We start from the raw sequence: 55,736 nt of genomic DNA on the forward strand, positions 1-55,736 counted from the left end.
CGATCGCGCAGGCCGACCCCGACTGGGCGATCGTGCTCGACCGCGACGCCGGCACCGGCACCGAGGACGCGCAGCCCGCGAAGCAGGTCATCGAGGGCAACCCCGCCCTCGCGGGCACGCGCTTCGTGCAGGAGGGCCACATCGTCTACCTCGAGGACGACTTCTACCGCACCGAGGGCGTGCAGGCCTACACGCGCGCGTTCGACCAGGTCGCCCAGGCGATGGCCGACTGACCTCCTTGTGACCGTCAGGACCGCTCGCGAGCGCCGGCTGCTGCCGGCGCTCGCTGGCGTGACTGCGCTGCTCGTCGTCGCGTCGCTGCTCGTGGGCGGCTACGGCATCTCGCTCACCGGGCTCTTCACCGATCCCGCCCAGCTCGAGATGTTCCTCATCTCGCGCGTGCCCCGCACGCTCGCGCTCATCTTCGCGGGCGTCGCGATGAGCGTCTCGGGCGTCGTCATGCAGCTCATCACGCAGAACCGCTTCGTCGAGCCGACGACGGCCGGCACGTCGCAGTGGGCGGGGCTCGGCATGCTGCTCATCCTCATCCTATGGCCGGACGCCCCGATCATGGTGCGGATGGTCTTCGCGACCGCCGCGGCCTTCGTCGGCACGCTCGTCTTCCTCGCGATCCTGCGCCGCGTCCGGACACGCGGACCGCTCATCGTGCCGCTCGTCGGCATCATGCTCGGCGCGATCATCGGCGGTGTCACGCAGTTCCTCGCCGCTCGCGCCGACCTGCTGCAGTCGATGGCCGCGTGGAGCTCGGGCGGCTTCAGCGGCATCGTGCAGGGCTTCTACGAGCCGCTCTGGGCGGCGGCGCTCGTCGCGCTCGTCGTGTGGATCATGGCCGATCGCTTCACGATCGCGGGCCTCGGCGAGGGCATCGCGACGAACCTCGGCATCGACTACCGCGTCATCACGCTCATCGGCGTCTCGGGCGTCGCGCTGTGCTCGGGCGTCACGAGCGTCGTCGTCGGCTTCATCCCGTTCCTCGGGCTCGTCGTGCCCAACGTCATGCGCCTGCTGCTCGGCGACGACCTCCGCCGAAGCCTCCCGTGGATCGCGATCGCGGGCGTCGCGCTGCTGCTCGCGTGCGACCTCATCGGCCGCACGGTCGTCGCGCCCATGGAGATCCCCGCATCCGTCATCATGGGCGCCGTCGGCGCGGTCGCGTTCCTCGCCTTCCTGCTGCGGGGGAGGCAGCGTGCCTGACGCCCCGCTCGCGCTGACAGGTCGCGCCCCGAGCGCTCCGACCGGCACCCGCCCGGCGCCGCGGCTCGCGATCGTCTGGTCGCTCGCGCTCGCCGCGCTCGTCGCGGTGCTGCTCGTCGACGTCCGCGGTCCGCTCGAGCTCGCGATGGCGCGCCGCGCCACACTCGTCGGCGGCATCCTCGTCGCCTCGTTCGCACATGCGATCGCGACCGTCATCTTCCACACCGTGACGTCGAACCGCATCCTCACGCCGTCGATCATCGGGTTCGACTCGATGTACACGCTCATGCAGACGCTCACCGTCTTCGTCTTCGGCGGCTCGGCGATCGCGGCGACCGACGGCCTGCCGAAGCTGCTCGCGCAGACGGCGCTCATGGTGATCGCCGCGACCGCGCTCTACACGTGGCTGCTCGACCGCTCCGGCGGCGGAGTGCTGACGCTGCTGCTCGTCGGCGTCGTCTTCGGGCTCGCGTTCGACTCGGTCTCGTCGTTCCTGCAGCGCATCCTCTCGCCGACCGACTACGACTTGCTGAGCCTCGAGCTGTTCGGCCGGCTCTCGTCGGTGCAGCCAGACCACCTGCCGCTCGCGCTCGCCGTCTGCGGCGCGGTCGGGGCGGTGGTGTGGATGCGTCGGCGCCGTCTCGACGTCGTCCTCCTCGGGCGCGACGGGGCCACGGCCCTCGGCGTCGATCACCGCCGCGAGCTCATCGTCGCGCTCATCTGCGTCTCGGTGCTCGTCGCGTTCGCGACTGCGCTCGCGGGCCCCATGACCTTCTTCGGGTTCCTCGTCGCGACGCTCGCCTACCGCCTCGCGGGCTCGCACAAGCACGCGCACGTGCTGCCGATGGCCGTGGGGCTCGGCGTGCTCGCGCTCGCGGGTGCGCAGCTCGTCATGCGCCACGTGTTCGACGCCGCGGGGCTCGTCACCGTCATCATCGAAGTCGTCGGCGGCATCGTGTTCCTCGCGCTGCTGCTGGGCCGGAGGAGGCCGAAGTGATCGCCATCGAGCAGGTCTCGAAGCGCTACGCCGAGCACGTCGTGCTCGGGCCCGTCTCGAGCGAGGTGCCCGCGGGCGGCATCACGGCGCTCGTGGGCCCGAACGGCGCTGGCAAGTCGACGCTCCTGTCGATCATCGGCCGGCTGCTCGAGCCCTCGGAGGGCTCGGTGCGCGTCATGGGCCACGACGTGCAGTCGACGAAGTCGGCTGACCTCGCCCGCATCGTCTCGATCCTGCGGCAGGAGAACCGGCTCGAGGCGCGGCTGACGGTGCGCGAGCTCGTCGCCTTCGGCCGCTTCCCGTGGTCGGGCGGCCGCCTCACGTTCGGCGACCAGCAGCACATCGACCGCGCGATCCGCTTCCTCCACCTCGAGGACCTCGCCGACCGCCAGCTCGACGCGCTCTCGGGCGGCCAGCGGCAGCGCGCGTTCGTCGCGATGGTGCTCGCGCAGGACACCGAGGTCGTGCTGCTCGACGAGCCGCTCGCGAGCCTCGACCCCAAGCACGCGGTCGCGATGATGCGCGAGCTGCGCGCCGCCGCTGACGACCTCGGGCGCACGATCGTCATCGTGCTCCACGACCTCAACATGGCCGCGGCCTTCGCCGACCGGATCGTCGCCCTCAAGGACGGCGAGATCTGCGTCGAGGGCACCGTCGACGAGGTCATGCAGGATGCCGTGCTCGAGCGCGTCTTCGACACACCCGTGCGCGTGCACCGCATCGACGACCGACCCTTCGCGGTGTTCACGCCCTGACTCCGTCCAGGTCGCGCGCGTAGCGTGTCGGCATGGCAGACATCCTCATCCTCGGCGGTCACGGCAAGGTCGCGCTCCTCGCGGAGCCGATGCTCATCGAGGCCGGACACAACGTCCACGCCGTCATCCGCAACCCCGATCACGTCGCCGACGTCGAGCAGACGGGCGCGCAGGCGATCGTCGCCGACCTCGAGTCGCTCGACCAAGCGGGCGTCGATGCGCTGCTCGAGGGCTTCGACGTCGTCGTCTGGTCGGCGGGCGCGGGCGGTGGCAGCCCCGAGCGCACGTGGGCGGTCGACCGCGACGCGGCGATGAAGGTCGTGGATGCGGTGGCCCGCTCGGGCGCGCGGCTCGTGATGGTCTCGTACTTCGGTGCGAGCCTCGACCACGGCGTCTCGCCGGACGAGCCGTTCTACGCGTACGCCGAGGCGAAGGCGCTCGTCGACGAGGCGATCCGCGAGCGCGTCGGCGACTTCGTCATCCTGCAGCCGTCGAGCCTCACGCTCGACGACGAGACGGGCATCGAGCTCGACGAGCCCGAGGGCTCGATCGAGTCGGGCGAGATCCCGCGCGCGACCGTCGCGCGGCTCATCGCCGAGACCGTCGAGCACCCCGGGCTGTCGCGCGTGTCGATCCGCTGCAACGGCGGCGACACCCCGGTGCGCGAAGCCCTCGCCTCGCTCGCGGGCTGACCCCCGCCCGCCCACCGAGCGGTCACTTCCGCCTGTGAGCGGTCACTTCCGCCTGTGAGCGGTCACTTCCGCCCGTGACCGGTCAAACCCGCATGCGAGCGGTCGGCGCGATCGGACATGACCGCTCGAGCGCGGAAGTGACCGCTCGAGCGCGGAAGTGACCGCTCGAGCGCGGAAGTGACCGCTCGGGCGCGGAAGTGACCGCTCGGGCGCGGAAGTGACCGCTCGGGCGCGGAAGTGACCGCTCGAGCGCGGAAGTGACCGCTCGGGCGCGGAAGTGACCGCTCGGGGTTACAGCTCGATGCTGTACATGCGGGAGCCGTGCTCCTTGACGTAGCCGAGGCTCGCGTAGAGGCCGTGGGCGCCGCTCGGGTTCTCGGTGTCGACGTCGAGCACCGCGGCCTCCATGCCGGCGTCCTCGAACGAGCGCATGCTCGCGGCGAGCGCGGCGATCGCGGCCTTCCTGCCGCGGTACGCGCGGCGCGTGCCGAGCAGGCCCGTGTAGCCGAAGGAGTACCCCCGCACCTCGAAATCGGCCTCGAACCGGCTGTTGTACGCGTACGCCACCACGAGCGGCGCGCCGGCGCGCAGCGCGTCGGCCGTCGAAACATCCGTCCGCTCGTCCGCGAGCAGCGCCTCCACGTCCGGCGAGTCGTCGACGACGACGTGCGACCACTCGGGCGCGAACTCGCTGCGGCCGCTCTGCCACTGCTCCGGCGTCTGCGGCTCGCTGCCCCAGTGGTCGCGGAACGCGTCGTTGTGCGCGAGCCGGGTCGCGTCGTCGAGCTTGGGGGAGAAGTCCGCGAGCCGCAGCGAGCCGGCGAGCTCGACCTCGGGGATGGGCGGCGCGCCCTCGCCGAGCGGGCGCTTGAGGTCGGCGAAGTAGCGGCGCGCCGCGAAGCCCGCGTGCTCGAAGATGCGGTGGCGCGCGGTGTCGGTGTCCTCCGCGTAGGCGGCGATGCGGCCCGGCAGCTCCTTGCCGGACGCTGCCAGCAGCTGCCGGGCGCGCGCGACCTGCCACGCGAGCAGCTCCCGGCCGATGCCCTCGCCCCGCCGCTCGGGATGCACGCCGCCGGAGACGAACGCGCGCACCGTGCGGACGTCGCCGGGCGTCGTCATGACGAAGCCGGCTGCGCGCAGCCGCCCCTCGTCGTCGAGGCCGAGCATCGATTGCGTCGAGAGGTCGACCCACGGCGCCTCGAGCTCCTCGCGCACTTCGTCGACCGTCTCGCGGAACGGCAGGTCGTCGGCCTCGCTCATCGCGTTGTTGAAGTCGGCGACGAGCTGAGCGTCGTCGATCGTCGCGGCGCGCCACGACAGGTCGCCGGCGGTGATCTCGGGGAGGGTCTCGGGCGCGGCGGCGCGCTCGGCGATGGGGGAGAGGTCAGGCACCCGCCAAGGGTAGGGTGCGACGACCCGTAGGGTCGAGTCCATGACGGATCGACCCACGAGGATCGGCGTGCAGCTCTCGCCGCAGCACGTCACGATGCAGCAGACGATCGATGCGGCCCACCGGCTCGAGGAGATGGGCGTCGACGCCGTCTTCGGCTGGGACCACTTCTTCCCGCTCACGGGCGACCCCGACGGCCCGCACTTCGAGGCGACGACGCAGCTCGCGGCGTGGGCGGCGACCACTGAGCGCGTGCAGCTCGGCCCGCTCGTGTTCTGCAACTCCTACCGCAACCCCGACCTGCTCGCCGACGTCGCCCGCACGATCGACCACATCTCGAACGGCCGCTTCATCTTCGGCATCGGCAGCGGATGGTTCGAGCGCGACTACCTGGAGTACGGCTACGACTTCGGCACGGTGGGCTCGCGGCTGAACGACCTCGCGGTGTCGCTCCCGCGCATCCGTGCGCGCTGGGAGAAGCTCAACCCGCGGCCCGTCGGCCCGATGCCGATCCTCATCGGGGGCAAGGGCGAGCAGAAGACGCTCCCGATGGTCGCCGAGCACGCCGACATCTGGCACTCCTTCGTCAGCCCCGACGAGCTGCCGCACAAGCTCGACGTACTCCGTGGCGCGTGCGAGGCGCGCGGCCGCGACATCGCCGAGATCGAGATCTCGAACGGCGCGAGCGTGCGCGACGGGGTCGGCGGCGTCGGCTTCGACCGGCTCGACGCGCTGCACGAGGTCGGCACGCGGCTGTTCACGATCCCGCTCTCGGGCGACGACACGCCCGACGGCTACGACCTCGACCGCGTCGACTCGTTCCTCCGCTGGCGCGACGGCAAGAACGCCTAGCGGGGCCTACGCCCGCATCGCCTCGGCGAGCTCTGCCATGACGGCCGCGTGCCCGCCGCGCTCGAACGCGGCGCGCTGCCGCGCGGGCCAGCCGCCGCTCGCGAGCACGCGCTCCACGGCGCCGAGGGAGCGCGTGGCGCCGAGGTCGGCCGCGATCGGCGCGAGCCGGTCGGCCGCCTCGGCGATCGCGTCGGAGGCGCGCTGCAGCGTGCCCTGCTCGTCGACGATCACCGTCGCCTCGAGGCCGTCGCGCGCCGCGCGCCACTTGTTCTCCTTCACGAGCCAGTAGGGCAGGTGCAGCTGCGCCTTGCCCTCGTCGAGGTCGCGCGACGCCTCCTCGATGAGGCAGTGGGTGAGCGCGGTGACGGCGGCGAGGTCGTCGATCGACGGGGCTCCGTCGGCGACCCGCACCTCGATCGTGCCGATCTCGGGGGAGGGCCGCACGTCCCAGCGCAGCTCGCCGAGCTCGTCGATCACGCCCGCGCGCAGCATGTCCTCGAGGGTGCGCTCGTACTCGGGCCAGTCGACGAGCATCGGGGGCAGGCCGCCGGTCGGCAGCTGCTGGAAGAGCATCGTGCGGTGCGATGCGAAGCCCGTGTCGACGCCCTGCCAGAACGGGCTCGAGGCGGAGAGCGCGAGGATGAGCGGCAGCTTGTCGAGCATCGTGCGCAAGAGCGGCACGGCCTTCGCGCGATCCTCGACGCCGACGTGGTTGTGGACGCCGAAGATGATGAGCCGGCGCCCCCAATCGCCCGCCTTCTCGACGACGCGCCGGTAGCGCGGGTCGTCCGCTTGCTCCTGCTGCCGCCACCGGCTCGTGGGATGCGTGCCCGTGCCGACGAGCGCGAGCCCCATGCGGTCCGCCTCGTCGACCGCGCGGTCGCGCATGCCGCGCAGCTCGTCGACCGCCGCATCCGTCGTCTCGTGCACGCCCGTGATGAGCTCGATCATGCCCCGCAGGAACTCCTTGTCGAAGCGCGGGTCGTCGATCGCCGCGAGCAGCTCCTTGGCGTGCGGCGCGATGTCGCCGGTCGAGGGGTCGATGAGCGCGAGCTCCCACTCGACGCCGAGCGTCGAGCGCTTGGAGGAGGCGAAGTCCATGCGGGAAGCGTAGGACCGCGAACCTGAGTGGCGCGCGGATCGAGCGGGGATGTGACAGAATGGGGGGTCGAGCGCGCGCCCCGACCCTCTACTCCGGCGTGCGTCGCTCACCCTGGCTCTACGGGTCGCGCATCTCCCACGTGCGCAGGCCGCGGTGCAATCACGAGAACACAAAGCAGGAGAACTGTGGCAGTCAAGATCCGTCTGAAGCGCTTCGGCAAGGTCCGCGCGCCCTACTACCGCGTCGTCGTGGCCGATTCGCGCACCAAGCGCGACGGTCGCGTCATCGAGGAGATCGGCAAGTACCACCCGACCGAGAACCCCTCGTTCATCGAGATCGACAGCGAGCGCGCGCAGTACTGGCTCGGCGTCGGCGCGCAGCCGACCGAGCAGGTCGCCGCGCTCCTGAAGCTCACGGGCGACTGGGGCAAGCACACGGGCGAGGGATCGACCGAGAACCAGGTCAAGCAGCCCGAGGGCAAGAAGGTCTTCTCGGTCGACGAGGCCAAGAAGCCGGTCCTCAAGCCCAAGGCCGACAAGCCCGCCGCGGCCCCCGCGGCCGAGGCCACCGAGGCTGACGCCTCGGCCGAGGCCACCGAGGCTGACGCCTCGGCCGAGTCGACCGAGTCCTGAGATGCTGCGCGACGCTCTCGAGCACCTGGTCAAGGGGATCGTCGATCGCCCTGACGACGTGCGCGTCGGCGCGCGCGAATCGCAGCGCGGCGAGGTCCTCGAGGTGCGCGTGCACCCCGAGGACCTCGGCCGCGTCATCGGGCGCGGCGGTCGCACCGCCGGCGCCCTGCGCACCGTGATCGGTGCGCTCCCCGGAGGACGCCGCGTCCGCGTTGACGTGGTGGACACCGATCGCTAGGCCCGCCGTCCCGGCCCGCACCCAGCTGCGCGTCGGACGGATCGCGAGGGCCCACGGGCTCAAGGGCGCGCTGAAGATCGAGCTCTACACCGACGACCCCGGTCGCCGCTTCGTGCCCGGCGCGCGCTTCGCGCTGCAGGTGCCGACGTCGTCGAAGTGGCACGGGAAGTCGATCGAGCTCCTCGAGCTGCGCGTCTACAACGGCAGCCCCGTCGCCTTCTTCAAGGGCATCGTCGACCGCACCGAGGCCGAGAGCCTCGTGAAGGCGGTGCTGTGGGTCGAGCAGGACGCGACCGAGCTGCCGACCGAGCCCGACGCCTGGTACGTGCACCAGCTCGCCGGCCTCGAGGTGCACCGCGGCGGCGAGCGCGTCGGCCGCGTCGTGCGCGTCGACGCGATGCCCGCGCAGGACATGCTGATCGTCGAGATCGCCGGCGATGAGGTGATGATCCCCTTCGTCAAGGCGATCGTGCCCGAGGTCGACCTGCGCGCCGGCCGCATCGTCATCACGCCGCCGCCTGGCCTGCTCGAGGAGCTCGAGGAGGCGGCGCCCGCCGAGGCCGAGGCGGCCGCCGCCGACGCCGCGCCCGACGCGACCGACGCCGGGCCGGACGCGCCCGCGGAGCCCGCCGACGCATCCGCCCCCGAGACCTCGGAGACCGCCGACGACGAGCGGGCGTAGCCCGTGCGCGTCGACATCGTCACGATCTTCCCCGAGTTCTTCGGCGTGCTCGACGTCTCGCTGCTCGGCCGCGCGCGCCGCGAGCAGCTGCTCGAGCTGCACGTGCACGATCTGCGCGACCACACGCACGACCGGCACCGCACCGTCGACGACACGCCCTACGGGGGCGGCGCCGGCATGGTCATGCGGCCCGAGCCGTGGGGCGAGGCGTTCGACGAGCTGCTGGGGGAGGGCGAGACGGATGCCGTGGTCGTCTTCCCGACGCCGGCGGGCGTGCCGTTCACGCAGTCGCTCGCGCGCGAACTCGCCGAGGAGCCGCGGCTGATCTTCGCGTGCGGGCGCTACGAGGGCATCGACGCGCGCGTCGCGGAGCACGTCGCGACCCGAGCGCGCGTCATCGAGGTGAGCCTCGGCGACTACGTGCTCAACGGCGGCGAGGTCGCCGCGATGGCGATGATCGAGGCGATCGGCCGGCTCGTGCCGGGCGTCGTCGGCAATCCCGCCTCGCTCGTCGAGGAGAGCCACGAGGACGGCCTGCTCGAGCACCCCTCCTACACGAAGCCCGCGACCTGGCGCGGCCTCGACGTGCCAGAGGTGCTGCGCGGCGGCAACCACGGTGCGATCGCCGCTTGGCGGCGCGAGCAGGCGCTCGAGCGCACGCGTCGCGTGCGGCCGGACCTGCTGCCCGACGCGCTGCCGACCGACGGCGCGGGCGCGTAGCCCTCAGCGAACACGCGAGCGACGCCCGGGCGCGGTCGGTAGATTCGAGCCATGGCCACCACCGCCCCCTCGACGCAGCGTCACGGTCCGCAGCGGCACTGGGCGCTGCGCGCGTTCTTCTGGGTGCTGATCGGCTCGATCGTCGTGCTGCCGGTGTGGATCATGTTCGGCCGCGCGCTCGCGGGCGCGCCGCTCGGCGACGCGCTGCTGCTGCAGGCGTTCCTCGGTCCCGGCCTCGCGATCCTCATCGGCGCGGTCGTCGGCATCACGGTCGCGCGCAAGCAGGTGCGGAAGCCCCGCGCGGCGCAGTGGCGCGACGTGCGGCTGCTCGGCCCGTGGCTGCTCGTCATCGCGCTGCTCGGCGTCACGGTCGTCGACACCGCAGGCGACCGCACGGGGAGCGCGCTCACCGCGTGGTTCGGCGACGGCTGGCTCACCGCCTCGCAGTCGTTCACCGCGATCGGCATCATGGCGACGATCATCGGCGGCGCCGTGCTGTTCTGGCTGCAGGCGCTCGAGCTCGGCCGCGAGACGCGGGCCCGCGTCGAGCGCGCCGTCAACGACCTGCAGGCGCCGCTACTCGAGCAGCAGGCGCGGCAGGCGGATGCGTCGTTCGAGCGCATCGAGGGGCCGCAGTCCGGGCGCGTCATCAGCCCCGAGGGCGACGAGCTGCGCTGAGCGCGACGTCCGCGTTGGCGCACGGGCGTCGGGTGTGGCAGGATTGATCGTTGGTGCCTCGCACCGCTTCCGCTTGAGCGCGGCCTCTGCCACAGGGGAGAGAGCGGGCACCAGAACCCCGAACCAATGACGCGGCCGACCTGTGGCGGCTGCAGAGAGCGATACCGCCATGCACATCCTCGACAAGGTCGACGCAGCCAGCCTCCGCACCGACGTCCCTGACTTCCGCCCCGGCGACAACGTCAAGGTGCACGTCAACATCATCGAAGGCTCGCGCTCGCGCGTGCAGATCTTCCAGGGCGTCGTCATCGGCCGCCAGGGCCACGGCGTGCGCGAGACGTTCACCGTCCGGAAGGTCTCGTTCCAGGTCGGCGTCGAGCGCACCTTCCCGGTGCACTCGCCGGTCATCGACAAGATCGAGATCGTCAGCCGCGGCGACGTCCGCCGCGCGAAGCTCTACTACCTCCGCGGCCTGCGTGGCAAGGCTGCCAAGATCCGCGAGAAGCGCGACTTCTCCTGATCGAAGCGTGAAGCGGGGCCGGCGTCGCCGGCCCCGCTTCCGCGTTCGCGGGCTCCGGTTCGTCACGGAATCGTGACCTCGCGCGACGCGTCCAGCGGCTGGCGGCACCCCCCGCTCGCCTAGACTTGCCGAGGCGAAAGGGCGCGCGATGACGGACACGGTCGACACGGGCGAGACCCGTGCCGCGGGCCCGTCCCGACGGCGCGGCGTGCTGCTGTTCCTGCGCGACATCGTCGTCATCTTCCTCGTCGCGCTGCTCGTCTCGTTCCTCGTCAAGACGTTCCTCATCCGGCCCTTCTGGATCCCGTCGGAGTCGATGAACGACACGCTCCAGGTCGACGACCGCATCATCGTGAGCCTCCTCACGCCGACGCTCGTGCCCGTCGACCGCGGCGAGATCGTCGTCTTCGAGGACCCGGGCGGCTGGCTCCCCGAGCCCGCGCCGCAGCCCGAGGAAGGCGGCATCGTCGGCGCGATCGACTGGTTCCTCACCTTCGTCGGCCTCGCGCCCGAGGACGACCACGGCTACCTCATCAAGCGCGTCATCGGCCTCCCCGGTGACCGCGTGCAGTGCTGCAACGACTTCGGCCAGCTCACGGTCAACGGTGTGCCGCTCGACGAGCCCTACCTCCACCTCGACGCCGCGGGCCAGCCCGCGAGCGCGCAGGGCTTCGACGTCACCGTGCCCGAGGGCCACGTGTGGGTGATGGGCGACAACCGCAACCACTCGGGCGACTCCCGCGCGCACATCGACGCGCCGGGCGGCGGCTTCGTGCCGATGCAGTCGCTCGTCGGCCGCGCGATCCTCGTCTCCTGGCCGCTCGAGCGCTGGGCGTGGCTCGACGACTTCGAGTCGACGTTCGTGGGCGTCGAGCCGCAGGGCGCGGCGGAGCTCGGGCCGGTGAGCGCAGGGGCGGTGCCCGCGGCATGACGGTCGTGTCGCCGACGCTCGACCACGAGCGCGAGCTGTGGGCGGAGGCGCCCGTCGTCATCGGCATGGATGAGGTGGGTCGCGGCGCGCTCGCCGGTCCCGTGAGCGTCGGCGCGCTCGCCCTCCGCGACGGCTGCGGGCCGCACCCCGAGCACCTCCGCGACTCGAAGGCCATGACGGCGCTCCGCCGCACGGCGACGGCCCCGCTGGTGCGCGAGTGGGGCGTGAGCGCCGTCGGGCACGCCTCGAACGACGAGATCGACCGCTTCGGCATCCAGGTCGCCCTCGGCCTCGCCGGCCGCCGCGCGCTCGTCGCCCTCCACGCGCTCGGCGTGCACGTGCCGAGCGCCGCGATCCTGCTCGACGGCACGCACGACTGGCTCGCGCCGGCCCTCCGCGTGCCCGTGCGCACGGTGCTGCGCGCGAAGGCCGACCGCGACTGCGCATCCGTCTCGGGCGCCGCGCTCGTCGCGAAGGTCGAGCGCGACGAGCGGATGGTCGAGGCCGACGCCGTGCACGCGGGCTATGCCTGGGCGTCGAACAAGGGCTACGGCTCCGCCGAGCACCTCGCGGCCATCTCCGAGCTCGGGCCGACGGCCCTGCACCGGCGCACCTGGCTGCACCGCTGAGGCGGGGCGGCCGTCCGGCCGAGGCGGCATAGGATGGATGCGTGGAACCCGAGGACATCGAGGACTACGACCGCGAGGTCGAGCTGGCCCTCTTCAAGGAGTACCGCGACGTCGTCGGCATGTTCAAGCACGTCGTCGAGACCGAGCGACGGTTCTACCTCGCGAACGACGTCAAGGTCACGCGGCACGACGCCGGCACCGACTTCTACTTCGAGCTCGAGCTCACCGACGTCTGGGTGTGGGACATCTACCGCTCCGACCGCTTCATCAAGTCGGCGCGCATCCTGACCTTCAAGGACGTCAACGTCGAGGAGCTCGCCTCCCGCGACCTCGAGCTGCCGAAGGATCTCGCGATCGAGGAGTGACCCGCCGGGGCTGACCCGGCGTTCTCCACAGCCCGGCTCCCGCCCCGCACGGTGGGGGCGCCGCATCCGCTTTCCTCTCGCCCATGCGGGCGAAGGATGAGTTGGGGCTCGACGGCGAGGCCGCCGCGAGCGTGCACCTCGAGCGCGCGGGCATGCGCATCGTCGACCGGCGCTGGCGCTGCCCGCACGGCGAGATCGACATCATCGCCCTCGACGGCGAGACGCTCGTCTTCGTCGAGGTGAAGACGCGCCGCGGCACCGAGTTCGGGCATCCCTTCGAGGCGATCACGCCCGACAAGGTGCGGCGGCTGCGCACCCTCGTGGGCGTGTGGCTCGGCGAGCACCGCCACCGCGGGCCGATCCGCATGGACGCGGTCGCGGTGATCGCGCCCCGCTCGGGGCGCTGGCGCGTCGAGCACCTGCGGGGCATCGAGTGAGCGGCTTCGGCCGCGCGGCGTGCGTCGCGCTGCAGGGGCTCGCGGGCGTCGGCGTGCAGATCGAGGTGCACGCCTCGAGCGGGCTGCCGCGCGTGCACATCGTGGGGCTGCCCGATCGCGCCGTGCAGCAGGCGCAGCACCGCACGTGGAGCGCGATCGCCCGCGCCGGCCTCACCCCGCCGCACGGCAAGACGGTCATCAACCTCACGCCCGCGTCGCTGCCCAAGGCCGGCACCCACTTCGACCTCGCGATGGGCATCGCCGTGCTGCGCGCCATGCGCGTCGTGCCGCCCGACGACGGCGAGACGGCGCTGCTCGGCGAGCTCGGGCTCGACGGCCGGCTGCGACCCGTCGCAGGCACGCTGCCGCTCGCCCGGGCCGCGGCCGAGGCGGGCATGACGCGCGTGGTGGTGCCGACCGCGTCGGTCGACGAGGCCTCGCTCGTCGCCGGCGTCCGCGTGCTCGGCGTGCCGAGCCTCGCGCACGCCGCCGCGCTGCTCGGCGCCGAGCTCGACCCGGAGCCCGTCGAGCCCGTGCCGGCGGCCGCGCCCGTGCCGCGCACGCACGCGGACCTCGACCTCGCCGACGTCGTCGGCAACCGCGACGCCGTCGAGGCGCTCGAGATCGCGGCCGCCGGCTCCCACCATCTGCTCATGGTCGGGCCGCCCGGCGCCGGGAAGACGATGCTCGCCATGCGGCTGCCGGGGATCCTGCCGCCGCTCACCGAGCAGGAGGCGCTCGAGGTCGCATCGCTGCGCTCGCTCGCGGGCGAGCCGCCGCCATCGACGCTCGACGTGCTGCCGCCGTTCGAGCATCCGCACCACTCGGCCACCGCGGTCTCGCTCGTGGGCGGCGGATCGGGCACCATCCGGCCCGGCGCCGCCGCGCGCGCGACGCACGGCGTGCTCTTCCTCGACGAGGCGCCGGAGTTCCCGCGCACCGTGCTCGACATGCTGCGCCAGCCGCTCGAGTCGGGCACGATCACGATCCACCGCGCGGCGGGCGTCGCGACCTTCCCGGCCCGCTTCCAGCTGCTGCTCGCAGCCAACCCGTGCCCGTGCGGCCTCTTCGGCAGCGGCGACTGCACGTGCCCGCCGCAGCAGCGCCGCCGCTACTTCAGCCGGCTCTCCGGGCCGCTCCTCGATCGCGTCGACCTGCAGGTGCGCGTCGACCGGGTGCTGCCCGGCGCCGACGGCGCGCGACGATCGAGCGCAGAGGCGACTGCCCGGGTGGCCGACGCGAGAGCGCGCGCCGCTCGTCGGCTCGCGGGCACCCAGTGGCGGGCGATGGGCCACGTGCCCGGGCCGTGGCTGCGGCGAAACCTGCCGCTCGGGCGGGAGCTCCTGCAGCCGCTCGAGCAGGCCGTCGAGCGCGGCGCCCTCACGATGCGCGGGCTCGACCGCGCCGTGCGCGTGGCGTGGACCATGGCCGACCTCGACGGCGACGACGGGCCGTCGCGCACGCACGTCGGGCGCGCGCTCGCGCTCAGGAAGGGGATCCCCGCATGAAGCCGTACCGCATCCAGCTCGAGCGGCTCAGGGCGGCCGTGATGCCGACCATGCCGTCTGGCGTCGAGCCGACCGACGCAGAGGTCGTGGCCCGCTTCGCGGCCGGGGCGTGGACGGTGCTGCCCGAGCCCGGCGACGGCGCGGTCGGCGTCGCTCGCGAGCTCGTCGGCGATGTGCGCGCGCTCGAGCTGCTCGTCGAGGGTGCTGGCGCGGCGACGTGGGCCGACGAGCTCGCCGACGCCGAGGCGGCGCGAGCGGTCGCGGCGGGCGTCGAGCGCTGGCGGCCGCGGCTCGAGGCCGAGCGGATCCTCGCAGCCTTCACGCAGGGCGCCGCCTTCGGGCAGGTGCTGCTCACGCGCGCCGATCCCAGTTGGCCGGCGAGCATCGACGACCTCGGGCCGCATGCTCCCGCCGGACTGTGGGTGCGCGGCGATCCGGCGATGCTCGAGCGTTGCGAGCGCTCGGCCGCGCTCGTCGGCTCGCGCGCATCGTCGGGCTACGGCGAGCTCGTGACCGGGCAGCTGGCCGCAGGGCTCGTCGATCGCGGGTTCGCGGTCGTCTCGGGCGGCGCCTACGGCATCGACGGCACGGCGCACCGCGCCGCGATGGCGGCGGGCGGCACGACCGTCGCGGTGCTCGCAGGCGGACTCGACCGCTTCTACCCGGCGGGCCACGACGAGCTGCTCCACCGCGTCGCCGCGGCGGGCTGCGTCATCGCGGAGGCGCCGAGCGGCGTGCCGCCCACGCGATGGCGGTTCCTCGCCCGCAACCGACTCATCGCGGCGCTCGCGAGCGCGACCGTCGTCGTCGAGGCGGGGAGCCGCTCGGGGTCCATCAACACCGCCGGGCACGCCGCGGCGCTCGGGCGGCCGCTCGGCGCGGTGCCCGGGCCTGTGACCTCCGGCGCGAGCACCGGCTGCCACCGGCTGCTGCGCGACTACGGAGCGACGGTGATCGAGCGAGCCGAGCACATCGTCGGGCTCGTCGACGGCCCGGGTGACGAGCAGCTCGCGATCGGCGGACTCTCGAGCGACGAGCTGCGCGTGCTCGACGCGCTGAGCGCGAGGGCGGCGCGCGACATCGACGAGCTCGCCGTGCGCACCGGCATGGCGCGGGGCGAGGTCGTCGCGAGCCTCTCGCTGCTCGAGCTCGGCGGCCGGGCGATCGAGCGCGGCCAGGGCTGGGTGAAGGTCGCGACCTGAACGATCAGAGGCCGCTCCGGCGCGCTCGGGAGCCGGGGAAGGGGGGGCAAGGCTAGCCTGAGCGCGTGACCTACGGCATGCATCCGGACGCGGCGGTCGTGATCGCCCACCTCAGCGACACGCACCTGCTCGCGGGCGGCGCGCCGCTCGCGGGGCTGGTCGACACCGAGGCCCACCTCCGCGATACCGCGGCGCGACTGCGCGTCGCGGCCGCCGATGCCGACGTCATCGTCGTCTCCGGCGACGTGGCCGATCTGGGGGAGCCCGCCGCGTACGCGCTCGCGCGCGAGATCCTGGAACCGGTCGCGGCGGAGCTCGGCGCGCCGATCGTCTGGACGGCCGGCAATCACGACGAGCGGCCCGCGATGCGCGAGGCGCTCAGCCTCGGCGGGGCGCCGCTCGACCCGATCGACTCGATCGTCGAGGTGGGCGGGCTGCGCGTCATCGCGCTTGACTCGAGCCTGCCCGGTTGGCACCACGGCGGCTTCGACGAGGGGCAGGCCGAGTGGCTCGCCGACGCGCTCGAGGACCCGCCCGCGCTCGGCTCCGTGCTCGTCATGCACCACCCGCCGCTGCCGTACCGCACCCGGCTCATGCGGCTGCTCGAATTCCGCGACGAGGAGCGGCTGCGCGAGGTGGTCGACGGCGCCGACGTGCGCGCGATCCTCTCCGGACACCTCCACATCGGCGGGTCCGGCACGTTCGCCGAGGTGCCGGTCGTGCTCGCGAGCGCGACGAGCTACGCCGATGACCTCGCCGGCCCGCCGCCCGCGATGCACGGGATCGACGCGACGCAGTCGTTCAACCTCATCGAGGTCTACGCCGATGCGATCGCGCACTCGGTCGTGCCAGCGCTGCCGCAGGAGTCGCGCGAGACGGTGCCCGCCGAGCTCGCGCGCGCAGTCGACGCGCTCGACCCCGCCGAGCGGCTCGACCGCTTCAGCCGCAAGCCTGCTCCGGCGGACGGCGCCTGAATGGACCTCGCCGAGGCGATCGAGGGCTACCTCGCCCACCTCGCGCGCGAGCGCGGCTACTCCGCGAACACCGTGCGGGGCTACCGCGGCGACCTCCGGAGCCTCGAGGAGCACTGCGGGCGCGCCGGCATCCGCGATGCCGCTGACGTCGACCTCGACGCGCTCCGCGACTGGCTCTACGCGAGCGCCCAAGCGGGCATGGGCAAGTCGACCATCGCGCGACGATCGGCCGCGGCGCGCGGGTTCAGCAGCTGGATCGCCGCGCACGGCGGAGACGACGTCGCGGCGCGGCTGCGCACGCCGAAGCGCGACCGCCACTTGCCGCGCGTGCTCTCGCGGCAGGCGATCGATGCGGTGCTCGGCTCGCTGCACCAGGCGGCCGCGGACGGCGATGCGGCCGCGCTCCGAGACGTCGCCGTCGTCGAGCTGCTCTACGCGAGCGCGCTGCGGGTGAGCGAGCTCGTCGGGCTCGACGTCGACGACGTCGACCTCGAGCGGCTCACCGTGCGCGTCACGGGCAAGGGCTCGAAGGAGCGGGTCGTCCCGTTCGGCCGACCCGCGCTCGACGCGATCGTCGATTGGCTCCGCAGCGGCCGGCCGCGGCTCGTGAGCGCCGCGCGCTCGCAGCCGGCGCTCTTCCTCGGCGCGCGGGGCGGGCGCCTCGGGCAGCGGCGCGTGCACGAGCTCGTGACGTCGCTGCTCGAGGCGACGCCGGGCTCGGGCCCGCACGGGCCGCACACCCTCCGCCACACCGCGGCGACGCACCTCCTCGACGGGGGCGCCGACCTCCGCGCGGTGCAGGAGATGCTCGGCCACTCGAGCCTAGGCACGACGCAGATCTACACGCACGTCTCGCTCGAGCGCCTCGCCGAGGCCTACCGCACCGCCCACCCTCGCGCTTGAGGGCACCCGCGCGCCCCGGCGCATCCGCGTGCCAGGGTGCGCTTGCCGCCCCGCATGGGCAGCAGCACCGGCCGCTCGACGCCGAGGAGCGGCAGCGGATCGACGTACTGCCCGGCGAGCCGCGCCCCGACGTGCAGCCTCGTCGCGCCCGGCACGTGGCCGGGCAGCAGCGTGCCGATCCGGTCGCCGCGGCGCACGGCATCGCCGCGCGCGACGGAGGGCTCGACCGGCTCGAAGCTCGACACGAGGCCGCCCGCGTGCTCGATCGAGACGACCGGCCGGCCGGCGACCGGGCCGGCGAAGCGCACCGTGCCGTCGTCGGGCGCGACGACCGCCGACCCCGGTGCCGCCTCGAGGTCAATGCCGCGATGCCCGGGACCGTAGGGCCCGGCCGCCATGTCGAACGCGCGCGCCACGACCGCCGGCTCGACCGGCCACGCCCACGGCGCGACGGCGAGCGCGAGCAGGATCGCGAGGGCGCGCATCCCGACAGCGTGCCGCGGAGGGCGGCGGGGCGGGGCGGATGCGCGCGGCACCGGTGGAGAACGGGCTGCGACGACGGGCCCCGCAGCGTGTAGCATGAGAGGGCGTCGCCTCTCGGCGATGACTACGCGCGCCCGTCGCGACGACACCCCCGATGGTCCAGCTCTCGAGCACAGAGCCTGCAAGTTCCGTGCCCGAGCGCCTGGTGGTGGTGCGTCAGGGCGCCAGGGGCTCGGCCGACCGGTCGAGCCGGCAACCAGAACAGAAGAAGGAGGCGGCCATGGCCGTCGTCACGACTCGCCAGCTGCTCGACAGCGGCGTGCACTTCGGGCACCAGACCCGACGCTGGAACCCCAAGATGAAGCGATTCATCTTCACCGAGCGCTCCGGCATCTACATCATCGACCTGCAGCAGTCGCTCGCCCACATCGACAAGGCGTACGACTTCGTCAAGGAGACGGTCGCCCACGGCGGCAGCGTGCTCTTCGTCGGCACGAAGAAGCAGGCGCAGGAGTCGATCGCCGAGCAGGCGACGCGCGTGGGCCAGCCCTACGTCAACCAGCGCTGGCTCGGTGGTCTGCTCACGAACTTCAACACGGTCTCCAAGCGCCTCAGCCGCATGAAGGAGCTCGAGGAGCTCGACTTCGACGACACGACGCAGGGCTACACCAAGAAGGAGCTGCTGCTCAAGAAGCGCGAGCTCCTGAAGCTGCAGAAGTCGCTCGGCGGCATCCGCAACCTGCAGCGCACGCCGTCCGCGCTGTGGATCGTCGACACGAACAAGGAGCACCTCGCGGTCGACGAGGCGAAGAAGCTCGGCATCCCGATCATCGCCATCCTCGACACGAACTGCGACCCCGACGACGTCACGTACCCGATCCCGGGCAACGACGACGCGATCCGCTCGGTCGCGCTGCTGACGAAGATCGTGGCCGACGCGGCTGCCGAGGGGCTCATGCAGCGCCACGGCGGCGGCGCGGACGCCGAGGTCGAGCCGATGGCCGAGTGGGAGCGCGAGCTCCTGGAGCAGGCCAACGCCGAGCAGGCCAACGCCGAGCAGGCCAACGCCGAGCAGGCCGCTGCGCCCGCCGCTGACGAGGCCGCCGCCGAGGCGCCGGTCGCCGAGGAGGCCCCCGCCGAGGAGGCCCCCGCCGCCGAGACCACCGAGGACGCCACCGCGTCCGAGTCGAACTAAGGAGCAGCGCATGGCCAACATCAGCATCGCCGACCTCAAGATGCTGCGCGAGCAGCTCGGCACCGGCATGAGCGACACGAAGGCGGCCCTCGAGGAGGCCGGCGGCGACGTCGAGAAGGCGACCGAGATCCTCCGCCTCAAGGGCGCGAAGGGCAACGCGAAGCGCGCCGACCGCTCCACGAGCGAGGGCCTCGTCGCCACAGCCTCGGGCGAGGGTGCCGTGACGATGATCGCGCTCGGCTGCGAGACGGACTTCGTCGCGAAGAACGAGAAGTTCATCGCGCTCTCCGAGCGCGTCGTCGCGGCCGTCGCCGCGGCAGGCGCCGCCGACCTCGAGTCGGCGCTCGCCGCTCCGGCCGAGTCGGGCACCGTCAAGTCGATCATCGAGGAGCAGGCCGCCACCATCGGCGAGAAGGTCGAGCTCACGAAGGTCACGCGCGTCGAGGGCGACCAGCACGCCGTCTACCTGCACCGCACGTCGAAGGACCTGCCCCCGCAGGTCGGCGTCGTGGTCGCCTACTCGGGCGACGACGCGGAGACGGCGCGCGCCGTCGCGCAGCACATCGCGATGTTCGACCCGACCTTCGTCTCGCGCGACGAGGTGCCGGCCGAGCAGGTCGAGAAGGAGCGCGAGCTCGTCTCGGAGATCGCTCGTGGCGAGGGCAAGCCCGAGGGCGCCCTGCCGAAGATCATCGAGGGCCGCCTCACCGGCTTCTTCAAGCAGATCGTCCTGCTCGACCAGGACTACGCCCGCGACAGCAAGCAGACCGTCGGCAAGGTCCTCGAGGCCGCCGGCCTGACGGTCACCGGCTTCGCGCGCTTCAAGGTCGGCGCGTAGCAGCTCGCAGCACGCAGCACTGGAGGGCCGGGGGAGACCCCGGCCCTCTCGCGTTCCCGTCCTCGGGGTTCCCCGGTCGCGGTAGGCTTCTCAGGGCCCGCCGGGGGTCACGATCCAGGAGGAGTCCATGCCAGCACAATCGCGCCGCCGAGTCCTCCTGAAGCTCTCGGGCGAGTCGTTCGGCGGCGGCAGCCTCGGCGTGAACCCCGACGTGGTCTCGGCGATCGCGAAGCAGATCGCCGAGGCGGCCGAGACCGTCGAGATCGCGATCGTCGTTGGCGGCGGCAACTTCTTCCGCGGCGCAGAGCTGAGCCAGCGCGGCATGGACCGCGGCCGCGCCGACTACATGGGCATGCTCGGCACGGTCATGAACTCCCTCGCGCTGCAGGACTTCCTCGAGCAGGCGGGCGCCGAGACGCGCGTGCAGTCCGCCATCCAGATGACCCAGGTCGCCGAGCCGTACATCCCGCGCCGCGCCGAGCGCCACCTCGAGAAGGGCCGCGTCGTCATCTTCGGCGCCGGCGCCGGCCTGCCCTACTTCTCGACCGACACCGTCGCGGCCCAGCGGGCGCTCGAGATCGACGCCGACCAGGTGCTCGTCGCCAAGAACGGCGTCGACGGCGTCTACAGCGCCGACCCGAAGCTCGACGCAACCGCCACCCGCTTCGACGAGATCACCTACCAGGACGCGCTCGTGCGCGGCCTCAAGGTCGTCGACTCCACGGCGTTCAGCCTGTGCATGGACAACCGGATGCCGATGCGCGTCTTCGGCATGGACGGCGACGGCGCGCTCGCCAAGGCGATCCTCGGCGAGCCGGTCGGCACGCTCGTCCGCGCCTGATCCCGCGATCCGCGCACTAGAATCCACAGCAACGGAAGGAACCACGTGATCAGCGACGTTTTGGCTTCGGCCAAGGAGAAGATGGCCCAGTCGATCGAGGTCGCGAAGGACGACTTCCAGACCGTGAGCGCGGGCCGCGCCAACGCGGCGCTGTTCCAGCGCCTGAACGTCGAGTACTACGGCACGCCGACGCCGCTCATGCAGCTCGCGTCGTTCCAGCAGCCCGAGGCTCGCACGCTCGTCATCACGCCGTTCGACAAGTCGGCGCTCAAGGAGATCGAGCGCGCGATAGTCAACGCCCCGCACCTCGGCGTGACGCCGTCGAACGACGGCCAGATCGTGCGCATCACCATGCCTGAGCTCACGGCCGAGCGCCGCAAGGACTACGTGAAGATCGTCAAGGACAAGGCCGAGCAGGCCCGCGTCGCGATCCGCAACGTGCGCCGCCAGGCGATGACCGACCTCGACAAGCTCACCGGCGAGGTCGGCGACGACGAGATCGCGCGCGCCGAGAAGGAGCTCGAGCAGGTCACGAAGCAGGCGATCGAGGGCGTCGACGAGGCGCTCAAGAAGAAGGAGGCCGAGCTCCTCGAGGTCTGATCGAGGGCTCGGGAGGCGACGGATGCGCAAGGAGCACCGCAGCGCCGCCGAGATCGACGCCCAGATCCAGGCGCAGATCCACGCGGCCAGGGATCAGATCGAGGCGACTCGCGCGCGCGTCAACAAGCGCACCGGCCGCGATCTCGCCGCCGCGATCGGCATCGGCCTGCTGCTCGGCGCGCTCCTGCTCGCAAGCATGCTGTGGGTCAAGGAGCTCTTCATGCTCCTCGGCACGGTCATGGTCGGGTTCGCGCTCTACGAGCTCGCGAGCGCGCTGCGGTTCGCCGGCCGCGACGTGCCCCGCATCCCGCTCGTGCTGCTCGGCAGCGCGATCGTGCCGATCACGTGGTACTTCGGCGCCGCGGGGCTGTGGTGGTCGACGCTCGGGGCGATCGCGCTCGTCGCGCTCGTGCGCGTGCTCGAGCTCGCCGACGTGCGCACCCGCACCGGCGCATCCGCCGTCTTCGCCGACGTCACGGGCGGTGCGCTCTGCATCGCCTACATCGCGGTGCTCGGCAGCTTCGCCGTGCTGCTCACGGCGCAGGAGGGCGGCCAGTGGTGGACACTCGCGATGATCGCCATGACGACCGTCATCGATACCGGAGCGCTCGCCGCCGGCGTGCTGCTCGGCAAGCACAAGCTCGCGCCGCGGATCAGCCCCGGCAAGACGTGGGAGGGCCTGGCGGGCGGCGCGCTGCTCGCGACGCTCACGGGCATCGCGCTCTCGGTGTGGCTGCTCGACCAGGAGTGGTGGTTCGGCTTCATCCTCGCCGCGCTGCTCGTCGTCACCGCGACGGTCGGCGACCTCGCCGAGTCGATCATCAAGCGCGACCTCGGCATCAAGGACATCGGATCGTTCCTGCCGGGCCACGGCGGCTTCCTCGACCGGCTCGACTCCGTGCTGCCGAGCGCGGTCGTGATGATGGCGCTCTTCCAGGCGGTGCACGCCTGAGGCGAGCCGCCCCTGACATGATGGTGACGATGAGCACGTTCCCGAGGGCGAAGCGGTCGCAGCCCGGCTACGACATCGAGCAGGTCGAGGACTTCCTCGAGGATGCTCGGCGGGCCTACGCGACCGACGCCCGCGCCGCGACGGCGATCGACTCGTCGAGCATCCGGCGCACGAGCTTCCCGATGCAGAAGGGCGGCTACTCGCCCGCGCACGTCGACGCCGCGCTCGAGCGGCTCGAGGAGGCGTTCGCGCGGCGCGAGCACGAGCGCGGGATCGCCGAGCACGGGGAAGAGGCGTGGTACGCGCAGATCCGCGAGCGCGCCGTGCAGGTGCTCGCGCAGCTGCGCCAGGGCGACGGCGAGCGCTTCCGGCGCGTGAGCCGCATCTCGCGCGGCTACCGCGTCGCCGAGGTCGACGCGTTCGCCGCCCGCATCGCCGACTACCTCGAGGACGGGCCAGACATGTCAGCTCGCGAGGTGCGCACGGCCCAGTTCGACGCGCAGTTCGGGGGCTACGACGAGGACGAGGTGGATGCGCTCCTCGACACCGTCGTCGGCCTGATGCTGGCGGTGCGCTGACCCTCGCGCCCTCGGCTTCGTTACCATTCCGTGATAACGTCGACCCTCGTGTTCACCCGATCTGCCACCGCTTCCGCGCGCTCGACGCGCACTCGCGGCGTGCTCTCGGGCGTCTCGCTCGTCGCCGCTGCGGGCTTCGTGCTCGTCTCCGTCGCCGCGAGCCCGGGCGCGCAGGTCGCTGCCGAGCCGGCCACGCTGCTGAGCGAGCCGCGACCCGGGCAGGCGCTCGGCGAGGTCACCGGCGAGCAGGCGTCGCTCATCCGCGACACGATCGTCGTGCACACGCCCACGCCGACGCCGACGCCCACCCCCGAGCCCGCGCGCGCCGCGGCGGCTCCCGCGGCAGGCAGCGGCGCCACGGCAGCGCGCGCCGCGGTGCCGATCCCCGCGGTCGCCGCGCCCGACCCCGGCTCCGCCCAGGCGATCGCGCGCCAGATGGTGCTGAGCCGCGGCTGGGGCGAGGACCAGTACTCCTGCCTCTACTCGCTGTGGCAGAAGGAGTCGAACTGGAACGTCTACGCGCAGAACCGCTCGAGCGGCGCGTACGGCATCCCGCAGTCGCTGCCCGGCTCCAAGATGGCCTCGGCCGGAGCCGACTGGCAGACGAACCCCGTGACGCAGATCACGTGGGGCCTCGGCTACATCTCGGGCCGCTACGGCACCCCGTGCGGCGCCTGGGCGCACTCGCAGCGGGTCGGTTGGTACTGATGCCGTCGCGGCGGCCGTCTCGTCGCCGCACCACCGAGCACGTGCCGCTCGACGTCGAGCGGCTCATGCAGGGCGTGCGGCGCGTCGAGCGGCGCGCGGGCGGCGAGTGGCACGTGCAGCCGATGGCGGCGCACGCGGCGCTCAAGGACTACACGTGCCCGGGCTGCGGCCAGGTCGTCGCGACCGGCACCGCGCACGTCGTCGTCTGGCGCGCCGACTCGATCTTCGGCGAGCGGGCGATCGAGGACCGCCGCCATTGGCACACCGGCTGCTGGCGCGCCGCCTGAGCTACTTCAGATCCTGCTTCGGGATCACGACTTCCTTCAGGATGAGCTGGACCGCTGCCGCGACCGGGATCGCGACGAGCGCCCCGAGGATGCCGAGCAGCGTGCCGCCCGTGAGGGCCGCGAGCACGACGACGACGCCCGGCACCTTCACCGCGCGGTTCATGACCTGCGGGCTGATGACGTACGCCTCGAGCTGCATGTAGACGAGGTACCAGATCGCGACCGGCAGGGCCGTCTGCGGTCCGTCGAGCAGCAGCACGAGCAGTGAGATGACGACGGATGCGGTGATCGTGCCGACGAGCGGGATGGTCGAGGCGATGAGCGCGATGAAGGCGTAGACGCCCGCGAGCTCGGAGCCGACGATCGAGAGCACGATGAGGGAGAGCGTGCCGTTCAGCAGGCCGAGCGCGCCCTGACCGAGCACGAAGCGGCCGACCGACTTCATGATCTGCTCGGCGATCTCGATGAACTTGGGTCGCGACGACGCCGGCACGAGCCGGTACATGCCCGACTTGATCGCCGGCAGCGAGCCCGTGAAGTAGAGCATGAGCACGACGACGATGAGCGCGCCGCCGATCGCGAACGCGACCTGCCCGACGCTCGCGACGATCGACCCGAGCACCCCCGCCATCCACGGCGGCAGCGACGACCAGGTGTTGAAGTCGGTGAGCGCGCCGCCGAGCTGGTCGAGCGTGCCGTCGACGTCGAAGGCCGGGAACGTCTCGCGCACCCAGTCGAGCACGCTGTCGAGCAGGCCGCTCTCGACCTCCTGCGCGATCGCCTGCACGAGCAGCGAGAACTGCGCGACGATCGTCGGCACGATGAGCCAGCCGGCGCCCACGAGGGCCGCGACGATCACGATGAAGATCAGCAGCACCGCGGCCCAGCGCGGCACGCGGCGGCGGATGAGGAACTGGATGACCGGCTCGAGGCCGAGCGCGAGGAAGATGCCGGCGAACGCCCACACGAGCACGGTGCCGATCTGCTGCACCGCCGCGCCGATGGCGATGGCGAGCAGCACGCCGAGGCCGCCGAGCAGGCCGAGCACGAAGGCGTTGCGGATCTTCACAACCCGCATCCTAGGCTGACGCCGCACGCCGCTCCCTGCACGCCGCGCGGCCGAGCGGGGCCCGCGACCACCGGGCGCTTGGCAGCACCCAGGGATCGTCGGTACCCTGGAGGCTTGCCCGCTCTGCGTCGTCCGGCCGGACGGCCCGCCGCAACCCGCGGGGAGCGTGAAAGGACCTCTGACCCGTGCGATACATCCTCGCGGCCGTGAGCCTCGTGATCTCGCTCGTGCTGCTCGGCCTCGGCATCGGGCAGCGCACGATCTGGGAGCCGCCGGAGACGATCGTCGCCCAGGTCCAGGAGCCCGCCGAGTCGCAGGTCGTCATCATCCCGGGTGAGGCGATGAACGCGCACGACGGCGTGCAGACGCTCACCGTCGAGGGCGAGGGCCCTGTCACCGCGGTCGTCGGCCGCGCCCACGACGTCGCCGGCTGGATCGGCGAGAGCGCGCACGCGATCGCGAGCGTCGACGAGACCGACGCGCTCGTGCTCGACGAGCAGCGCGGCGACGAGGAGCCCCTGCCCGAGATCGCCGGCAGCGACATGTGGATCGAGGAGGCGCAGGGCGAGGGATCGCTCGAGCTGACGATCGACCTGCCGATCGGCTACTCGGTCGCCATCACGGGCGCGCCCGGCGAGGCCGCCCCGGCGGCGATCGGCGTCGCGTGGCCGTTCGATGCGAAGACGCCGCTCTTCGGCCCGCTCATCACCGCCGGCCTCGTGTTCCTCGCGCTCGCGCTGCTGTTCCTGCTGCTCGCGCTGCGCCACCACCGTCGCCGCCGCGGCCCGCAGCGCCGCAGCCACCGCGAGCTCTCGCGCGCCGAGCGCCGCGCGCTGCGCCGCGAGGCGCAGGAGGGCCTGCCGCTGCCCGCGAAGCCGATCTCGCCCACGCCGCCCGCCGGCGAGCAGGGCGCGGTCGAAGCGGATGCGTCGACGCCGTCGAGCGCGGAGCCCGCGTCCGAGACGGCTCCGGCGTCGTCGGTCGAGCACGGTGCCGACGACGCCCCCGCCGCGGCGTCCGCGCCGGAGCCCGGGACGGCATCCGCCCCCGACACCCCCGAGCGCGAGTCGAGCACTCGCGAGCGGCGCGCGACGCGCTCGCGCCGCAGCCGATTCGGGCTCATCGCCCTGCCCGTCGTCGCGCTCGTCGGCCTCACCGGCTGCGGGCCCCAGTACTGGCCGAGCGGCGAGACGGAGGCGGCGCCGACCGACGCGCCCACGCCCTCGACGCTCGAGGAGACGCTGCCGCCGGTCGCGCTCACCGAGAACCAGTTCGACCGCGTGCTCGAGTCGACGCGCGAGACGGTCGCCGAGGCCGACGAGGCGCTGAACGCCGAGGTCGCCTCGAGCCGCCTCGCGGGGCCGATGCTCGAAGCCCGCACGACGAACTACCAGGTGCGCTCGCAGAACGCCGAGCTCGCGCCGGCGCCCGGGATCCCCGACGGCGAGGTCGAGCTGCTCCTCCCGCAGCAGACGGAGGTGTGGCCTCGCTCGGTCATGGCCGTCGTCGGGTGGGAGGACGGCGCGCAAGCCCAGTCGGCGCTCATGTTCCAGCAGCGCGACGCGCGCTCGAACTACCGGCTCGCCTACATGATGACGCTCGCCTCTGGCGTGCAGCTGCCGGCGGTGGCCAGCCCGACGATCGGCGCCGCGAGCCTGCCGGGCGACACCCCGCTGCTGCTGCACCGGCCGAACGAGATCACCGCCGCGTACGCCGACGTGATCCTGAACGGCGCCGAGTCGCAGTACAACTCGTGGTTCCGCGAGGAGGGGGATGCGCTGCGCGCCGAGATCGGGCGTCCCGCGAAGGACGCGATGCGCGCGCTGCCCGAGTTCGAGCTCTCGAACCTCGAGTGGAGCGTCGCCGAGGACGAGCAGGCGCCGATGCTGCTCGTCACGAACGAGGGCGGTGCGCTGCTCGCGACGTCGTTCCTCGAGACGCAGCGCACGACGCCGACGGAGAGCGGCGTCGAGATCGAGGCGCAGGCCGGCGCGGGCATCCTCGCCGGCGTCCAGCAGTCGGACACCGGGATCGAGACGACCTACCAGATCCAGGTGCTCTTCTCGGTGCCGCCGGCGGATGCGCCGGAGGGCACGCAGATCCAGGTCGTCGGCTACAGCCAGTCGCTCGTGAGCGCAAGGGAGGTCCAGTGATGTCGGAGGCTCGACTGCCAGCGTCGATGGGGGGAGCGGTCGACCTGTCGGCCCTCGCCGCCCGCCACGAGCAGCCCGCGCCCGCGCCCGCAGGCGACGGCGCGCCCGGCGGCATGCCGAGCGCGATCATCGACGTCACCGACGCCGACTTCGCGCAGGTCGTCGAGCTCTCGAACCGCGTGCCGGTCATCATCGACATCTGGGCCGAGTGGTGCGGGCCGTGCAAGCAGCTCTCGCCGGTGCTCGAGCGCCTCATCCAGGGCCACGGCGGCCGCCTCGTGCTCGCGAAGGTCGACGCCGACACGAACCCGCAGCTCGTGCAGGCGTTCAACGCGCAGTCGATCCCGACGGTCGCGGCTGTCATCGGGGGCCGCCCGGCGCCGCTCTTCACCGGCGCCCTGCCGGAAGAGCAGGTGAAGGACGTCCTCGAGCAGGTGCTCGCGTTCGCCGAGCAGCAGGGCATCACCGGTCGCGTGCCGGTCGGCGACGCCGACGAGGCGCCCGCCGAACCCGCGCCCGAGCCGGTGCCGCCGCTGCACCAGGAGGCGTACGACGCGCTCGAGAAGGGCGACCTGCCCGCAGCGATCGCGGCGTTCGAGAAGGCGATCGCGCAGAACCCGCGCGACGCCGACGCGATCGCCGGGCTCGCGCAGGTGCGGCTGCTCTCGCGTCTGCAGGGCAAGACGACCGACGAGGTGCGCGCTGCTGCGGCCGCGGCGCCGCGAGACATCGAGGCGCAGATGCTCGCGGCCGACCTCGACCTCTCGGGCGGGCACGTCGAGGATGCGTTCCTGCGGCTGCTCGAGCTCATGGCGACGCTCTCGGGGGACGAGAAGCAGGACGTGCGGCTGCGGCTGCTCGACCACTTCGAGATCGTCGGTCTCGAGGACCCGCGCGTGATCGCGGCGCGCAAGCGCCTGACCGCGCTCCTCTACTAGCCCCGCCGGCGCTCCGCCCGCAGCGGCGGCGCCGAGTGGCGCCTCCGGCGGGTGAGGGGCGCCTGCGGCAGGTGAGCGGTCACCTCGGCGTCCGAACGGTCAGGTCAGCGTACGAACGGTCAGTTCCGCGTGTGAACGGTCAGTCCGGGATGTGAGCGGTCAGTCGCGCTTGTGAGCGGTCAGTTCGGGGAGTGAGGTGTCGGTCTCGGATGCGTCCGGCCGCTTGAGTGAGTTGGCACTGCTCACGCGTGGCCGTGACCGCTCGCGTGCTGGAGTGACCGCTCGCGCGCGGAAGTGACCGCTCGCGCGCGGAACTGACCGCTCGCGTGCGGAAGTGACCGCTCGCGCGCGGAAGTGACCGCTCGCGCGCGGAAGTGACCGCTCGGGAGCGGGAGGCGCCACGCGGGTGCGGGAGGCGCCACTCAGGTGCGGGAGGCGCCACTCAGGTGCGGGAGGCGCCACTCACTTCGCGGGCGGGGCGGTCGCCTCGCTCGCGATCGCGGCTGCCGGAGCGGGGGAGGGCGCCGCCTTCGGCTTCAGGAGCAGGCCCGCGAGCGGCGGGATCGTGATCGTCGCCGACGCGGGTCGGCCGCCCCACGGCTCGTCGGTCGCGTGGACGGTGCCGAGGTTGCCGACGCCGGAGCCGCCGAACTCGACGGCGTCGGAGTTCACGACCTCCTCCCACTCGCCCGCGAACGGCAGCCCCATCCGGTAGCCCTCGATCGGGCGCCCGGAGAAGTTGACGATCGCCGCGACCGGGTCGCGATCGGCGCCCCAGCGCAGGAACGCCACGACGTTGTCGGAGGAGTTGCCCCCGTCGATCCACTCGAATCCGCCCGGCTCGTTGTCGCGCAGCCAGAGCGCCTCGGTCTCGCGGTAGACGCGGTTGAGCTGGCCGACGAGCGACATGAGGCCGCGGTGCACCGGCTGGTCGAGGATCCACCAGTCGAGGCCGCGCGCCTCGCTCCACTCGCTCGGCTGCCCGAACTCCTGCCCCATGAACAGCAGCTGCTTGCCCGGGTGCGCCCACATGAACGTCAGGTAGGCGCGCACCGAGGCGAGCTTCTGCCACTGGTCGCCGGGCATCTTGTTCAGCAGCGAGCCCTTGCCGTGCACGACCTCGTCGTGGCTGATCGGCAGCACGAACTGCTCCGAGAACGCGTAGAGGAACGAGAACGTGATGTCGCCGTGGTGGTGCGAGCGGTACATCGGATCGACCGCCATGTACTGGAGCGTGTCGTGCATCCAGCCCATGTTCCACTTGAGCCCGAAGCCGAGCCCGTCGACGTCCGTCGGCTTCGTGACGCCCGGCCACGAGGTTGACTCCTCGGCGATCATGACGATGCCGGGGCACCGGCGGTACACCGTCGCGTTGACCTCCTGCAGGAGCGAGATCGCCTCGAGGTGCTCGCGCCCGCCGTGCACGTTCGGCAGCCACTCGCCGTCGTTGCGCGAGTAGTCGAGGTAGAGCATCGAGGCGACCGCGTCGACGCGCAGGCCGTCGATGTGGAACTCCTCCATCCAGTAGACGGCGTTCGCGACGAGGAAGTTCTTCACCTCCGGCCGTCCGAAGTCGAACACGTGCGTGCCCCAGTCGGGCTGGTCGCCGCGGCGCGGGTCGGGGTGCTCGTAGAGCGGCCGGCCGTCGAAGCGCGCGAGCGCCCACTCGTCCTTCGGGAAGTGGCCGGGCACCCAGTCCATGATCACGCCGTAGCCGGCGCGGTGCAGCCGATCGATGAGGTAGCGCAGGTCGTCCGGGTGGCCGAATCGGCTCGTGGGCGCGTAGTAGCCGGTGACCTGGTAGCCCCACGAGCCGCCGAAGGGGTGCTCGGCGAGCGGCATGAACTCGACGTGCGTGAAGCCCGTCACCTCGAGGTGCTCGATGAGCGCATCGGCCATCTCGCGGTAGTCGAGGCCCGGCCGCCACGAGCCGAAGTGCAGCTCGTAGACCGACATGGGGGTGTTGTGGGGGTCCCTCGCGGCCCGGGACCGCATCCACTCGTCATCGCTCCACGCGAAGCGGCTCGAGCCGATCTTCGACGCGGTCGCGGGCGGCACCTCGGTGTAGCGCGCCATCGGGTCGGCGCGCGTCACCCAGCCGTGGTCGGTGAGGATCTCGTACTTGTAGGCGGCGTGCTCGAGCTCGCCCGGCACGAACAGCTCCCAGACGCCGCTCGCGCCCATCGAGCGCATCGCGTGGCCGCGCCCGACCCAGTCGTTGAAGTCGCCGATGATGCGAACCGCGTGCGCGTTCGGCGCCCATACGGCGAACGTCGCACCCCGCACGCCCTCGTGCTCGCGCAGCCGCGAGCCGAGCACCTTCCACGCCTGCTCGTGGCGGCCCTCGCGCCACAGGTGCAGGTCGAGCTCGCCGAGCGTCGGCGTGAAGCGGTACGGGTCCTCCGCCTCCCACGATCCGCCGTCGCCGTACGTCGTGCGCAGGCGATAGGGGCGGATGGGGCCGCTCACCGTGGCCTCCCACACCCCGTGCCCGAGGTGCTCCATGGGCGTATCGGCCTCACCCACGACCGCGACGCCGTCGGCGAGGTGCCGCACGGTCCGCACGAGGTGCGTGGCGCTGTCGATCGGGTGCGCGCCCAGCAGGTCGTGGGGCAGCGGATGCGCGCCCTCGGCGAGCCGGCGGAGGGTTGCGTCGTCGAGCATCATGCCTCCGATCGTCGTACGTGGATGATGTGCGCGGGCTCGACGAAGGCGTCGAGCCGCACGAAGTTGTGGTCGCTCCACATCCAGGTCTCGCCGCTGATGAGGTCGTGGGCCTCGAACCGGTCGCCGGCCTTGAGGCCCAGCTTCGTCAGGTCGAGGTGCACGGTCGTCTGGCGCGCCGAGTGCGGGTCGACGTTCGCGATCACGATGATCGTGTCGTCCTCGCCGGTCTCGGTGAAGCGGCCCTCGACGCGCTTCGAGTAGACGAGGACCGCGTCGTCGTCCGACCAGTGCACGTCGAGCGCCCACAGCTGGCGGATCGCCGGGTGCTGCGCGCGGATCTCGTTGAGCCGCGTGATGTACGGGGCGATCGTCGTGCCGTTGCGCTCGGCCTGCTCCCAGTCGCGCGGCTTGAACTCGTACTTCTCGTTGTCGATCGCCTCTTCCGCGCCGGGGCGCGCGACCGCTTCGATGAGCTCGTAGCCGGCGTACATGCCCCACGTCGGCACCGCGGTCGCGGCGATCGCCGCGCGCACCTTGAACGCGGGCACGCCGCCGAACTGCAGGTACTCGGTGAGGATGTCGGGGGTGTTGACCCAGAACGCGGGCTTGAACCACGCGGCCTGCTCGCCGGAGACCTCCCGCAGGTACTCCTCGAGCTCGGCCTTCGTGTTGCGCCAGGCGAAGTACGTGTACGACTGCTGGAAGCCGACCTTGCCGAGCGCCTGCATGATCGCGGGCCGGGTGAAGGCCTCCGCGAGGAAGACGATGTCGCCGTGCTCCTCGTTGACCTCGCGGATGGTGCGCTCCCAGAACCAGAGCGGCTTCGTGTGCGGGTTGTCGACGCGGAAGATGCGCACGCCGCACGCGATCCACTGGTCGATGATGCGCCGCACCTCGGCGACGATCCCCTCGGGGTCGTTGTCGAAGTTGACGGGGTAGATGTCCTGGTACTTCTTCGGCGGGTTCTCGGCGAACGCGATCGAGCCGTCGGGGAGGGTCGTGAACCACTCCGGATGCTCGGTGACCCACGGGTGGTCGGGCGCGGCCTGGAGGGCGAGGTCCATCGCGATCTCGAGCCCGGCATCCGCCGCCTTCGCCACGAACGCGCGGAAGTCGTCGATCGTGCCGAGGTCCGGGTGGATCGCGTCGTGACCGCCGTGCTTCGAGCCGATCGCCCACGGGCTGCCCGGGTCGCCCGGCTGCGGCGTGAGGGTGTTGTTGCGGCCCTTGCGGTTGACCTCGCCGATCGGGTGCACGGGCGGCAGGTAGAGCACGTCGAAGCCCATGGCCTTGACGGCCGGCAGGCGCTTGGCGGCCGTCTCGAAGGTGCCGGAGCGCCAGGAGCCGTCGCTGCGCCGCTCGGCGCCCTCGGAGCGCGGGAAGAACTCGTACCAGGCGCCGACGGCCGCGCGCGTGCGCTCGACGCGCAGCTCGAGCTCGGCGGATGCGGTCTCGAGCGACCGCGGGCGGTGGCGGTCGACCGCGTCGAGGATGTCGGGGTCGTTGACGGACGCCCAGCGCTGCAGGATCGGTGCGCGCGAGTCGCCGAGCGCCTTCGCCGCGCCCGCGAGGAGCGTCGCGTCGGCCCCGGTCGCGCCCTTCGCCGCGCGGCTCAGCAGCTGCGCGCCGATCGTGGCCATGAGCTCGGTGTCGATATCGGCCGGGATCTTGATCTCGGCGTTGTGGTGCCACGTCGCCCACTCGTCGGCCCAGGCCTCGACGTGCCATCGCCACGTGCCGCGCTCGTCGACCTGCGCGAGCGCCTGCCAGCGGTCGAAGCCGTCGCCGAGCGGCTCCATCGGCACGCGCCGCTCGCGCCCGGAGGGGGAGCGCAGCACGAGCGTCACGCCGATGCGGTCGTGACCCTCGCGGAACGCGACCGCGCGGAACGGGATCACGTCGCCCTCCACCGCCTTCGCGGGGAACGTGTTCCCGGGCTGCTGCGGGTACAGGTCGAGCACCGGGATCCGGCCGGACAGGACATCCATCTGCTTCGCCACGAGCACAACCTACCCATCGCTCCTGCGAGCGCGCGGACAGTCGCCGACTAGGCTCTGGACACGTGAGAGCGATTCGCAAGTTCACCGTCCGCACGTCCCTCCCCGAGCGACTGCGCCGCCTCGAGCAGCTGGCCTCGAACCTGCGCTGGTCGTGGCACGAGCCGACCCGCGAGCTCTTCCGCGAGATCTCGCTCGAGGGCTGGCGCGCGACCGGGCACGACCCGCTGCAGCTGCTGGGCTGGGTCGGCACCGAGCGGCTGGGCCAGCTCGCCGCCGACGACGCCTTCGTCGCCCGCGTCGACGCGCTCGCCGACGAGCTCGACGACTACCTGTCGCAAGCGCGCTGGTACCAGTCGCTCGAGGACGTGCCCGAGTCGATCGCGTACTTCTCGCCCGAGTTCGGCATCACGAGCGCGCTGCCGCAGTACTCCGGCGGCCTCGGCATCCTCGCGGGCGACCACCTCAAGGCCGCGAGCGACCTCGGGGTGCCGATCGTCGGCGTCGGCCTCTTCTACCAGGCCGGCTACTTCAAGCAGGCGATCTCGCGCGAGGGCTGGCAGCAGGAGGCCTACCCCGTGCTCGATCCCGACGGCCTGCCGCTCACCATCCTGCGGCGCCCCGACGGCGAGCACGCGACCGTCTCGATCGCCCTGCCGGGCGGCCGCACGCTCCACGCGCGCATCTGGCAGGCCACCATCGGCCGCGTGCCGCTCCTCCTGCTCGACACGAACATCCACGAGAACGACGACGACCTGCGCGGCGTCGCCGACCGCCTCTACGGCGGCGGCGGCGAGCACCGGCTGCAGCAGGAGCTGCTGCTCGGCATCGGCGGCGTGCGCGCCCTCGACGTCTACAGCGAGCTCACGGGCGCGCCGCGGCCGGGCGTCTTCCACTCGAACGAGGGCCACGCCGGCTTCCTCGGCGTCGAGCGCATGTCGCAGCTCATCTCGCGCGAGGGCCTCGGCTTCGACGAGGCGCTCGCGGTCGTGCGCGCCGGCACGGTCTTCACGACCCACACGCCCGTGCCCGCGGGCATCGACCGCTTCGACGTCGAGCTCGTGCGCAGCCACCTGACGGGCGAGCTCGTGCCCGGCATCGACGTCGACCGCGTGCTCGCGCTCGGCCGCGAGAGCGACCCGAACATCTTCAACATGGCGCAGCTCGGCTTCTCGATCGCGCAGCGCGCGAACGGCGTCTCGAAGCTCCACGGCGCCGTGAGCCGCTCGATGTTCCAGGACCGCTGGCCCGGCTTCGACACCGACGAGCTGCCGATCACGTCCGTGACCAACGGCGTGCACGCATCCACCTGGACCTCGCCCGTGCTCAAGCACCTCGCCGAGCGCGAGCTCGGCACGCTCGACACGACGCGCTGCGACTGGGCCTCCGACGCCGTCTCGGACGAGACGATCTGGGCGGCGCGCAACGAGATGCGCCGGCAGACGATCGAGGACGCGCGCGCCCGCACGCGCGTCAAGCACGAGCGCAACGAGGGCGTCGCCCCGCGCTGGATCGACGAGATGCTCGACCCCGACGTGCTGACGATCGGGTTCGCGCGCCGCGTGCCGACCTACAAGCGGCTCACGCTCATGCTCCACGACCGCGACCGGCTGCGGGCGCTGCTCACGCACCCCGAGCGCCCCGTGCAGCTCATCATCGCGGGCAAGTCGCACCCGGCCGACGAGGCCGGCAAGGGCCTCATCCAGGAGCTCGTGCGCTTCTCGCAGGAGCCCGAGGTGCGCGGCCGCATCGTCTTCCTCGAGAACTACGACATCTCGATGGCGAAGTCGCTCTACCCGGGCTGCGACGTGTGGCTCAACAACCCGCTGCGGCCGCTCGAGGCGTGCGGCACGTCGGGCATGAAGGCGGCGCTCAACGGCTCGCTCAACCTGTCGATCCTCGACGGCTGGTGGGACGAGTACTTCGACGGCAAGAACGGCTGGGCGATCCCGTCGGCGCACGAGCAGATGGATGCGGCGCAGCGCGACGCGTTCGAGGCCAACGCGCTCTACGAGATCATCGAGCACCAGGTCGCGCCGCGCTTCTACGAGCGCGACGAGCGCGGCCTGCCGACCGCGTGGATCGAGTCGATCCGCCACACGCTCGCGACCCTGAGCCCCGAGCTCTCGGCCGAGCGGATGCTCGCCGAGTACGTCTCGCGGCTCTACGCGCCCGCGGCGCGCGCCTCGGCGCTCGCGACGGCCGACGGCCACCGGGCGGGGCGCGAGCTCGCGGCGTTCACGCGGCGGATGCGGGAGTCGTTCGGGCGCATCGAGGTGCGCCACGTCGAGGTCGAGGGGGTCGACACGCCCCCGATCATCGGCGACACCGTGCTCGTGCGCGCCTACGTCGCGCTCGACGGCATCCCGGAGTCGGACGTCAAGGTCGAGGTCGTCGCCGGCAGGATCACCGAGGAGGGGGAGCTGCGCAGCACGCGTCGCTACGCGCTCGAGCCCGTCGCGGTCGAGGGCGACGCGCACCGCTTCGAGGTGCGGGTGCAGCTCCCGGTCGCCGGCACCTTCGGCTACACCGTGCGCGTCGTGCCGCAGCACCCGATGCTCGACTCCGAGGTCGAGCTCGGGCTCGTCGCCTACGCGAAGGGCTGACCGCTCGGGGAGCCCTGCTCGGTCGTCGGGGCCGACGGCGGCGTGCGGTAGCGCGCGACCGTCGGCTCCGGCGCTCCGGCCGCGGGCATCCCGTGCACGGCGTAGACGCGCAGGCTCATGGGCGTGATCGAGATCTCGCCGCCCGGCGCGACGAGCTCGTCGCCCGCGCCGTCGAGCGCCGAGTCCCACAGCAGCTCGAAGCCGGTCGCGCCGTCGGCCTCCGGCACCACGACGATCCGCTCGCGCGGCGAGCCGTGGAAGACGACGAGCACGCGCGAGTAGGGCTCGTCGACCGACGTCGACTCGGCGAGCATCTGCATCGTGCGGTCGTGGGAGTGGTCCCAGTCGTCGATCGTCATGTGCAGGCCGTCGGCGTTGTACCAGTCGAGGCGCGAGGCGCCCGCGACGCGCTGGCCGCCCTGGCCGTACTCGCGGGGCCGCAGCGCAGGGTGATCGCGCCGCAGCCGCACCAGGCGCTTCGTCTGCTCGAGGAACGCGACCTGCCAGTCCTCGAGCTCCCATCGCATCCACGTGAGGGCCGAGTCCTGGTTGTAGGCGTTGTTGTTGCCGCGCTGGGTGCGCCCGATCTCGTCGCCCATCGTCAGCATCGGGAGGCCGGCCGAGACGAGCAGCGTGCCGAGCAGGTTGCGCATCGACTTCCGGCGGTCGAGCTCGATGCCGATGTCGTCGCTCGGCCCCTCGACGCCGTGGTCGAAGGAGCGGTTGTCGTCGGCGCCGTCGCGGCCGTCCTCGCCGTTGGCCTCGTTGTGCTTGCGGTCGTAGCGCACGAGGTCGGCGAGCGTGAACCCGTCGTGCGCGGTGATGAAGCTCACGCTCTCGACGGGTCCGCGCTCGGAGGCGAACAGGCCCTCCGAGCCCGAGACGGCGTGCGCGAGCGGGCCGACGCCCGTCGCGCCGTCGCCGCCCTGCCGGAAGGAGCGGTAGTCGCTGAGCCAGAACTGCCGGGCGGTATCGCGGAAGCGGTCGTTCCACTCTGAGAAGCCGGTGGGGAAGCGGCCGGTCTGCCAGCCGTCGGGGCCGATGTCCCACGGCTCGGCGATCATCGTCGCCCCCGAGAGCGCGGGGTCGGCGAGGATGCGCTGCAGCAGCGGGTGCCGAGGGTCGAAGGCGCCGTCGGCGCCCCGCCCGAGCGTGACCGCGAGGTCGAAGCGGAAGCCGTCGATCTGCATCTCGCGGTGCCAGTAGCGCAGCGAGTCGAGCACGAGCTCCTGCGCCGCGGGCTCGGAGGCGTCGAGGGTGTTGCCGCAGCCGGTCCAGTCGATGGGCCGTCCTTCGTCGTCGAGGCGGTAGTACGACGCGTTGTCGATGAGCCGCAGGCTCGACGGCGGGCCGTCGGCGCCCTCCTCCGACGTGTGGTTGTAGACGACGTCGAGGAAGACCTGCAGCCCCGCCTCGTGCAGCAGGCGCACCATGCCCTTGACCTCGCGCAGCACGCCGCCCGTGCCGTCGAACTGCGCTTGCCGCGAGGCGTAGGCGCTGTGCGGCGCGAACCAGCTGAGCGAGTTGTAGCCCCAGTGGTTGACCCTGCCCTGGCGGATCAGGCGCTGCTCGGAGACGAACAGGTGGATCGGCAGCAGCTGCACGGTCGTGACGCCGAGCTCCTGCAGGTACCGGATGGTCGACGGATGCGCGAGGCCCGCGTAGGTGCCGCGGAGCTCGAGCGGCATGTGGGGGCTCAGCTTCGTCATGCCCTTGACGTGCGCCTCGTAGATCACCTGCCGGTCGCGGCGGACGCGCGGCCGCGGGGCGTCGCCCCAGTCGAAGGCGTCGTCGGTGACCGTCGCGCGGTGCTGGCCGTGGGGCGTGCGCACGATGCCGCGCGCGTGCGGCGGGATGGCGTTCCGCGCCGGATCGAAGGCGTGCCCGGGCCCCACCGGCCCCTCCACGCCGATCGCGTACGGGGTGCCGACCTGCAGCAGCTCGGTGTCGATCGTGAACTCGTCGCCGACGCGCTCCATCGGGAGCGCGTGCAGCAGCCAGTCGGGGTCGCCCGCGTCGAACACCCGCAGCTCCATCGTCGTCGCGTGGCGCGACCAGACGGTGAGCCGGTGGCCGATCGCGGTGCGCGCGATGCCCCGCACCCGCTCGTCGCCCGCACTCACGCGCTCTAGGGTAGGGGAGCGTGCACCAGTTCGATCACGCCGCCGCGACGCCGATGCGCGAGTCGGTGCGGCAGGCGCTCGCGACGGCGGAGCCGCTCGCGAACCCCGCGTCGACGCACCGCGAGGGCCAGCGCGCCCGGGCGGTGCTCGAGGAGGCGCGCGAGCGCCTCGCGATCGCCCTCGGGTGCCACCCGACCGAGGTCGTGCTCACCTCCGGCGGCACCGAGTCGATCAACCTCGCGCTCAAGGGCGCGTGGTGGGCGGCTCGCGACGCCGGGGCCGCGGGCGCGATCGTCGTGCCCGTCGCCGAGCACCACGCGACGCTCGACGCCGTCGCGTGGCTCGAGGCGCACGGCGCGCCCGTGCGCTGGGTGGGCGTCGACGAGCACGCGGTGACCGACCTCGACGCCTTCCGGGCGGCGCTCGAGCAGGGCGGCGCCGCGGTCGCGACGGTGCTCGTCGCGAGCAACGAGGTCGGCTCGCTGCAGCCCGTGCGCGAGGCGGCGGATGCGTCGGCGCGCGCGGGCGTGCCCCTCCACCTCGACGCGGTGGGCGCGTTCGGGCACGTGCCGCTGCGGTTCGTGGACTCCGGCGCGTCGCTCATGAGCGTCGCGAGCCACAAGCTCGGCGGCCCGCACGGCGTCGGCGCGCTCGTCGTCGGCCGCGATGTGCGGATCGAGGCGCTCCACCACGGCGGCGGGCAGCAGCGCGGCCTCCGCTCCGGCACGCAGGACGCGCTCGGGGCCTCGCTCTTCGCGCTCGCTGCGGAGGAGGCGCTCGCCGAGCTCGACGCCGAGGCGACGCGCCTCGCGGCCCTCACCGACCGCATCCGCTCGCTCGCCTCGTCGCTGCCGGGCGTGCGGATCCTCACGGCCGACGAGCGGCTGCCGCACATCGCGCACCTCGTGGTCGAGGGCGCGAGCGGCGAGGCGCTGCAGTTCCTGCTCGACGAGGCGGGCTTCGCGGTCTCGAACGGCTCGGCGTGCTCCGCGGGCGTCGCTCGCGAGTCGCACGTCGTGCGCGCGTGCGGCGTCGAGGGCGCGGCGCCGCTGCGGCTCTCGCTCGGTCGCACGACGACCGAGGCAGAGGTCGAGGCGCTGCTCGCAGCGCTGCCGAGCGCCGTCGAGCGCGCGCGCTCGCTCGGCTGAGCGCGCGCCCGCTTCAGCGCTCGCGCTCGCGCAGCTCTGCTGCGGCATCGTCCGCTGCCGTGCCGGTCGTCGCGGCGTCGGCGGCAGCCCGGCCGCGCTCCCGCCGCTCGCCGGCCTCGACCGCGATCGCGGCGATGAGCGCGCCGATCGCGTCGGCGACGAGGTCGGTGAGCGTGTCCTCGTAGCCGACGCCGATGTCGGGCGTGATGAACGCGTGGCCCGCCCACTCGCCGAGCTCCCACAGCAGGCCCAGCATCGCGACCGCCGTCGTCACGTGCAGCACGCGGGCCGCGCGGCCGCCCGGTTCCGCCGGCAGCAGTCCCGAGCGCAGCAGGATCGTGCGGGTCAGCAGCGCGAGCACCGCGCCGCTCGCGAGGTGCGACGCGAGGTCGAGGCCCGGCACGACCTGGTACGCGCCGATCGCCGCGAACCAGGCGGAGCCGCCGAGCACCGCTTGCCCGACGACGTCGGCGGGCACGCTCATGCGGGCGAAGCGCAGCGCCATCGTGCCGCCGAGCGCGAGCAGCATCGCCGCGGCAGCCGGGCCGCTCGCGACGAGGTAGGCCGCAGGCACCGAGACGGCGATCGCGACGCGCAGCCAGTCGGTGGGCAGCCAGCGGTCCTGCCCCTCGAGCCAGCTCACCGCCGCTCCTCCCGCTCGAGCAGGCCGCGGCCCGAGACCCGGTGCAGCCAGCGGCGGCCGGCCGAGCCGTCGATCGCCCAGTTGCGGCGGAAGGTGCGCATCGCCATCGCGACGCGGCCCCGCGCGGCGGCTCGGCTGTGGAACATGCGCCCCTCGGCGCCGACCTGCAGCCGCGGCTCGAAGCGCAGCCGAGCGCGCGGGCCGAGCCGCATCGTCAGGTCGAGGTCGTCGTGCACGCTCGCGTCGCGCCGCTCGACGTCGGCCGAGACCGCCGCCCACGCCGTGCGGCGCAGCGCCATGTTCGAGCCCCACAGCGGCACGTTCGCGATCGCCGCGCCGCTCGCGCCGAATGTGCCGGCGGCGTAGGCGAGGCTCGCGATCCCGCGCCACGCTCGCGGCAGGTCGACGAACCGGCCGGGGCCGGTGAGCCCGTCGAGCGCCGGGTCGGCGTCGAAGGCGTCCCGGATGCGCTCGATCCAGTCGGTGGGGACGATCGAGTCGGCGTCGCAGCGCGCGATGACGTCGCCGATCGCCGCGTCGTAGCCCGCGGCCGCCGCCGCCGGGATGCCGCGCACCGGCTCCTCCACGACGCGCGCGCCGGCGGCGCGCGCGACGTCGGCCGAGCCGTCGGCGCTGCCGTTGTCGACCACGACCACCTCGAGCGGCGCGACCGACTGCGCGGCGAGCCGCTCGAGGCAGCGCGCGAGCGCGCGCTCGTCGTCGAGCACGGGGATCACGACCGAGATCGTGAGCGGCGCAGCGGTCACGCAGACAGCCTGGCACCTCCGGCCACGAGATCGCTGGTGCTCGATAGCCTTGTCGGCATGAAGGTGCTGGCCGCGATGTCCGGCGGGGTCGACTCCGCCGTCGCCGCCGCGCGCGCCGTCGACGCCGGGCACGAGGTCGTCGGCGTCCACCTCGCGCTCAGCCGCATGCCCGGCACGCTCCGCACCGGCAGCCGCGGCTGCTGCACCGTCGAGGACGCGATGGATGCGCGGCGCGTCGCCGACCGGCTCGGCATCCCGTTCTACGTGTGGGACTTCTCCGAGCGCTTCGCAGACGCCGTCGTGCAGGACTTCGTCGACGAGTACGCCGCGGGCCGCACGCCGAACCCATGCCTGAGGTGCAACGAGAGGATCAAGTTCGAGGCGCTCCTGGATCGCGCGATCGGGCTCGGGTTCGACCGCGTCGTCACCGGGCACTACGCGCGCGTCGAGCGCTCCGAGCGCGGTGCCGAGCTGCACCGCGCCGCCGACTGGGCGAAGGACCAGTCGTACGTGCTCGGCGTGCTCACCGCCGCGCAGCTCGAGCACTGCTGGTTCCCGCTCGCCGAGACCCCGACGAAGGCCGAGGTGCGCGCCGAGGCGGCGGAGCGCGGGTTCCTGCTCGCGCAGAAGCCCGACAGCCACGACATCTGCTTCATCCCCGACGGCGACACCCGCGGCTTCCTCGCGGATCGGCTCGGCGCCGAGCCGGGCGAGATCGTCGACCGCGACGGCCGCGTCGTCGGCTCGCACGAGGGTGTGCACGGCTACACCGTCGGCCAGCGCCGCGGCATGTCGCTCGGCGTGCCCTCGCCCGACGGCCGGCCGCGCTTCGTGCTCGAGGTCAAGCCGCAGTCGCGGCAGCTCGTCGTCGGCCCCAAGGAGGCGCTCGCGGTCGTGCGCCTCGCCGGCACCCGCATCTCCCACGCCGGCGCACCGCATCCGCAGCTCGCCGACGGCATGCACGTCGAGGTGCAGATCCGCGCGCACGCGGACCCTGTGCCGGCCTTCGCGCGCATGGTCGGCCACGAGCTCGTCATCGACCCGGCCGAGCCCCTCTCCGGCGTCGCGACCGGGCAGTCGGCCGTGCTCTACGACGGCACGCGCGTGCTCGGGCAGGTCACGATCGACCGCACCCTGGCCGCTGACGCTGCAGAGCACCTCGCCGAGGCGGGCGCCGCGTGACCGCGCTCGACGAGCTGCTCGCGCTCGAGCGAGCGGGCTGGCGCTCGCTGTGCGAGTCGACCGGCGACGAGTTCTACGGTCGGCTCATGACCGACGACGGCCTGATGGTGCTCGTCGACGGATCGGTGCTCGACCGCGCAGCGGTCGTCGCCTCGCTCGGGCAAGCGCCGCCATGGGCGACGTTCGAGATCCGCGAGCCGCGCATCGTCACCCTCGGCGCGGAGTCGGCTGCGCTCGTCTACACCGGCGTCGCGCGGCGCGACGGCACCGACTTCGTCGGCCGCATGTCGAGCGCGTACGTGCGGGTCGACGATGCGTGGCGGCTCGCGCTCTACCAGCAGTCGCTCGCCGGCCCCGACGGAGGCTGAGCGAGGCTCCGGCTAGTGCCCGACGTGCTCGTCGACATCGAGCACGACGCCGTGCTCGCCGTGCGGCTGCGCGAAGGCGCCCGCGTGCGTGCCGGTGAGCGCGATGGTCGCGACGGGCGCGACGACGACCGCGGCGCCGACGAGCACGAGCAGCGACGCGATCGGTGCCGGAGCCCGCGTCGCGCGCGACCGGCGCGCGAGCAGGCCGGCGGCGGTGAGCGCGAGCGCCGACTCGGCGAGCATCGGCCCGAGCGGCAGGGATGCGGCTGGGTCGCGAACCAGGAGCAGCGTCGCGAGCCACGCGAGGGTCGGGAGTAGCAGCGGTGCCGCGACGGCGGCGACCGCGAGCTTCGCACCGCGGAGCGCGAGCACCGAGACGATCGCCTGGCCGACGCCCGCTGCGAGGAGCGGCACGGCGAGCCACAGCGGGGCGGCGGCGCCCACCGCGAGTGCGATGAGCGCCGCGCCCAGCGCGGCGATGGCGCCGCCGAGCTGCGCCAGTGACGCCATCGGCTCGTCTAGACGGCCGCGCGGCGCGACGTCGTGTCGCGGTCGAGCGCGAGGCCGACGCCGAGCAGCACGATCGCCGAGCCGAGGTGCAGGAAGTGGTCGGGCGTGTTGAGGGCGAGGATGTTCGCCGCCGTGTCGACGATGAAGAAGCCCACGATGCCGACGAGCAGGTAGACCGCGCCGACGATGACGTTCACGCGCTTGGCCGCTGCGGTGCTGCGCAGGCCCGCGAGCAGGAGCGCCGCGCCGATCGCGAGGTGGACGATGTTGTGCAGGTGGTTCACCTGGAACACGCCGAGCAGCAGGCCACCCTCCTCGCCGACGATGTTCGTGCCGGCGACGAAGAGGCCCATGAGGCCGACGAGCAGGTAGACGGCGCCGAAGATGGTGGCGACGAGGCGATTCGGTGAGCGGGACATTGCTTCCTTCCTAGAGGTCCGGCCGGCGGTGGGGTGCCCGTCTCGGTGACGTGCGCCGGTCGTGCTGGGTTCGGAGCCCGGGCACGGCCGGATTGCCCGGATGCCGCCGGCCTCCCTGTGGGTCGCTGTGTGCAGAATGAACGCATGGTGGGAATCGGTGCAGAGGGCTCGCTCAGCGACGCGAACGAGCGGGCGCAGGAGCTGCGAGCGCGGATCGAGGAGGCGAGCGCCGCCTACTACGACCGCGACGCCTCGATCATGTCCGACGCAGAGTACGACGCGCTCGTGCGGGAGCTCGACGCGCTCGAGCGGGAGCACCCCGAGCTGCAGAGCCAGGACTCGCCCACGCAGTCGGTGCAGGGCGGCACGACGAGCGGGCTGCCGACGATCCCGCACCGCGAGCGCATGCTGAGCCTCGACAACGTCTTCTCGATCGAGGAGCTGCGCGAGTGGTGCGCGAAGACCGAGGCGGCTGCCGGGCGCGACGTCGCGTGGCTCACCGAGCTCAAGATCGACGGCCTCGCGATCGCGCTGCGCTACGAGCGCGGCGTGCTCACCTCGGCCGCGACGCGCGGCGATGGCCGGGTCGGCGAGGTCGTCACGACCAACGCGCTGCGGGTCGCAGGCATCCCCGAGCGACTCGCGGGCGACGGCCACCCCGAGCTCGTCGAGGTGCGCGGCGAGGTCTTCATCCCGGTCGCCGCCTTCGAGCGGCTCAACGCCCTGCAGGCCGAGCTGCGCGAGCGCTCCATCGCCGAGGACCGCGCGAAGTGGGAGAAGCGGCCGGCGGCGAGCCGCGGCGAGTTCGACGAGGAGCGCGCCGCCGATCGCGCCGCGAAGCGCTTCCCCGCGTTCGCGAACCCCCGGAACGCCGCCTCCGGCGGCCTGCGCCAGCAGCTCGAGAAGAAGACCGGGCTCGAGCGGGAGGCGGGCGAGGCGCGCATCGAGGCGCTCGCGATGTTCGTGCACGGCTTCGGCGCGTGGGGCGACCCGCCCGTCCGGGCGCAGAGCGAGGTCTACGGCCTGCTCGAGTCGTGGGGCTTGCCGACGAGCCCGCACGTCGAGGTGCTCCGCGGCGTCGACGACGTCGTGGGCTACGTCGAGCGCTTCGGCGAGCAGCGGCACTCGGTCGAGCACCAGCTCGACGGCATCGTCGTGAAGGTCGACGAGCTCTCGCTCCACGCCGAGCTCGGGATCACGAGCCGCGCGCCGCGCTGGGCGATCGCCTACAAGTACCCGCCGGAGGAGGTGCACACGAAGCTGCTCGACATCGTCGTGAGCGTCGGCCGCACCGGCCGGGCGACGCCCTACGCCAACATGGCGCCCGTGCAGGTCGCGGGCTCCGTCGTGCGGCAGGCGACCCTCCACAACCAGGACGTCGTGCGCGTCAAGGGCGTGCTCATCGGCGACACCGTCGTGCTGCGGAAGGCCGGCGACGTGATCCCGGAGGTGCTCGGACCGGTCGTCGAGCTGCGCGACGGCACCGAGCGCGAGTTCGTCATGCCCGAGGGCTGCCCCGAGTGCGGCACGACGCTGCGCCCGATGAAGGAGGGCGACATCGACCTCCGCTGCCCGAACGCGAAGGACTGCCCTGCGCAGGTGCGGGGGCGCGTCGAGCACATCGGCAGCCGCGGCGCGCTCGACATCGAGGCGCTCGGGGAGGTGACGGCGGCGGCGCTCACGCAGCCGCGCGTGCCGGCCGAGCCGCCGCTGCCGACCGAGGCGGGCCTGTTCGCCCTCACCCTCGAGCAGCTCGTGCCGATCGAGGTCGTCGTGCGCGACGCCGAGACGGGGCAGCCGAAGCTCGACGACGACGGCGAGCCCGTCGTGCGCCGCCCGTTCCAGGTCGTCCGCCGCGAGTACCCGGCGGGGGCCGAGTCGATGACGCCCGCGGAGCGGCGGAAAGCGGGCATCAAGCAGGTTGAGGTCGCGCATCCGTCGAAGCAGGCCGAGACGCTGCTCGCCGAGCTCGAGCGAGCCAAGACGAAGGACCTCTGGCGGCAGCTCGTCTCGCTCAACATCCGCCACGTCGGTCCGGTCGCCGCGCGCGCGCTCGCCGGCTGGTTCGGGTCGCTCGAGGCGATCGAGGCCGCGACCCCCGCCGAGCTCGCCGAGGTCGAGGGCGTCGGCCCGATCATCGCCGACGCGGTCGTGGAGTGGCTCGCGGTCGACTGGCACCGCGAGATCGTCGACGCCTGGCGCGCAGCGGGCGTGCGCTTCGCGACCCCGGGTCACCCCGGTCCCGGCGCGGCAGCCGAGCGCGGCGGCGTGCTCGTCGGCCTCACGGTCGTCGCGACCGGCTCGCTCGAGGGCTACTCGCGCGAGGGCGCCGAGGAGGCGATCATGGCCGCCGGCGGCAAGGCCGCCTCGAGCGTGTCGAAGAAGACCGACTTCGTCGCCGCCGGCCCCGGCGCGGGCTCGAAGCTCGCGAAGGCCGAGTCGCTCGGCGTGCGCATCATCGACGCCGCGCAGTTCCACCTGCTCGTCACCGAGGGCCCCGACGCGCTCCCGGCGCCGTGATCGACCGGCTCGCGATCGAGGGCTATCGCTCGATCCGCTCGCTCGTTCTCGACCTGGGGCAGCTCACGGTCGTGACGGGCCGCAACGGCAGCGGCAAGTCGAGCCTGTATCGCGCGCTGCGCCTGCTCGCCGCGGCGGGGCGGGCGCACGCGGTGGGCGAGCTCGCCCTCGACGGGGGACTGGATGCGGTGCGCTGGGCGGGCCCGGAGCGGATCGCCCGCGCGGTGCGCGATGGCGGGCCTACGCAGGGCCTCATCCGCACGGGTCCCGTCGCGCTCAGGCTCGGCTTCGCCTCGATCGAAGGGCTCGGCTACGCGATCGACCTCGGGCTGCCGATCCCCGAGCAGAGCCTCTTCGACCGCGACCCCCACATCAAGCAGGAGCACGTCTTCGCTGGCCCCGACCCGCGGCCGGCGAGCGTGCTCGTCGAGCGCCGCGGGCCGCTCGCGCGCGTGCGCGGCGACGACGGCTGGCGCGAGCTGACACGTGGCCTCCGGACGTGGGAGTCGGTCCTCGACGAGCATGCGGGTGCGGCCGACGCGGCGGAGCTCGCGGGCGTGCGGCGTTCGATGCGCCAGTGGCGCTTCCACGACGCGCTCCGCACCGACGCGGGCTCACCCGCGCGGCAGCCGCAGGTCGGCACGCGCAGTCCGCGGCTCGACGACGACGGCGCCAACCTCGCCGCCGTCCTGCGCACGTCGATCGAGGGCGGCTTCGATCGCGACATCGAGCGCGCCGTCGCCGACGCCTTCGACGGCTCGCGGCTCGAGACGGTGATGGTCGAGGGTCGCATGACGCCCGCGCTCCGCCAGCCGGGCATGCTGCGCCTCCTCACCGCCGCCGAGCTCTCCGACGGCACGCTGCAGTTCCTGCTGCTGCTCGCCGCCCTCACCTCGCTCGAGCGGCCGAGCCTCGTGGTGCTCAACGAGCCCGAGCGCAGCCTGCACGCCGAGCTCATCGCGCCGCTCGCATCCCTCATCCGCCGCGCGGCCGAGCAGACGCAAGTCGTCGTGGTCACGCACCAGCAGCAGCTCGTCGACGCGCTCGGCGGCACGCTCGTCGAGCTCGAGAAGCAGCACGGCGAGACGCTCGTCGCCGGCCGCGAGGGTCCGCTCGACCAGCCGCGTTGGCACTGGCCGAAGCGCTGACGCGCTGCGGACGCCGATCTCAGCAGACTCGGCGGATGCGCGCGTAGGTTCTGGGGCATGGCTCAGCGAGACGAGGTCCAGGCGGCGTTCGGCGAGGTGCTCACGATCGAGCCGGGCGAGTCGCTCTCGCCCTGGAGCGAGGTCTGGCCGGCGCGCGTGCACGGCGGCGACGGCGACGTCGCGGCGGTCGTGAAGCGCACGTGGAGCGCTCCCGTACCGCTCGAGGCGTGGCAGCGGGCGCTCGTCGCGCACGGCATCCGCACGGTGGCCCCGCTCGTGCCGCCCGTCGCGGTCGGCAGCGGTGATCAGGCGGAGCCGTTCGACGCCGCCACCACCGGCGGCGGGGCCGGTGACGAGATCGCCGATGACGAGAACTGGGTCGCATACCCGCGGCTCCGCGGCCGCGAATGGGATGGCGGCGCCGACGACCCCACGGCGGCCGGGCGGCTGCTCGGCCGCATGCACGCAGCCTCTGCCGGGCTTGCCATCGACGGCTTCCCACCGTTCGAGTGGGGCAGCGCGGACCGGCGCTCGATCGACGAGGACATCGACGCGATCCGCGACAGCGCCGCGCAACACTGGCCGCACTCCGATGCATCGCGCTGGATCGCCCAGCTCGACGGCTTCGCCGACCGGCTCGAGCGGATGCGCGCGGCCGACGTCCCCGCGATGCCCGTCTCGCTCGACCACCGCGCGGTCAACCTGCTGTTCGACGACCAGGGCGCGCTCGCGCTCGACCTCGAGAACGCCGCGTTCGCGCCGCGTATCCTCGACCTCGCGGTCGCGGCGCTGCTGTTCCCGCTTGAGCACGTGGGCTCCGGCGGGAGCGCGCTCGGCAGCGACGAGTGGGCCGCGTTCCGCGGCGGATACCTCTCCGAGGCGCACCTCACGCAGGAGGAGCGCGACATCTGGCCCAACGCGCTCACCTACATGAAGCTCGAGTGGGGCACGTGGCACCTCACGGAGGGCGTGGAATCGGAACCGGAGGGGAACCTCGGCTACCTCGACGACCTGCTGACGCTCGACGAGCACGCCCGCTTCCCGCTGCACTGAGGCGGCGCCGCCGCTCAGAAGAGCGTCGCCGCCGCGAGCATCGGCTCGCCCGACGTGCTCGGAAGCTGCTTCGCGCGGTTGCTCGGCGCGACGGCCGAGATGCCGGTGCCGGGGGCGACGACGGTGCGGCCGAGCCCATAGCGGCGCTGCAGCGGGCGGATGCGGTCGCGCAACCACGAGCGGTAGTCGGGGTGCGCGTAGGACCCGAAGCGACCGCGCGCGTCTCGGTAGACCCGGTCGTAGAGCGGCAGCAGCTCGGGATGCTCGGCGCGGAGCCACTGCAGGTACCACTCGCGCGCGCCGGGTCGCAGGTGCAGGGCGCTCGCGATCGCGCTCGTCGCGCCCGCCTCGGCGATCGCCGCGAACGCTCGCTCGAGGTGCTCGCGCGTGTCGGTGAGCCCCGGCATGATCGGCATCGCGAAGACGGCGCAGTCGAGCCCCGCCTCGCGGACGGCGCGCACCGTCTCGAGCCGCGAGCGCGTCGTCGGGGTGCCGGGCTCGACCTCCTGCTGCAGCTCGTCGTCGAAGATCGCGATCGACATCGCGATCGAGACCGGCACGTCGCGCGCGATCGACTGCAGCAGCGGCAGGTCGCGCCGCAGCAGCGTGCCCTTCGTGAGGATCGAGATCGAGGCGCCGTGCCGTGCGAGCGCGCGCAGCACGCCCGGCATGAGCCGGTAGCGGCCCTCCGCGCGCTGGTACGGGTCGGTGTTCGTCCCCAGCTGCACGGCGTCGACGTCGCGGCGCGGCCCCGCGAGCTCGCGCTCGAGCACCTCGACGAGATTGGCCTTCACGACGATGCGGGAGTCGAAGTCGGCGCCCGCGTCGAGGTCGAGGTAGGTGTGCGTGTTGCGCGCGAAGCAGTAGCGGCACGCGTGCTGGCAGCCGCGGTAGGGGTTGATCGTCCACGCGCCGCCCATGAAGCCGTCGCCCGCGACGTGGTTGAGCGCGCTCTTCGCCGTGATCTCGAGGAACGACATGCCGTCGAACCCCGGAGTCGGCCATGACTCGAGCACGCTCGAGCGCTCCTCGAGGCCCGGCAGCGCGTCGTCGTCGACGTGCGTCGCGGCTTGCGTCTCCCATCGCATGGCGATCATTCGAACACACGTTCGATCTTGCCGCAAGCGGCGCGCCGCCCGGTTAGGGTCGCAGCGTGACGGCGGTGCGGGGGCGGATGCGCGTGCTGGCTCCCGCGATCGTCGCCGGTGCGGTCGTGATCGCGATCGTCGCGATCGCCGGCGTCCTCGTGGCTGCGCCGCTCGCGCGCTGGCTCGACGCCGACGCTCGCGAGCCGCTCTGGGGCACCGTCGTCGTCGCCGCGGCGATCGCGACCACCACGCTCGGCGGCGCTTCGGCGTGGCACGGCCTCGTGCTCACGCGGCTCGTGCGCGTGCGGCTCGTCGACCGGCTCATCGCGGCGCTCGGAGTCGGCATGCTGCTGCTCGCCGCCGGCATCGTCGCCGCGGTCGGGATCGAGCCGGCGCTCGCGCGCGCCGCGCTGCTGCTCGCGTCGCCGCTCTGGGCCGCGGGCCTCGGCTTCGCGGTGCTCGTCGGCGCGATGCTGCTGCACGCGCGAGCGCCGCTGCACGAGCCGCCCGGCGCCGTGCTCATCCTCGGCGCGGGGCTCCGGGGGCGCGATGTCGGTCCGCTGCTGCGCCGACGCGTCGAGCGGGGGGCGGAGGTCTGGCGCGCAGCGCTGCCCGGCCGGCCCGACGCCCGCATCGTCGTCGCCGGCGGCCGGGGGCCCGACGAGGTGCGCACCGAGGCGTCGGCGATGGCCGAGCACCTCACCGAGCGGCTCGGCGTGCCGCCCGGCGCGATCGACCTCGAGCAGGCGTCGACCTCGACGCGCGAGAACCTCGAGCTCTCGCGGCCCTTCCTCACGGGGGAGCGGGCGCCGCTCGCGGTCGTGACGAGTGGCTACCACGCCTATCGCACCGCGTGGCTGCTCGCCGAGCTCGGCATGGACGGCGCCGTGGTCGGCGCGTGGACGCGCCCCTCGTACCGGCCCGGCGCCGTCGTGCGCGAGGCGCTCGCGATCGCCGCCGACGCGCGCCGGTGGTGCCTCGCGGCGGCACTCGCGATCGAGGCGATCGCGGTCTGGGCGCTCGTCGTCGAGCCGTAGGATCGAGGGCGAACCCCCGCTGCCGACGAGGAGACGTATGTCCGAGATCACCCGCGACGACGTCCAGCACCTGGCTGGACTCGCTCGCATCGCGCTCACCGACGACGAGGTGACGAGCCTCACGAGCGAGCTGTCCGCGATCGTCGACGCGATCGCGACTGTGAGCGAGATCGCCGGCCCCGACGTGCCCGCCACGAGCCACCCCGTGTCGCTCTCGAACGTCATGCGCGACGACGTCGTCGGCGAGACGCTCTCGGCCGAGCAGATCTTCGCCGGTGCCCCGAGCCACGACGGCGAGCGCTTCCGCGTCTCGGCGATCCTGGGGGAGGAGCAGTGATGGAGCAGGCTCAGAGCGGGGATCTCACCCGCCTCGCGGGCCATGAGCTCGCGGCGCTGCTGCGCAGCGGCGAGGTCTCGTCGGTCGAGGCGACGCAGGCCCACCTCGACCGCATCGCCGAGGTCGACGGCGACGTGCACGCCTTCCTCCACGTCAACGCGGCCGCGCTCGAGCAGGCGAAGGCGATCGACGAGCGCCGCGCCGCCGGTGAGGAGCTCCACGAGCTCGCGGGCGCCCCGGTCGCGATCAAGGACGTGCTCTGCACGGTCGGCATGCCCTCGACCGCGGGCTCGCGCATCCTCGAGGGCTGGATCCCGCCCTACGACGCGACCGTCGTCGCCCGCCTGGGGCACGCCGGCCTCGTCGCGCTCGGCAAGACCAACATGGACGAGTTCGCGATGGGCTCGTCGACCGAGCACTCCGCCTACGGCCCGACCCGGAACCCGTGGGACCTCGAGCGCATCCCCGGCGGCTCGGGCGGCGGCTCGGCGGCCGCGGTCGCGGCGTTCGAGGCGCCCTTCGCGCTCGGCTCCGACACCGGCGGCTCGATCCGTCAGCCCGCGGCCGTCACGGGCACGGTCGGCATGAAGCCGACCTACGGCGGCGTGAGCCGCTACGGCGCGATCGCGCTCGCCTCGAGCCTCGATCAGGTCGGCCCCGTGACCCGCACCGTGCTCGACTCGGCGCTCATCCACGACGTCATCGGCGGCCACGACCCGCTCGACTCGACGAGCCTCGAGCGCGAGTGGCCGTCGTTCGCGGCGGCGGCGCGCGAGGGCGCGTCGAGGGGCGACCTCGCGGGCGTCAGGGTCGGCGTCGTCAAGGAGCTCGACTCCGACGGCATCGCCGCCGACGTGCAGGCGCGCTTCCAGGAGACCCTGCAGGTGCTGACCGATGCGGGGGCTGAGGTCGTCGAGGTGTCGTGCCCGTCGTTCGCGTACTCGGTCGCCGCGTACTACCTCATCCTCCCCGCGGAGGCATCGAGCAACCTCGCGCGCTTCGACTCGGTGCGGTTCGGGCTGCGGGTCGAGCAGGCCGGGCAGACGGTCGAGGACGTCATGGCCGCGACGCGCGAGGCCGGCTTCGGCACCGAGGTCAAGCGCCGCATCATCCTCGGCACCTACGCGCTCTCCGCGGGCTACTACGACGCCTACTACGGCTCGGCGCAGAAGGTGCGCACGCTCATCCAGCGCGACTTCGACGCCGCGTTCGAGCAGGCCGACATCCTCATCAGCCCCGCTGCGCCGACCACGGCGTTCAAGCTCGGCGAGAAGCTCGACGACCCGCTCGCGATGTACGTCAACGACATCACGACGATCCCGGCGAACCTCGCGGGCATCCCCGGCATGGGCCTGCCGATGGGCCTCGGCGACGACGGGCTGCCCGTCGGACTGCAGCTGCTCGCGCCGATGTTCGAGGACGAGCGGCTCTACCGGGCAGGCGCCGCGATCGAGGCGCTCCTCGCGCAGCGCTGGGGCGGCATCCTCGCCACCAAGGCACCCGAGCTCGCAGGAGGCGCCCGATGAAGGACAAGCTGATGGACTTCGACGAGGCGCTCGAGCGCTTCGAGCCCGTGCTCGGCTTCGAGGTGCACGTCGAGCTCGGCACGCGCACGAAGATGTTCTCCGCCGCGCCCAACCCCGCGCATCCGGACTTCCACGACGCCGAGCCCAACACGCTCGTCGACCCGCTGAGCCTCGGCCTGCCCGGCAGCCTGCCGGTCGTGAACGCCGAGGCCGTGCGCTACTCGATCTCGCTCGGGCTCGCGCTCGGCTGCGAGATCGCGCAGTCGTGCCGGTTCGCGCGGAAGAACTACTTCTACCCGGACACGCCGAAGAACTACCAGATCTCGCAGTACGACGAGCCCATCGCGTTCGAGGGCGCTGTCGAGATCGAGCTCGCCGACGGACGGCAGATCTCGATCCCGATCGAGCGCGCGCACATGGAGGAGGACGCCGGCAAGCTCACGCACGTGGGCGGCTCGACCGGTCGCATCCAGGGCGCCGAGTACTCGCTCGTCGACTACAACCGCGCGGGCGTGCCGCTCGTCGAGATCGTCACGAAGCCGATCTTCGGCGCCGAGCACGACGCCCCCGAGCTCGCGAAGCGCTACGTCGCGGCCATCCGCGACATCGTGCTCTCGCTCGGCATCTCGGAGGCCCGCATGGAGCGCGGCAACCTGCGCTGCGATGCGAACGTGAGCCTGCGTCCGCGCGGCCAGGAGAAGCTCGGCACCCGCACCGAGACGAAGAACGTCAACTCGCTGCGCTCGGTCGAGCGCGCCGTGCGCTACGAGATCCAGCGGCAGGCGGCGATCCTCGCCGCGGGCGGCACGATCGTGCAGGAGACGCGGCACTGGCACGAGGACACGGGCGCGACGAGCCCGGGCCGGCCGAAGTCGGACGCCGACGACTACCGCTACTTCCCCGAGCCCGACCTGCTGCCGCTCGCGCCGAGCCGGGAGCTCGTCGAGGAGCTGCGCACGCAGCTGCCGGAGCAGCCCGTCGCGCACCGCCGCCGGCTCAAGGCCGAGTGGGGGTTCACCGACCTCGAGTTCCAGGACGTCGTGAACGGCGACATGCTGCACCTCGTCGAGGCGACGGTCGCCGCGGGCGCCACGCCGCAGGCGGCGCGCAAGTGGTGGACGGGCGAGATGGCCCGGCTCGCGAACGAGCAGGGCGTCGAGGCGTCGAGCCTCGTCGAGCCCGAGCACGTCGCGCAGCTGCAGGCGCTCGTCGACGAGGGCGCGCTCACCGACCGGCTCGCGCGGCAGGTGCTCGAGGGCGTCATCGCTGGCGAGGGCGCTCCCGCCGAGGTGGTCGAGTCGCGCGGGCTCAAGGTCGTCACCGATGAGTCGGCGCTCGTCGCCGCGGTCGACGAGGCGCTCGCGGGCCAGCCCGACGTGCTGCAGAAGATCCGCGACGGCAAGGTGCAGGCGGCGGGCGCGGTGATCGGCGCCGTCATGAAGGCGATGCGCGGTCAGGCAGACGCGGCGCGAGTGCGGGAGATCGTCCTTCAGCGGGCTATGGATTAGTCAGGTACGGCCCAGGAACCTTCCAGGAACCTGCGGGAGGCTTGCTCTCAGTTCCGCACAGGCGGGCTCGGCGGAGTAAAACCCTTGCACCGCTGCAGAGAGAAGGGACCACACTATGGGCATTCTCGGTTGGATCGTCCTCGGCCTCGTCGCCGGTGCCATCGCCAAGCTGATCCTCCCCGGCCGCCAGGGCGGCGGATGGATCATCACGCTGATCCTCGGCGTCGTGGGCGCGCTGCTCGGAGGCTTCCTCGGGTCGGTGCTGTTCAACGTCGGCCTGGAGGACTTCTGGTCCATCCAGACGTGGCTGCTGGCCATCGGCGGTGCGATCATCGTGCTGCTGATCTACGGCCTGCTGACCAAGAACCGCGGTCGCACCACGGCGTAAGCGCCACGGACGACACGGAAGGGGGCTGCCTGCGGGCAGCCCCCTTCCGCGTGCTCGGACGGCTCAGGCGGCGACCGGCACCTCGACGCCCGCGAACGATGCGAGCTCGTCGAGGTGGTCGAGGTCGGTCATGTCGAGCACCTGCAGGTAGACGCGCTCGACCCCGTCGTCGGCGAGCCGGCCGAGCAGGTCCTCGACCTCGGCGCGCGAGCCGGCCACGCCGTGCTGCCGCAGCTCCTCGGGCTCGCGACCGATCGCATCCGCCCGCCGTCGGAACGTCGCCTCGTCGTCGCCGACGCACGCGACGAGCGCGACCGAGCGCACGACGGGGCGCTCGCGCTCCTCGCGCTCGATGGCCTCGTCGAGCGCGGCGAACAGGGGTCGGATGCGCTCGAACGGCGGGAACGAGAGGTTGTGCTCGTCGCCGAACTGCGCGGCGAGCCGTGGCGTGCGCTTCGCGCCCAGTCCGCCGACGATCACGGGGATGCGCTCCTGCACGGGCTTCGGGAGCGCGGGGGAGTCCTCGAGGCGGTAGTGGTCGCCGTCGAACGAGAATCGCGCGCCCGCGGGCGTCTGCCAGAACCCCGTCACGATCGCGAGCTGCTCCTCGAGCAGGTCGAAGCGGCGCTCGGGGAAGGGGATGCCGAAGGCGCGGTGCTCCTGCTCGAACCAGCCGGTGCCGAGGCCGAGCTCGACGCGGCCGCCCGACATCGCGTCGACGTTCGCGACCTGCACGGCGAGGATGCCGGGGAGCCGGTAGGTGACGGACGAGACGAGCGTGCCGAGGCGCACCCGCTCGGTGTCGCGCGCGAGGCCCGCGAGCGTCGTCCACGCATCCGTCGGCCCGTAGCCCGGGTCGCCGTCGCCCATGCGGAGGTAGTGGTCGGAGCGGAAGAAGCCGTCGAAGCCGAGCTGCTCGGTGCGCAGCGCGACCGCGAGCAGCTCGTCGTAGGAGGCGCCCTGCTGGGGCTCGGTGAAGATGCGGAAGTCCATGGGGCGAGCCTACGGAAGCGGCGCGCCGCTCGTGCATCCGGCACAACCGGTCGGTTGCGCGGGGCCCGGGTGGGCAGGATGGGCACCATGGACTACGGCTACATGCTCGGCTACTGGAAGGCCGCGCCGCCCGCGGGGGCGCTCGAGGCGGTGCAGGCGGCGGAGCGGCTCGGCTTCGACTCGATCTGGACGTCGGAGGCATACGGGTCGGATGCGTTCACCCCCCTCGCGTGGTGGGGTGCGGCGACGTCGCGCATCCAGCTCGCGACCGGCATCGCGCAGCTCTCGGCGCGCACCGCGGCGTCGACCGCGATGACGGCGATGACGCTCGACCACCTCTCGGGCGGTCGCGTGATCCTCGGGCTCGGCGTGAGCGGGCCGCAGGTCGTGGAGGGCTGGTACGGGCAGCCGTTCCCGAAGCCGCTCGCCCGCACGCGCGAGTACGTCGCGATCCTCCGCAGCATCATGGCGCGCGAGGCGCCCGTGACGGCGCCGGGACCGCAGCTGCCGCTGCCGCTCACGGGCGAGGGCACGACGGGGCACGGCAAGCCGCTCATCTCGACGCTGCACCCGCTGCGGCAGCACATCCCGATCCACCTCGCCGCGGAGGGACCCAAGAACACGTCGCTCGCGGCCGAGATCGCCGACGGCTGGCTGCCGTTCCTGTTCTCGCCCGCGCAGGACGCCGCCTCGCGCGCGCTGCTCGAGGAGGGCTTCGCGAAGCGCGACGCGGCGCTGCCGCCCGCGGATCGCTTCGAGGTCTCGGTGCCGGTGCCGATCGTCGTCGACGCCGACGTCGAGGCGGCGGCCGACCGGGTGCGGCCGATGATCGCGCTCTACGTCGGCGGGATGGGCGCGAAGGGCGCGAACTTCCACTACGACGCGGTCGCGCGGCTCGGGTTCGAGGCGGAGTGCGCCGCGATCCAGGAGCTCTACCTCGCGGGCCGCAAGGCCGAGGCGATCGCGGCGGTGCCGACGCGGCTCGTCGACGAGATCGCGCTCGTCGGGCCGATCGAGCGCGTGCGCGACGGGCTCGAGCGCTGGGAGGAGTCGGTCGTCACGCGCATCCTCGTGCAGGGCGACCTCGCGACGCTCGAGGCGGTCGCGCGCCTGCGCGGCTGAGCGTCCCGGCACGTCTACGCTCGATCGAGTGCTGATCGACTGGGACTCGTGGGGCGGCGACGTGCTCTCGCCGGAGGCGAAGGCGGCCAGGAAGCCGCCGCCGCCCAGGCAGGTCGCGGCCGAGCGCGAGCTCGTCCTCGAGCGGCACGACGGCTACGTCGGCGCGGTCGTCGGCATCGAGGCGGGCCACGTGCAGCTCGAGGATCGGCGCGGCAAGGTGCGGCTGTTCCCGCTCGGCCGCGGCTTCCTCGTCGAGGGCGTCGAGGTCGAGCTCGTGCCGCCCGCGGTCGAGAAGAGCGCGCCGACTCGCACGGCGTCGGGCTCCCGCGCTGTCGAGGGGCTCAAGGCGCGCGTCGCGCTCCCGAGCCGCATCCTCGTCGAGGGCACCCACGACGCCGAGCTCGTCGAGCAGGTGTGGGGCCACGACCTGCGGGTCGAGGGCGTCGTGGTCGAGCCGCTCCACGGGGTCGACGACCTCGCGGGCATCGTCGCGGAGTTCGCGCCGAGCGCGACGCGCCGCCT

57 protein-coding genes (2 of these 57 running past the window's edge) are annotated in these 55,736 nt (G+C 73.0%); 44 read left to right on the plus strand and 13 right to left on the minus strand.

From position 1 onward, the window contains the following. The 5 genes in view from JSQ78_RS00915 to JSQ78_RS00935 are tightly spaced (at most 32 nt apart) and all read left to right on the plus strand, a layout consistent with a single transcriptional unit that may run on beyond the window. Positions 1-233: the final stretch of a siderophore ABC transporter substrate-binding protein gene (locus JSQ78_RS00915; RefSeq protein WP_211448670.1), read on the plus strand. 718 nt of this gene lie to the left of the window's left edge; 233 of the gene's 951 nt are visible here — the last part of the coding sequence; its start codon lies beyond the left edge, outside the window; it ends in the stop codon at positions 231-233. Positions 234-240: 7 nt separating this feature from the next. Beyond that, entirely contained in the window at positions 241-1,215 is a 975-nt protein-coding gene (locus tag JSQ78_RS00920; protein ID WP_211448672.1) for an ABC transporter permease, read from the plus strand. Continuing rightward, a complete protein-coding gene (locus JSQ78_RS00925) occupies positions 1,208-2,212 on the plus strand; it encodes an iron chelate uptake ABC transporter family permease subunit (protein WP_211448673.1) in 1,005 nt (334 codons plus the stop codon). Before JSQ78_RS00920 ends, JSQ78_RS00925 begins: the two co-directional genes overlap by 8 nt. Beyond that, a complete protein-coding gene (locus JSQ78_RS00930) occupies positions 2,209-2,967 on the plus strand; it encodes an iron ABC transporter ATP-binding protein (RefSeq protein WP_211448675.1) in 759 nt (252 codons plus the stop codon). The genes JSQ78_RS00925 and JSQ78_RS00930 overlap by 4 nt, the downstream gene beginning before the upstream one ends. 32 nt (positions 2,968-2,999) lie before the next feature. After that, on the plus strand, positions 3,000-3,659 hold the full coding sequence (locus JSQ78_RS00935; protein ID WP_211448677.1) for an SDR family oxidoreductase: 660 nt from the start codon (positions 3,000-3,002) through the stop codon (positions 3,657-3,659). A gap of 291 nt (positions 3,660-3,950) precedes the next feature. Here the strand turns inward: JSQ78_RS00935 and JSQ78_RS00940 are convergent, their stop codons facing one another. Then, the gene (locus JSQ78_RS00940; RefSeq protein ID WP_249295777.1) at positions 3,951-5,051 is read right to left on the minus strand and encodes a GNAT family N-acetyltransferase; all 1,101 of its coding nucleotides are present in this window, start codon (positions 5,049-5,051) and stop codon (positions 3,951-3,953) included. A gap of 40 nt (positions 5,052-5,091) precedes the next feature. Here JSQ78_RS00940 and JSQ78_RS00945 point away from each other — a divergent pair, with 40 nt between their 5' ends. Further along, on the plus strand, positions 5,092-5,901 hold the full coding sequence (locus JSQ78_RS00945; RefSeq protein WP_211448681.1) for an LLM class F420-dependent oxidoreductase: 810 nt from the start codon (positions 5,092-5,094) through the stop codon (positions 5,899-5,901). Between the two features lie 6 nt (positions 5,902-5,907). Here JSQ78_RS00945 and JSQ78_RS00950 read toward each other — a convergent pair whose 3' ends face one another. Continuing rightward, the gene (locus JSQ78_RS00950) at positions 5,908-7,002 is read right to left on the minus strand and encodes a carboxylate-amine ligase (protein ID WP_211448683.1); all 1,095 of its coding nucleotides are present in this window, start codon (positions 7,000-7,002) and stop codon (positions 5,908-5,910) included. Between the two features lie 186 nt (positions 7,003-7,188). On the opposite strand from JSQ78_RS00950, the gene rpsP reads away from it, so the two are divergent. From rpsP to JSQ78_RS01020, 14 genes are all read left to right on the plus strand, one after another. Next, positions 7,189-7,635 (plus strand): 30S ribosomal protein S16, encoded by a 447-nt coding sequence (gene rpsP, locus JSQ78_RS00955; protein WP_211448685.1) that lies wholly within the window; start codon positions 7,189-7,191, stop codon positions 7,633-7,635. Between the two features lies 1 nt (position 7,636). Then, a complete protein-coding gene (locus JSQ78_RS00960) occupies positions 7,637-7,873 on the plus strand; it encodes an RNA-binding protein (RefSeq protein WP_211448687.1) in 237 nt (78 codons plus the stop codon). Then, a complete protein-coding gene (gene rimM / locus JSQ78_RS00965) occupies positions 7,848-8,555 on the plus strand; it encodes a ribosome maturation factor RimM (RefSeq protein ID WP_249295779.1) in 708 nt (235 codons plus the stop codon). The genes JSQ78_RS00960 and rimM overlap by 26 nt, the downstream gene beginning before the upstream one ends. 3 nt (positions 8,556-8,558) lie before the next feature. Beyond that, a complete protein-coding gene (trmD, locus tag JSQ78_RS00970) occupies positions 8,559-9,275 on the plus strand; it encodes a tRNA (guanosine(37)-N1)-methyltransferase TrmD (protein ID WP_211448688.1) in 717 nt (238 codons plus the stop codon). Between the two features lie 51 nt (positions 9,276-9,326). Beyond that, positions 9,327-9,953, plus strand: coding sequence for a hypothetical protein (locus JSQ78_RS00975; protein ID WP_211448690.1), 627 nt, complete (start codon positions 9,327-9,329; stop codon positions 9,951-9,953). 169 nt (positions 9,954-10,122) lie between these two features. Then, positions 10,123-10,473: a 50S ribosomal protein L19 gene (rplS, locus tag JSQ78_RS00980; protein WP_211448692.1), complete on the plus strand. Its 351-nt coding sequence runs from the start codon at positions 10,123-10,125 to the stop codon at positions 10,471-10,473. Between the two features lie 148 nt (positions 10,474-10,621). Then, positions 10,622-11,404: a signal peptidase I gene (gene lepB / locus JSQ78_RS00985; RefSeq protein WP_211448694.1), complete on the plus strand. Its 783-nt coding sequence runs from the start codon at positions 10,622-10,624 to the stop codon at positions 11,402-11,404. Further along, a complete protein-coding gene (rnhB, locus tag JSQ78_RS00990) occupies positions 11,401-12,033 on the plus strand; it encodes a ribonuclease HII (RefSeq protein WP_211448695.1) in 633 nt (210 codons plus the stop codon). Before lepB ends, rnhB begins: the two co-directional genes overlap by 4 nt. A 41-nt stretch (positions 12,034-12,074) precedes the next feature. Next, positions 12,075-12,398 (plus strand): DUF2469 domain-containing protein, encoded by a 324-nt coding sequence (locus JSQ78_RS00995; RefSeq protein WP_021011424.1) that lies wholly within the window; start codon positions 12,075-12,077, stop codon positions 12,396-12,398. Between the two features lie 83 nt (positions 12,399-12,481). Next, complete coding sequence (locus JSQ78_RS01000) at positions 12,482-12,835, plus strand: YraN family protein (protein WP_026373339.1); 354 nt, start codon at positions 12,482-12,484, stop codon at positions 12,833-12,835. Beyond that, entirely contained in the window at positions 12,832-14,343 is a 1,512-nt protein-coding gene (locus JSQ78_RS01005) for a YifB family Mg chelatase-like AAA ATPase (protein ID WP_211448697.1), read from the plus strand. Before JSQ78_RS01000 ends, JSQ78_RS01005 begins: the two co-directional genes overlap by 4 nt. Then, the gene (gene dprA / locus JSQ78_RS01010; RefSeq protein ID WP_249295781.1) at positions 14,340-15,545 is read left to right on the plus strand and encodes a DNA-processing protein DprA; all 1,206 of its coding nucleotides are present in this window, start codon (positions 14,340-14,342) and stop codon (positions 15,543-15,545) included. Before JSQ78_RS01005 ends, dprA begins: the two co-directional genes overlap by 4 nt. Before the next feature lie 65 nt (positions 15,546-15,610). After that, on the plus strand, positions 15,611-16,519 hold the full coding sequence (locus JSQ78_RS01015) for a metallophosphoesterase family protein (protein ID WP_249295783.1): 909 nt from the start codon (positions 15,611-15,613) through the stop codon (positions 16,517-16,519). Next, the gene (locus JSQ78_RS01020; RefSeq protein WP_211448699.1) at positions 16,520-17,422 is read left to right on the plus strand and encodes a tyrosine recombinase XerC; all 903 of its coding nucleotides are present in this window, start codon (positions 16,520-16,522) and stop codon (positions 17,420-17,422) included. On the opposite strand, the gene JSQ78_RS01025 is transcribed toward JSQ78_RS01020, so the two are convergent. Beyond that, positions 17,395-17,907, minus strand: coding sequence for a murein hydrolase activator EnvC family protein (locus JSQ78_RS01025; RefSeq protein ID WP_249295785.1), 513 nt, complete (start codon positions 17,905-17,907; stop codon positions 17,395-17,397). The genes JSQ78_RS01020 and JSQ78_RS01025 overlap by 28 nt on opposite strands. Before the next feature lie 278 nt (positions 17,908-18,185). Here JSQ78_RS01025 and rpsB point away from each other — a divergent pair, with 278 nt between their 5' ends. From rpsB to JSQ78_RS01065, 8 genes are all read left to right on the plus strand, one after another. Next, positions 18,186-19,100, plus strand: a complete 915-nt coding sequence (rpsB, locus tag JSQ78_RS01030; protein ID WP_211448702.1) for a 30S ribosomal protein S2 — start codon at positions 18,186-18,188, stop codon at positions 19,098-19,100. Positions 19,101-19,110: 10 nt separating this feature from the next. Further along, complete coding sequence (gene tsf / locus JSQ78_RS01035) at positions 19,111-19,938, plus strand: translation elongation factor Ts (RefSeq protein ID WP_211448704.1); 828 nt, start codon at positions 19,111-19,113, stop codon at positions 19,936-19,938. Between the two features lie 127 nt (positions 19,939-20,065). After that, a complete protein-coding gene (gene pyrH / locus JSQ78_RS01040) occupies positions 20,066-20,779 on the plus strand; it encodes a UMP kinase (RefSeq protein WP_211448706.1) in 714 nt (237 codons plus the stop codon). Positions 20,780-20,824: 45 nt separating this feature from the next. Continuing rightward, positions 20,825-21,379, plus strand: a complete 555-nt coding sequence (gene frr, locus JSQ78_RS01045) for a ribosome recycling factor (RefSeq protein ID WP_211448708.1) — start codon at positions 20,825-20,827, stop codon at positions 21,377-21,379. 22 nt (positions 21,380-21,401) lie between these two features. Next, positions 21,402-22,331, plus strand: coding sequence for a phosphatidate cytidylyltransferase (locus tag JSQ78_RS01050; RefSeq protein ID WP_211448710.1), 930 nt, complete (start codon positions 21,402-21,404; stop codon positions 22,329-22,331). 29 nt (positions 22,332-22,360) lie between these two features. After that, positions 22,361-22,909: a DivIVA domain-containing protein gene (locus JSQ78_RS01055; RefSeq protein WP_211448712.1), complete on the plus strand. Its 549-nt coding sequence runs from the start codon at positions 22,361-22,363 to the stop codon at positions 22,907-22,909. Between the two features lie 48 nt (positions 22,910-22,957). After that, positions 22,958-23,617 (plus strand): aggregation-promoting factor C-terminal-like domain-containing protein, encoded by a 660-nt coding sequence (locus JSQ78_RS13750; protein ID WP_349305125.1) that lies wholly within the window; start codon positions 22,958-22,960, stop codon positions 23,615-23,617. Then, positions 23,617-23,904: an Rv1322 family protein gene (locus JSQ78_RS01065; RefSeq protein ID WP_211448714.1), complete on the plus strand. Its 288-nt coding sequence runs from the start codon at positions 23,617-23,619 to the stop codon at positions 23,902-23,904. Before JSQ78_RS13750 ends, JSQ78_RS01065 begins: the two co-directional genes overlap by 1 nt. 1 nt (position 23,905) lies before the next feature. Here the strand turns inward: JSQ78_RS01065 and JSQ78_RS01070 are convergent, their stop codons facing one another. After that, positions 23,906-24,973 (minus strand): AI-2E family transporter, encoded by a 1,068-nt coding sequence (locus JSQ78_RS01070; protein ID WP_211448716.1) that lies wholly within the window; start codon positions 24,971-24,973, stop codon positions 23,906-23,908. Between the two features lie 206 nt (positions 24,974-25,179). On the opposite strand from JSQ78_RS01070, the gene JSQ78_RS01075 reads away from it, so the two are divergent. Beyond that, a complete protein-coding gene (locus JSQ78_RS01075; RefSeq protein ID WP_211448718.1) occupies positions 25,180-27,126 on the plus strand; it encodes a DUF8094 domain-containing protein in 1,947 nt (648 codons plus the stop codon). Further along, a complete protein-coding gene (locus tag JSQ78_RS01080; protein ID WP_211448720.1) occupies positions 27,126-28,064 on the plus strand; it encodes a tetratricopeptide repeat protein in 939 nt (312 codons plus the stop codon). The genes JSQ78_RS01075 and JSQ78_RS01080 overlap by 1 nt, the downstream gene beginning before the upstream one ends. Before the next feature lie 462 nt (positions 28,065-28,526). Here the strand turns inward: JSQ78_RS01080 and glgB are convergent, their stop codons facing one another. After that, the gene (gene glgB / locus JSQ78_RS13755; RefSeq protein ID WP_249295789.1) at positions 28,527-30,731 is read right to left on the minus strand and encodes a 1,4-alpha-glucan branching protein GlgB; all 2,205 of its coding nucleotides are present in this window, start codon (positions 30,729-30,731) and stop codon (positions 28,527-28,529) included. Continuing rightward, a complete protein-coding gene (locus tag JSQ78_RS13760; protein WP_249295965.1) occupies positions 30,728-32,719 on the minus strand; it encodes an alpha-1,4-glucan--maltose-1-phosphate maltosyltransferase in 1,992 nt (663 codons plus the stop codon). The genes glgB and JSQ78_RS13760 overlap by 4 nt, the downstream gene beginning before the upstream one ends. Positions 32,720-32,793: 74 nt before the next feature. Here JSQ78_RS13760 and glgP point away from each other — a divergent pair, with 74 nt between their 5' ends. Continuing rightward, positions 32,794-35,334 carry an alpha-glucan family phosphorylase gene (gene glgP / locus JSQ78_RS01090; RefSeq protein WP_211448721.1) on the plus strand — a complete coding sequence of 847 codons (2,541 nt, stop codon included), beginning with the start codon at positions 32,794-32,796 and terminating at the stop codon, positions 35,332-35,334. On the opposite strand, the gene JSQ78_RS01095 is transcribed toward glgP, so the two are convergent. Beyond that, positions 35,319-37,457: a glycogen debranching protein gene (locus tag JSQ78_RS01095; protein WP_211448723.1), complete on the minus strand. Its 2,139-nt coding sequence runs from the start codon at positions 37,455-37,457 to the stop codon at positions 35,319-35,321. The two genes, glgP and JSQ78_RS01095, sit on opposite strands and share 16 nt — an antisense overlap. 20 nt (positions 37,458-37,477) lie before the next feature. Between JSQ78_RS01095 and JSQ78_RS01100 the strand changes: the two genes are divergently transcribed. Continuing rightward, the gene (locus tag JSQ78_RS01100; RefSeq protein ID WP_249295791.1) at positions 37,478-38,605 is read left to right on the plus strand and encodes a cysteine desulfurase family protein; all 1,128 of its coding nucleotides are present in this window, start codon (positions 37,478-37,480) and stop codon (positions 38,603-38,605) included. A 13-nt stretch (positions 38,606-38,618) separates the two neighbouring features. On the opposite strand, the gene JSQ78_RS01105 is transcribed toward JSQ78_RS01100, so the two are convergent. Next, positions 38,619-39,248: a DUF2238 domain-containing protein gene (locus tag JSQ78_RS01105; protein WP_211448725.1), complete on the minus strand. Its 630-nt coding sequence runs from the start codon at positions 39,246-39,248 to the stop codon at positions 38,619-38,621. Next, positions 39,245-40,015, minus strand: a complete 771-nt coding sequence (locus tag JSQ78_RS01110) for a glycosyltransferase family 2 protein (RefSeq protein ID WP_249295793.1) — start codon at positions 40,013-40,015, stop codon at positions 39,245-39,247. Before JSQ78_RS01110 ends, JSQ78_RS01105 begins: the two co-directional genes overlap by 4 nt. 57 nt (positions 40,016-40,072) lie before the next feature. On the opposite strand from JSQ78_RS01110, the gene mnmA reads away from it, so the two are divergent. Next, complete coding sequence (gene mnmA, locus JSQ78_RS01115; protein WP_211448727.1) at positions 40,073-41,197, plus strand: tRNA 2-thiouridine(34) synthase MnmA; 1,125 nt, start codon at positions 40,073-40,075, stop codon at positions 41,195-41,197. Beyond that, entirely contained in the window at positions 41,194-41,565 is a 372-nt protein-coding gene (locus tag JSQ78_RS01120; RefSeq protein WP_211448728.1) for a nuclear transport factor 2 family protein, read from the plus strand. The genes mnmA and JSQ78_RS01120 overlap by 4 nt, the downstream gene beginning before the upstream one ends. Before the next feature lie 12 nt (positions 41,566-41,577). Here the strand turns inward: JSQ78_RS01120 and JSQ78_RS01125 are convergent, their stop codons facing one another. Further along, entirely contained in the window at positions 41,578-42,075 is a 498-nt protein-coding gene (locus tag JSQ78_RS01125) for a hypothetical protein (RefSeq protein WP_211448730.1), read from the minus strand. A gap of 8 nt (positions 42,076-42,083) precedes the next feature. Then, entirely contained in the window at positions 42,084-42,494 is a 411-nt protein-coding gene (locus tag JSQ78_RS01130) for a DUF4383 domain-containing protein (protein ID WP_211448732.1), read from the minus strand. Between the two features lie 144 nt (positions 42,495-42,638). Between JSQ78_RS01130 and ligA the strand changes: the two genes are divergently transcribed. Genes ligA through JSQ78_RS01145 form a run of 3 tightly spaced genes read left to right on the plus strand, consistent with a single transcriptional unit; the run spans position 42,639 to position 47,215 of the window. Further along, positions 42,639-45,014 (plus strand): NAD-dependent DNA ligase LigA, encoded by a 2,376-nt coding sequence (gene ligA, locus JSQ78_RS01135; protein WP_211448734.1) that lies wholly within the window; start codon positions 42,639-42,641, stop codon positions 45,012-45,014. Further along, a complete protein-coding gene (locus JSQ78_RS01140; RefSeq protein WP_026373318.1) occupies positions 45,011-46,162 on the plus strand; it encodes an AAA family ATPase in 1,152 nt (383 codons plus the stop codon). Before ligA ends, JSQ78_RS01140 begins: the two co-directional genes overlap by 4 nt. A 57-nt stretch (positions 46,163-46,219) precedes the next feature. Then, complete coding sequence (locus JSQ78_RS01145) at positions 46,220-47,215, plus strand: phosphotransferase enzyme family protein (RefSeq protein ID WP_211448735.1); 996 nt, start codon at positions 46,220-46,222, stop codon at positions 47,213-47,215. 14 nt (positions 47,216-47,229) lie between these two features. Here JSQ78_RS01145 and JSQ78_RS01150 read toward each other — a convergent pair whose 3' ends face one another. Further along, positions 47,230-48,303: an Rv2578c family radical SAM protein gene (locus tag JSQ78_RS01150; protein WP_211448737.1), complete on the minus strand. Its 1,074-nt coding sequence runs from the start codon at positions 48,301-48,303 to the stop codon at positions 47,230-47,232. A 65-nt stretch (positions 48,304-48,368) separates the two neighbouring features. Between JSQ78_RS01150 and JSQ78_RS01155 the strand changes: the two genes are divergently transcribed. From JSQ78_RS01155 to JSQ78_RS01175, 5 genes are all read left to right on the plus strand, one after another. Then, a complete protein-coding gene (locus JSQ78_RS01155; RefSeq protein ID WP_211448739.1) occupies positions 48,369-49,340 on the plus strand; it encodes a YdcF family protein in 972 nt (323 codons plus the stop codon). 37 nt (positions 49,341-49,377) lie between these two features. After that, positions 49,378-49,677 (plus strand): Asp-tRNA(Asn)/Glu-tRNA(Gln) amidotransferase subunit GatC, encoded by a 300-nt coding sequence (gene gatC, locus JSQ78_RS01160; protein WP_211448741.1) that lies wholly within the window; start codon positions 49,378-49,380, stop codon positions 49,675-49,677. After that, complete coding sequence (gatA, locus tag JSQ78_RS01165) at positions 49,677-51,203, plus strand: Asp-tRNA(Asn)/Glu-tRNA(Gln) amidotransferase subunit GatA (protein WP_211448743.1); 1,527 nt, start codon at positions 49,677-49,679, stop codon at positions 51,201-51,203. The genes gatC and gatA overlap by 1 nt, the downstream gene beginning before the upstream one ends. Then, complete coding sequence (gatB, locus tag JSQ78_RS01170; protein WP_211448745.1) at positions 51,200-52,711, plus strand: Asp-tRNA(Asn)/Glu-tRNA(Gln) amidotransferase subunit GatB; 1,512 nt, start codon at positions 51,200-51,202, stop codon at positions 52,709-52,711. Before gatA ends, gatB begins: the two co-directional genes overlap by 4 nt. A gap of 115 nt (positions 52,712-52,826) precedes the next feature. After that, positions 52,827-53,099 (plus strand): GlsB/YeaQ/YmgE family stress response membrane protein, encoded by a 273-nt coding sequence (locus tag JSQ78_RS01175; RefSeq protein WP_211448747.1) that lies wholly within the window; start codon positions 52,827-52,829, stop codon positions 53,097-53,099. Positions 53,100-53,162: 63 nt separating this feature from the next. Here the strand turns inward: JSQ78_RS01175 and JSQ78_RS01180 are convergent, their stop codons facing one another. Next, positions 53,163-54,092 carry an LLM class F420-dependent oxidoreductase gene (locus JSQ78_RS01180; RefSeq protein ID WP_211448749.1) on the minus strand — a complete coding sequence of 310 codons (930 nt, stop codon included), beginning with the start codon at positions 54,090-54,092 and terminating at the stop codon, positions 53,163-53,165. 87 nt (positions 54,093-54,179) lie between these two features. Here JSQ78_RS01180 and JSQ78_RS01185 point away from each other — a divergent pair, with 87 nt between their 5' ends. Both JSQ78_RS01185 and JSQ78_RS01190 read left to right on the plus strand, forming a co-directional pair. After that, positions 54,180-55,214, plus strand: coding sequence for an LLM class F420-dependent oxidoreductase (locus JSQ78_RS01185; RefSeq protein ID WP_211448751.1), 1,035 nt, complete (start codon positions 54,180-54,182; stop codon positions 55,212-55,214). 28 nt (positions 55,215-55,242) lie between these two features. After that, positions 55,243-55,736 carry the 5' portion of a DUF3097 domain-containing protein gene (locus JSQ78_RS01190; RefSeq protein WP_502756127.1) on the plus strand. The gene runs 361 nt beyond the window's last position, so only the first 494 of its 855 coding nucleotides appear in the window; it begins with the start codon at positions 55,243-55,245; its stop codon lies beyond the right edge, outside the window.

It is taken from the genome of Agrococcus sp. Marseille-Q4369 (genome assembly GCF_018308945.1).
Taxonomy (GTDB): domain Bacteria; phylum Actinomycetota; class Actinomycetes; order Actinomycetales; family Microbacteriaceae; genus Agrococcus.

Coding starts and splice junctions, on each gene's coding strand:
- JSQ78_RS00935 (WP_211448677.1), top strand. CDS start 3,000: ATGGCAGACATCCTCATCCTCGGCGGTCACGGCAAGGTCGCGCTCCTC.
- JSQ78_RS00945 (WP_211448681.1), top strand. CDS start 5,092: ATGACGGATCGACCCACGAGGATCGGCGTGCAGCTCTCGCCGCAGCAC.
- JSQ78_RS00950 (WP_211448683.1), bottom strand. CDS start 7,002: ATGGACTTCGCCTCCTCCAAGCGCTCGACGCTCGGCGTCGAGTGGGAG.
- JSQ78_RS00960 (WP_211448687.1), top strand. CDS start 7,637: ATGCTGCGCGACGCTCTCGAGCACCTGGTCAAGGGGATCGTCGATCGC.
- JSQ78_RS00975 (WP_211448690.1), top strand. CDS start 9,327: ATGGCCACCACCGCCCCCTCGACGCAGCGTCACGGTCCGCAGCGGCAC.
- rplS (WP_211448692.1), top strand. CDS start 10,123: ATGCACATCCTCGACAAGGTCGACGCAGCCAGCCTCCGCACCGACGTC.
- lepB (WP_211448694.1), top strand. CDS start 10,622: ATGACGGACACGGTCGACACGGGCGAGACCCGTGCCGCGGGCCCGTCC.
- rnhB (WP_211448695.1), top strand. CDS start 11,401: ATGACGGTCGTGTCGCCGACGCTCGACCACGAGCGCGAGCTGTGGGCG.
- JSQ78_RS01000 (WP_026373339.1), top strand. CDS start 12,482: ATGCGGGCGAAGGATGAGTTGGGGCTCGACGGCGAGGCCGCCGCGAGC.
- dprA (WP_249295781.1), top strand. CDS start 14,340: ATGAAGCCGTACCGCATCCAGCTCGAGCGGCTCAGGGCGGCCGTGATG.
- JSQ78_RS01020 (WP_211448699.1), top strand. CDS start 16,520: ATGGACCTCGCCGAGGCGATCGAGGGCTACCTCGCCCACCTCGCGCGC.
- JSQ78_RS01025 (WP_249295785.1), bottom strand. CDS start 17,907: ATGCGCGCCCTCGCGATCCTGCTCGCGCTCGCCGTCGCGCCGTGGGCG.
- rpsB (WP_211448702.1), top strand. CDS start 18,186: ATGGCCGTCGTCACGACTCGCCAGCTGCTCGACAGCGGCGTGCACTTC.
- tsf (WP_211448704.1), top strand. CDS start 19,111: ATGGCCAACATCAGCATCGCCGACCTCAAGATGCTGCGCGAGCAGCTC.
- pyrH (WP_211448706.1), top strand. CDS start 20,066: ATGCCAGCACAATCGCGCCGCCGAGTCCTCCTGAAGCTCTCGGGCGAG.
- JSQ78_RS01050 (WP_211448710.1), top strand. CDS start 21,402: ATGCGCAAGGAGCACCGCAGCGCCGCCGAGATCGACGCCCAGATCCAG.
- JSQ78_RS01055 (WP_211448712.1), top strand. CDS start 22,361: ATGAGCACGTTCCCGAGGGCGAAGCGGTCGCAGCCCGGCTACGACATC.
- JSQ78_RS01065 (WP_211448714.1), top strand. CDS start 23,617: ATGCCGTCGCGGCGGCCGTCTCGTCGCCGCACCACCGAGCACGTGCCG.
- JSQ78_RS01080 (WP_211448720.1), top strand. CDS start 27,126: ATGTCGGAGGCTCGACTGCCAGCGTCGATGGGGGGAGCGGTCGACCTG.
- glgB (WP_249295789.1), bottom strand. CDS start 30,731: ATGATGCTCGACGACGCAACCCTCCGCCGGCTCGCCGAGGGCGCGCAT.
- JSQ78_RS13760 (WP_249295965.1), bottom strand. CDS start 32,719: ATGGATGTCCTGTCCGGCCGGATCCCGGTGCTCGACCTGTACCCGCAG.
- mnmA (WP_211448727.1), top strand. CDS start 40,073: ATGAAGGTGCTGGCCGCGATGTCCGGCGGGGTCGACTCCGCCGTCGCC.
- JSQ78_RS01125 (WP_211448730.1), bottom strand. CDS start 42,075: ATGGCGTCACTGGCGCAGCTCGGCGGCGCCATCGCCGCGCTGGGCGCG.
- JSQ78_RS01130 (WP_211448732.1), bottom strand. CDS start 42,494: ATGTCCCGCTCACCGAATCGCCTCGTCGCCACCATCTTCGGCGCCGTC.
- ligA (WP_211448734.1), top strand. CDS start 42,639: ATGGTGGGAATCGGTGCAGAGGGCTCGCTCAGCGACGCGAACGAGCGG.
- JSQ78_RS01145 (WP_211448735.1), top strand. CDS start 46,220: ATGGCTCAGCGAGACGAGGTCCAGGCGGCGTTCGGCGAGGTGCTCACG.
- JSQ78_RS01150 (WP_211448737.1), bottom strand. CDS start 48,303: ATGCGATGGGAGACGCAAGCCGCGACGCACGTCGACGACGACGCGCTG.
- gatC (WP_211448741.1), top strand. CDS start 49,378: ATGTCCGAGATCACCCGCGACGACGTCCAGCACCTGGCTGGACTCGCT.
- gatA (WP_211448743.1), top strand. CDS start 49,677: ATGGAGCAGGCTCAGAGCGGGGATCTCACCCGCCTCGCGGGCCATGAG.
- gatB (WP_211448745.1), top strand. CDS start 51,200: ATGAAGGACAAGCTGATGGACTTCGACGAGGCGCTCGAGCGCTTCGAG.
- JSQ78_RS01175 (WP_211448747.1), top strand. CDS start 52,827: ATGGGCATTCTCGGTTGGATCGTCCTCGGCCTCGTCGCCGGTGCCATC.
- JSQ78_RS01180 (WP_211448749.1), bottom strand. CDS start 54,092: ATGGACTTCCGCATCTTCACCGAGCCCCAGCAGGGCGCCTCCTACGAC.
- JSQ78_RS01185 (WP_211448751.1), top strand. CDS start 54,180: ATGGACTACGGCTACATGCTCGGCTACTGGAAGGCCGCGCCGCCCGCG.